Origin of the sequence: Kocuria rhizosphaerae (assembly GCF_044462265.1) — a bacterium.
Classification (GTDB): domain Bacteria; phylum Actinomycetota; class Actinomycetes; order Actinomycetales; family Micrococcaceae; genus Kocuria; species Kocuria rhizosphaerae.
The window spans coordinates 1-44319 of the sequence record NZ_JBISWL010000013.1; the positions used below are offsets into that span (position 1 = coordinate 1).

49 protein-coding genes are annotated in these 44319 nt (G+C 74.5%); 20 read left to right on the forward strand and 29 right to left on the reverse strand.

Annotated elements, in window-relative coordinates; genetic code table 11:
• On the reverse strand, positions 1-545 hold a 545-nt coding region (locus ACH9EU_RS01035; protein ID WP_396412070.1), incomplete at its 3' end, for an iron dependent repressor, metal binding and dimerization domain protein.
• A 203-nt stretch (positions 546-748) separates the two neighbouring features.
• On the opposite strand from ACH9EU_RS01035, the gene ACH9EU_RS01040 reads away from it, so the two are divergent.
• The 5 genes from ACH9EU_RS01040 (at position 749) to ACH9EU_RS01060 (ending at position 5248) form a co-directional block, all read left to right on the forward strand.
• Complete coding sequence (locus ACH9EU_RS01040; RefSeq protein ID WP_396412071.1) at positions 749-1282, forward strand: DUF4242 domain-containing protein; 534 nt, start codon at positions 749-751, stop codon at positions 1280-1282.
• Positions 1283-1411: 129 nt separating this feature from the next.
• Positions 1412-2497 carry an acyl-CoA dehydrogenase gene (locus tag ACH9EU_RS01045; protein WP_396412072.1) on the forward strand — a complete coding sequence of 362 codons (1086 nt, stop codon included), beginning with the start codon at positions 1412-1414 and terminating at the stop codon, positions 2495-2497.
• The gene (locus ACH9EU_RS01050; protein WP_396412073.1) at positions 2473-3231 is read left to right on the forward strand and encodes an ATP-binding cassette domain-containing protein; all 759 of its coding nucleotides are present in this window, start codon (positions 2473-2475) and stop codon (positions 3229-3231) included. Before ACH9EU_RS01045 ends, ACH9EU_RS01050 begins: the two co-directional genes overlap by 25 nt.
• The gene (locus ACH9EU_RS01055) at positions 3228-4409 is read left to right on the forward strand and encodes an ABC transporter substrate-binding protein (RefSeq protein WP_396412074.1); all 1182 of its coding nucleotides are present in this window, start codon (positions 3228-3230) and stop codon (positions 4407-4409) included. Before ACH9EU_RS01050 ends, ACH9EU_RS01055 begins: the two co-directional genes overlap by 4 nt.
• The gene (locus ACH9EU_RS01060) at positions 4406-5248 is read left to right on the forward strand and encodes an ABC transporter permease subunit (RefSeq protein ID WP_396412075.1); all 843 of its coding nucleotides are present in this window, start codon (positions 4406-4408) and stop codon (positions 5246-5248) included. The genes ACH9EU_RS01055 and ACH9EU_RS01060 overlap by 4 nt, the downstream gene beginning before the upstream one ends.
• Before the next feature lie 3 nt (positions 5249-5251).
• Here ACH9EU_RS01060 and ACH9EU_RS01065 read toward each other — a convergent pair whose 3' ends face one another.
• The gene (locus ACH9EU_RS01065) at positions 5252-5434 is read right to left on the reverse strand and encodes a CDGSH iron-sulfur domain-containing protein (protein WP_396412076.1); all 183 of its coding nucleotides are present in this window, start codon (positions 5432-5434) and stop codon (positions 5252-5254) included.
• 50 nt (positions 5435-5484) lie between these two features.
• Positions 5485-6603 (reverse strand): iron-containing redox enzyme family protein, encoded by a 1119-nt coding sequence (locus ACH9EU_RS01070; RefSeq protein ID WP_396412077.1) that lies wholly within the window; start codon positions 6601-6603, stop codon positions 5485-5487.
• 124 nt (positions 6604-6727) lie between these two features.
• Here ACH9EU_RS01070 and ACH9EU_RS01075 point away from each other — a divergent pair, with 124 nt between their 5' ends.
• The 4 genes from ACH9EU_RS01075 to ppsA all read left to right on the forward strand — a co-directional run bounded on the left by ACH9EU_RS01075 (position 6728) and on the right by ppsA (position 11509).
• Positions 6728-8086, forward strand: coding sequence for a solute carrier family 23 protein (locus ACH9EU_RS01075; RefSeq protein ID WP_396412078.1), 1359 nt, complete (start codon positions 6728-6730; stop codon positions 8084-8086).
• Positions 8087-8161: 75 nt separating this feature from the next.
• A complete protein-coding gene (locus ACH9EU_RS01080) occupies positions 8162-8641 on the forward strand; it encodes a hypothetical protein (RefSeq protein ID WP_396412079.1) in 480 nt (159 codons plus the stop codon).
• A gap of 32 nt (positions 8642-8673) precedes the next feature.
• A complete protein-coding gene (locus tag ACH9EU_RS01085) occupies positions 8674-9099 on the forward strand; it encodes a four-helix bundle copper-binding protein (RefSeq protein ID WP_396412080.1) in 426 nt (141 codons plus the stop codon).
• Between the two features lies 1 nt (position 9100).
• The gene (ppsA, locus tag ACH9EU_RS01090; protein ID WP_396412081.1) at positions 9101-11509 is read left to right on the forward strand and encodes a phosphoenolpyruvate synthase; all 2409 of its coding nucleotides are present in this window, start codon (positions 9101-9103) and stop codon (positions 11507-11509) included.
• A 28-nt stretch (positions 11510-11537) separates the two neighbouring features.
• Here ppsA and ACH9EU_RS01095 read toward each other — a convergent pair whose 3' ends face one another.
• The 3 genes from ACH9EU_RS01095 to ACH9EU_RS01105 form a co-directional block, all read right to left on the reverse strand.
• Positions 11538-11966: a universal stress protein gene (locus ACH9EU_RS01095; RefSeq protein WP_396412082.1), complete on the reverse strand. Its 429-nt coding sequence runs from the start codon at positions 11964-11966 to the stop codon at positions 11538-11540.
• A 36-nt stretch (positions 11967-12002) separates the two neighbouring features.
• On the reverse strand, positions 12003-12428 hold the full coding sequence (locus ACH9EU_RS01100) for a universal stress protein (protein ID WP_396412083.1): 426 nt from the start codon (positions 12426-12428) through the stop codon (positions 12003-12005).
• Positions 12429-12565: 137 nt separating this feature from the next.
• Positions 12566-12982, reverse strand: a complete 417-nt coding sequence (locus ACH9EU_RS01105) for an Hsp20 family protein (protein ID WP_396412084.1) — start codon at positions 12980-12982, stop codon at positions 12566-12568.
• A gap of 287 nt (positions 12983-13269) precedes the next feature.
• Between ACH9EU_RS01105 and ACH9EU_RS01110 the strand changes: the two genes are divergently transcribed.
• On the forward strand, positions 13270-13788 hold the full coding sequence (locus ACH9EU_RS01110; RefSeq protein ID WP_396412085.1) for a hypothetical protein: 519 nt from the start codon (positions 13270-13272) through the stop codon (positions 13786-13788).
• 51 nt (positions 13789-13839) lie between these two features.
• On the opposite strand, the gene ACH9EU_RS01115 is transcribed toward ACH9EU_RS01110, so the two are convergent.
• Both ACH9EU_RS01115 and ACH9EU_RS01120 read right to left on the reverse strand, forming a co-directional pair.
• Positions 13840-15159 (reverse strand): erythromycin esterase family protein, encoded by a 1320-nt coding sequence (locus tag ACH9EU_RS01115; protein WP_396412086.1) that lies wholly within the window; start codon positions 15157-15159, stop codon positions 13840-13842.
• On the reverse strand, positions 15156-16511 hold the full coding sequence (locus ACH9EU_RS01120) for a phosphoribosyltransferase family protein (RefSeq protein WP_396412087.1): 1356 nt from the start codon (positions 16509-16511) through the stop codon (positions 15156-15158). The genes ACH9EU_RS01115 and ACH9EU_RS01120 overlap by 4 nt, the downstream gene beginning before the upstream one ends.
• 274 nt (positions 16512-16785) lie before the next feature.
• On the opposite strand from ACH9EU_RS01120, the gene ACH9EU_RS01125 reads away from it, so the two are divergent.
• A complete protein-coding gene (locus ACH9EU_RS01125; protein WP_396412088.1) occupies positions 16786-17334 on the forward strand; it encodes a hypothetical protein in 549 nt (182 codons plus the stop codon).
• A 7-nt stretch (positions 17335-17341) separates the two neighbouring features.
• On the opposite strand, the gene ACH9EU_RS01130 is transcribed toward ACH9EU_RS01125, so the two are convergent.
• The 5 genes from ACH9EU_RS01130 to ACH9EU_RS01150 are packed head-to-tail and all read right to left on the reverse strand — an operon-like array spanning position 17342 to position 21628.
• Positions 17342-18394: a 3-hydroxyisobutyryl-CoA hydrolase gene (locus ACH9EU_RS01130; RefSeq protein WP_396412089.1), complete on the reverse strand. Its 1053-nt coding sequence runs from the start codon at positions 18392-18394 to the stop codon at positions 17342-17344.
• Positions 18395-18434: 40 nt separating this feature from the next.
• Positions 18435-19250 (reverse strand): glycerophosphodiester phosphodiesterase family protein, encoded by an 816-nt coding sequence (locus ACH9EU_RS01135; RefSeq protein WP_396412090.1) that lies wholly within the window; start codon positions 19248-19250, stop codon positions 18435-18437.
• 10 nt (positions 19251-19260) lie between these two features.
• Entirely contained in the window at positions 19261-20133 is an 873-nt protein-coding gene (locus ACH9EU_RS01140; RefSeq protein ID WP_396412091.1) for an HAD-IIB family hydrolase, read from the reverse strand.
• A gap of 14 nt (positions 20134-20147) precedes the next feature.
• The gene (locus tag ACH9EU_RS01145; RefSeq protein ID WP_396412092.1) at positions 20148-20666 is read right to left on the reverse strand and encodes a YbhB/YbcL family Raf kinase inhibitor-like protein; all 519 of its coding nucleotides are present in this window, start codon (positions 20664-20666) and stop codon (positions 20148-20150) included.
• A 32-nt stretch (positions 20667-20698) separates the two neighbouring features.
• Positions 20699-21628 carry a PfkB family carbohydrate kinase gene (locus ACH9EU_RS01150; RefSeq protein ID WP_396412093.1) on the reverse strand — a complete coding sequence of 310 codons (930 nt, stop codon included), beginning with the start codon at positions 21626-21628 and terminating at the stop codon, positions 20699-20701.
• Between the two features lie 202 nt (positions 21629-21830).
• On the opposite strand from ACH9EU_RS01150, the gene ACH9EU_RS01155 reads away from it, so the two are divergent.
• A complete protein-coding gene (locus ACH9EU_RS01155) occupies positions 21831-23285 on the forward strand; it encodes a glyceraldehyde-3-phosphate dehydrogenase (protein ID WP_396412094.1) in 1455 nt (484 codons plus the stop codon).
• Between the two features lie 131 nt (positions 23286-23416).
• Here ACH9EU_RS01155 and ACH9EU_RS01160 read toward each other — a convergent pair whose 3' ends face one another.
• From ACH9EU_RS01160 to fdhD, 4 genes are read right to left on the reverse strand one after another with little or no spacing between them, the layout of a single operon-like run.
• Positions 23417-24733, reverse strand: coding sequence for a M18 family aminopeptidase (locus tag ACH9EU_RS01160; protein WP_396412095.1), 1317 nt, complete (start codon positions 24731-24733; stop codon positions 23417-23419).
• Positions 24734-24742: 9 nt separating this feature from the next.
• Positions 24743-25879, reverse strand: coding sequence for a CPBP family glutamic-type intramembrane protease (locus tag ACH9EU_RS01165; protein ID WP_396412096.1), 1137 nt, complete (start codon positions 25877-25879; stop codon positions 24743-24745).
• Positions 25880-25936: 57 nt separating this feature from the next.
• Positions 25937-26671 carry a glutamine amidotransferase gene (locus tag ACH9EU_RS01170; protein ID WP_396412097.1) on the reverse strand — a complete coding sequence of 245 codons (735 nt, stop codon included), beginning with the start codon at positions 26669-26671 and terminating at the stop codon, positions 25937-25939.
• Positions 26668-27555, reverse strand: coding sequence for a formate dehydrogenase accessory sulfurtransferase FdhD (fdhD, locus tag ACH9EU_RS01175; RefSeq protein WP_396412098.1), 888 nt, complete (start codon positions 27553-27555; stop codon positions 26668-26670). Before fdhD ends, ACH9EU_RS01170 begins: the two co-directional genes overlap by 4 nt.
• Before the next feature lie 239 nt (positions 27556-27794).
• On the opposite strand from fdhD, the gene ACH9EU_RS01180 reads away from it, so the two are divergent.
• The 3 genes from ACH9EU_RS01180 (at position 27795) to ACH9EU_RS01190 (ending at position 29326) form a co-directional block, all read left to right on the forward strand.
• Positions 27795-27974 (forward strand): hypothetical protein, encoded by a 180-nt coding sequence (locus ACH9EU_RS01180; RefSeq protein ID WP_396412099.1) that lies wholly within the window; start codon positions 27795-27797, stop codon positions 27972-27974.
• Entirely contained in the window at positions 27971-28516 is a 546-nt protein-coding gene (locus ACH9EU_RS01185; protein ID WP_396412100.1) for a signal peptidase I, read from the forward strand. Before ACH9EU_RS01180 ends, ACH9EU_RS01185 begins: the two co-directional genes overlap by 4 nt.
• A gap of 63 nt (positions 28517-28579) precedes the next feature.
• Positions 28580-29326 carry a PIG-L family deacetylase gene (locus ACH9EU_RS01190; RefSeq protein ID WP_396412101.1) on the forward strand — a complete coding sequence of 249 codons (747 nt, stop codon included), beginning with the start codon at positions 28580-28582 and terminating at the stop codon, positions 29324-29326.
• A 6-nt stretch (positions 29327-29332) separates the two neighbouring features.
• On the opposite strand, the gene ACH9EU_RS01195 is transcribed toward ACH9EU_RS01190, so the two are convergent.
• The 4 genes from ACH9EU_RS01195 to ACH9EU_RS01210 all read right to left on the reverse strand — a co-directional run bounded on the left by ACH9EU_RS01195 (position 29333) and on the right by ACH9EU_RS01210 (position 33702).
• A complete protein-coding gene (locus ACH9EU_RS01195) occupies positions 29333-30556 on the reverse strand; it encodes an MFS transporter (RefSeq protein ID WP_396412102.1) in 1224 nt (407 codons plus the stop codon).
• The gene (locus ACH9EU_RS01200; RefSeq protein WP_396412103.1) at positions 30549-31835 is read right to left on the reverse strand and encodes a glycosyltransferase 87 family protein; all 1287 of its coding nucleotides are present in this window, start codon (positions 31833-31835) and stop codon (positions 30549-30551) included. Before ACH9EU_RS01200 ends, ACH9EU_RS01195 begins: the two co-directional genes overlap by 8 nt.
• A 190-nt stretch (positions 31836-32025) precedes the next feature.
• A complete protein-coding gene (locus tag ACH9EU_RS01205) occupies positions 32026-32760 on the reverse strand; it encodes an ANTAR domain-containing protein (RefSeq protein WP_396412104.1) in 735 nt (244 codons plus the stop codon).
• Positions 32761-32904: 144 nt separating this feature from the next.
• Positions 32905-33702 (reverse strand): SDR family oxidoreductase, encoded by a 798-nt coding sequence (locus ACH9EU_RS01210; protein WP_396412105.1) that lies wholly within the window; start codon positions 33700-33702, stop codon positions 32905-32907.
• Between the two features lie 136 nt (positions 33703-33838).
• Between ACH9EU_RS01210 and ACH9EU_RS01215 the strand changes: the two genes are divergently transcribed.
• Positions 33839-34609: a hypothetical protein gene (locus tag ACH9EU_RS01215; protein WP_396412106.1), complete on the forward strand. Its 771-nt coding sequence runs from the start codon at positions 33839-33841 to the stop codon at positions 34607-34609.
• An 11-nt stretch (positions 34610-34620) separates the two neighbouring features.
• Here the strand turns inward: ACH9EU_RS01215 and ACH9EU_RS01220 are convergent, their stop codons facing one another.
• Positions 34621-35550 (reverse strand): alcohol dehydrogenase catalytic domain-containing protein, encoded by a 930-nt coding sequence (locus tag ACH9EU_RS01220; RefSeq protein ID WP_396412107.1) that lies wholly within the window; start codon positions 35548-35550, stop codon positions 34621-34623.
• A gap of 153 nt (positions 35551-35703) precedes the next feature.
• On the opposite strand from ACH9EU_RS01220, the gene ACH9EU_RS01225 reads away from it, so the two are divergent.
• Entirely contained in the window at positions 35704-36135 is a 432-nt protein-coding gene (locus tag ACH9EU_RS01225) for a VOC family protein (protein WP_396412108.1), read from the forward strand.
• 106 nt (positions 36136-36241) lie between these two features.
• On the opposite strand, the gene moeB is transcribed toward ACH9EU_RS01225, so the two are convergent.
• The 4 genes from moeB to moaC are packed head-to-tail and all read right to left on the reverse strand — an operon-like array spanning position 36242 to position 38962.
• On the reverse strand, positions 36242-37432 hold the full coding sequence (moeB, locus tag ACH9EU_RS01230; protein WP_396412109.1) for a molybdopterin-synthase adenylyltransferase MoeB: 1191 nt from the start codon (positions 37430-37432) through the stop codon (positions 36242-36244).
• A gap of 5 nt (positions 37433-37437) precedes the next feature.
• On the reverse strand, positions 37438-37890 hold the full coding sequence (locus tag ACH9EU_RS01235; protein WP_396412110.1) for a molybdenum cofactor biosynthesis protein MoaE: 453 nt from the start codon (positions 37888-37890) through the stop codon (positions 37438-37440).
• A complete protein-coding gene (locus ACH9EU_RS01240; protein ID WP_396412111.1) occupies positions 37887-38423 on the reverse strand; it encodes a molybdopterin-binding protein in 537 nt (178 codons plus the stop codon). The genes ACH9EU_RS01235 and ACH9EU_RS01240 overlap by 4 nt, the downstream gene beginning before the upstream one ends.
• Positions 38420-38962, reverse strand: a complete 543-nt coding sequence (gene moaC, locus ACH9EU_RS01245) for a cyclic pyranopterin monophosphate synthase MoaC (protein ID WP_396412112.1) — start codon at positions 38960-38962, stop codon at positions 38420-38422. Before moaC ends, ACH9EU_RS01240 begins: the two co-directional genes overlap by 4 nt.
• Positions 38963-39140: 178 nt before the next feature.
• Here moaC and ACH9EU_RS01250 point away from each other — a divergent pair, with 178 nt between their 5' ends.
• The gene (locus ACH9EU_RS01250) at positions 39141-39974 is read left to right on the forward strand and encodes a globin domain-containing protein (protein WP_396412113.1); all 834 of its coding nucleotides are present in this window, start codon (positions 39141-39143) and stop codon (positions 39972-39974) included.
• On the forward strand, positions 39971-40438 hold the full coding sequence (locus tag ACH9EU_RS01255) for a pyridoxamine 5'-phosphate oxidase family protein (RefSeq protein ID WP_396412114.1): 468 nt from the start codon (positions 39971-39973) through the stop codon (positions 40436-40438). The genes ACH9EU_RS01250 and ACH9EU_RS01255 overlap by 4 nt, the downstream gene beginning before the upstream one ends.
• Before the next feature lie 63 nt (positions 40439-40501).
• Here the strand turns inward: ACH9EU_RS01255 and ACH9EU_RS01260 are convergent, their stop codons facing one another.
• From ACH9EU_RS01260 to ACH9EU_RS01270, 3 genes are all read right to left on the reverse strand, one after another.
• Positions 40502-41122, reverse strand: a complete 621-nt coding sequence (locus tag ACH9EU_RS01260) for an MFS transporter (RefSeq protein ID WP_396412115.1) — start codon at positions 41120-41122, stop codon at positions 40502-40504.
• 315 nt (positions 41123-41437) lie between these two features.
• Positions 41438-41827, reverse strand: a complete 390-nt coding sequence (locus ACH9EU_RS01265) for a hypothetical protein (RefSeq protein ID WP_396412116.1) — start codon at positions 41825-41827, stop codon at positions 41438-41440.
• A gap of 43 nt (positions 41828-41870) precedes the next feature.
• Positions 41871-43160, reverse strand: coding sequence for a molybdopterin molybdotransferase MoeA (locus ACH9EU_RS01270; RefSeq protein ID WP_396412117.1), 1290 nt, complete (start codon positions 43158-43160; stop codon positions 41871-41873).
• Between the two features lie 191 nt (positions 43161-43351).
• Here ACH9EU_RS01270 and moaA point away from each other — a divergent pair.
• Positions 43352-44319: GTP 3',8-cyclase MoaA (gene moaA / locus ACH9EU_RS01275; RefSeq protein ID WP_396412118.1), on the forward strand; the 968-nt coding region annotated here is incomplete at its 3' end.

The following is a 44319-nucleotide window of genomic DNA, read 5'->3' on the forward strand; positions in this document are numbered from 1 at the left end:
GGGCGGATGCCGTGGTCGCCGAGCCAGCGCAGCAGGCGGGGATCGGCGTCGGAGACGCGGGTCACGACGACCGTGGCTCCCGGCGGTGCGTCGGCCAGGGGGACCGCCGCGGCAGGGGGCACGGTGCCGTCCCCGCGCGGGATCGGGTCCCCGTGCGGATCCCGCTCGGGGTGGCCGAGGAGGGCGTCGATCCTCGAGACGAACCGCTCGCTCACGGCGTGCTCCAGCACCTCCGCCTCGTCGTGCACCTCGTCCCACCCGTAGCCGAGCCTGCTGGTCAGGAACGCCTCGAGGATCCGGTGGCGGCGGACCATCTGCAGCGCCGCCTCCCGGCCCCGCTCCGTCAGGGTGATCCCGCCGCGGCCGTGCCGTGCGACGAGCCCCTGGGCCGCCAGCTTCTGGACGGCCTCCGACACCGTGGACGGCGAGAGCCCGAGCCGCTGGGCCAGTCCCGTGGTGGTCACGGCGTCGGAGGACCACTCCTGGGCCAGCCAGATGGTCTTCAGGTAGTCCTGGACGGACCGGTTCAGCTCCTCCGCGCGCACGGCTCCAGGGTATCGGCCACCCCACCGGGGAGTGGCGCAGTATCTCCCGGCGGAGCACCCGGGTCAAGTGCGGAGGGGGCAGCACCCTTTGTGTTGCGCCGTGTGACGACATCCGGGACCCTCCGCGGACCGCGTGCCTAGCCTGGGACCAGCACCCCATCGGGCTCCGGCCGAGGAGCCCCTCCCGTCCGGAAGGAACCAGCATGTCCCTGCACCTGCTCGAGATCGTTCCCGCGGCACCGTCCAAGGACGCCGTCTCCCAGCTCATCGCCTCCGTCTCCGAGGCCGTCTCCGCCGCCGGCGCGGAGTTCATCGAGTCCCAGGTCACCGCCGACCACGGACGCGTCTTCGTGATCGTCGAGTCCGACACCGCCGAGGGCCTCGCCCAGACGGTGCGCTCCGCCGCCGGGGACGCCGCCGTGGAGGTGACCGGCCCCGACGCCGTGCGCCTCGTGGGCGCCGAGCTCGAGGACATCAAGAAGCTCAAGGGCGACGCCCAGTACCTGGTCGAGTGGGACATCCCCGCCGAGATCACCATGGAGCAGTACCTGGCACGCAAGAAGGCCAACTCCCCGAAGTACGCCGAGGTCCCCGAGGTCTCCTTCCTGCGGACCTACGTGCGCGAGGACACCGCCAAGTGCCTGTGCTTCTACAACGCCCCCGACGAGGCGTCCGTGGAGCGCGCCCGCCAGGCCGTGGGCACGCCGTTCGACCGGATGTTCAAGCTCAACGTCTGATTGGTTCCACCCGCTCGGCCACCGGGCGGCGACGCCCCCACGCGGCGGTCCCGGTCCCGGGGCCGCCGCGGGCCGTTTCGCGGGCGGCCCCGGTCCGACCAGCAGACGTCCACGGCAGAACGGAAGCCCATGACCCAGTCCACCCGATCCCCGTCCCTCGGGTCCCGGCCCGCGGACCAGGACCTCCTCGCGCCGCTGGTCTACTACCCCGACCACGGCGTCGTGCGCGCCGCCGCCGCCGCACGCGCCCGGGACGTCGACGCGTCGGCCGTGTCCCCGTTCGAGACCCTCCGCGAACTGGGCGCCCGCGGCCTGCTGGACCTGGGCCTCACGGGCTCGCTCGCCCCGCAGGCCGCGGTGGTCTTCGACCTCGCCGCCGAGTGCACCGCGACGGCGTTCTCGCTGTGGGCCCACCGGGCGGCCGTCGAGTACCTCCACGCCACCGGGACCGCGATCCCGCCGGAGATGCGCTCCGGCGCGGTGCCCGGCTGCTCGGCGATGGCCCCCGCCTTCAAGGAGGCGGCCGGGATCGGGCGGATCCCCGTGACGCTCACCGAGGGCCCGGACGGACCGGTGCTCGACGGCACGGTGCCGTGGGCCTCCAACCTCTACCCCGAGGGCCTCGTGGTGCTGCCGGCCGTGCGCGAGGACGGCACCCGCACGGTGGTGCGGACGCGGGTCTCGGCGCCGGGGGTGACGGTGCGCCTGCTGGAGGACCTCATGGCGCTCAACGCGACGGCCTCCGGTGTCCTGAGGCTCGAGAACGTCCCGGTGGACCCGGTCCAGGACGTGCTCAGCGAGGACCTCCCCGGGTTCCTGGCCGCCGTCCGCGGCCCCTTCCTGCTGCTCCAGACGGCCTTCTGCCTGGGCCTGTCGGCGGCCTCCCTCACGGCCGCGCGCGACGGCATGGAGGGTGTCGCCGAGGTCTTCCGGGAGGAGCTGGAGGAGTCGATCGCCGAGCAGCGGCGGCTGCGCGCCGCGCTCCTGCGCCTGGCCGGGACACCCCGGGACAACGGTCCGCGCGAGGTGTTCGCGCTGCGCCTGGACGCCGCGCTGCTGACCGGCGCGGCCACCAGGATCGAGGCGAAGGTCGTGGGCGGGCGGGGCTACGCCATGTCCTCGCCCACGGCGCGCCGGGTCCGCGAGGCCGCGTTCCTGCCGGTCCAGTCCCCCACGGAAGGACACCTGCGGTGGGTGCTGCGGAACCAGGGCTGAGCACCGGCGCGGCCCGGCCCGCGCTCACCGTCCGCGGGCTGCGCAAGAGCTACCCCGGGGCCTCCGCGCCCGCCCTCGACGGCGTGGACCTGACCCTGCACAACGGCGAGACCCTGGCCGTGCTGGGGCCCAGCGGCTCCGGGAAGTCGACCCTCCTGCGCGCCATCGCGGGGCTCGAGCCGCTGGACGGCGGGAGCATCGAGTTCGGGAACGCCGACGAGCGCCTCGCCGTCGTCTTCCAGGACCCCGGGCTGTTCCCGTGGCTGTCGGTGCGGGAGAACATCGCGCTGGGCGGCCGGTACCGGCGCAACCGGGACCGCTTCGACGACTCCCGGGTCGAGGAGCTCCTCGGGATCCTCGGCCTCACCGCCCTCGCGCACACCCCGGTCCAGGAGCTCTCCGGCGGGCAGGCGCAGCGGGTGTCCGTGGGCCGTGCCCTGGCCGTGCGCCCCGACGTCCTGCTGCTCGACGAGCCGTTCAGCGCCCTGGACCCCGCGACCCGCAAGGACCTCCAGCTGTGGCTGCGCGGGCTCGCGACGGAGCTGGAGCTCACCGTCTTCCTCGTGACCCACGACGTCGACGAGGCGATCACGCTCGGCGACCGGATCGGGTTCTTCGCCGGTCCCCGGGGATTCAGCCGTCAGTGGGTGCCGGCCCGTGACGGCACGACGGCCCAGCAGATCCTCGCCCACTACCGCGGGACCGACACCGGTTCCGGGAACTGGGTGATATGAGCGCCGCCGGGCCGAGCCGGCGCGTCCTGCTGCGGGCGGGGGCGGGTGCCGCGGCGCTCACCGGCCTCGGGTGGGGCGCGGGGTCCCTCTACGCCGGGGCGCAGCGGGAGACCCGCGGCGCGGGAGGCCCGTCGCGCCCGGTGCGGATCGGCTACCTGCCCATCACGGACGCCACTCCCCTGCTGGTCGCGCACGCCCACGGGTACTACGACGACGCCGCCGTCCCGGTCGCCGACCCGGTCCTGTTCCGCAGCTGGGCGTCCCTGTCCGAGGCGTTCGTCGCGGGCAAGGTGGACGCGATCCACATGCTCATGCCCATGGGCCTGTACATGCGCTACGGGCTCGGGGCCGACGTCCGGATCACGGCGTGGAACCACATCAACGGCTCCTCGCTCACGGTCCGCCCGGACGTCGAGCGGCTCGAGGACCTCGCCGGGGAGTCCGTGGCGATCCCGGCGTGGTGGTCCGTGCACAACGTGATCGTGCAGAAGATGCTGCGGGAGAAGGGGCTGACCCCCGTCATGCGCGAGGCCCCGTCCGCCGGACGCCGGACGGTCGCCCTCTTCCCGATGGCGCCCTCGGACATGCTCCCGGCGCTCAACAACGGGGTGATCGGCGGCTACGTGGTGGCCGACCCGTTCAACGCGGCGGCCGAGGCGCGCGACGTCGGCACCATCCACCGCTTCCTCGGGGACGTGTGGCGGGACCACGCGTGCTGCGTGACCATGCTGCGCGGCGAGCTGATCCGCAACCGGCCCGAGCAGGCGGCCGGGTTCATGGACGCCCTCGTGCGGGCACAGGCGTGGGCCCGGACCAACCGTCCCGAGACCGCGGCCCTGCTCGCCGCGGACTACCTGCCCCAGCCCAGACCCGTGATCCAGACGGCCCTGACCTACCACGCCGCGCAGCACCGGGACGCGCTGGAGAACCCGGCCTGGCACGGCGAGCGGCTGGACTTCCGCCCCTACCCGTACGCGAGCTTCACGGAGGAACTCGTCCGGTCCATGCAGGAGACCGTCGTCGACGCGCCGGCCGGCTTCCTGGCCGGGCTGGACCCGGCCACCGCCCACCGCGAGCTCGTCGACGACACGCTCGTGACCCGCAGCATCGAGAGGGCCGGCGGACCGGGCGTGTTCGGCCTGACCGGCACGACCCGCACCGAGGAGATCCGCCCATGAGCGCCCCGCACCGGCCGGACACCCCGGCCCGCCCCACCGACCTCGACGACGGCGCCCGCCCCGCCGCCGGGCGCCCGTCGCGCCGGCCGCAGCCGATCGGGCCGGCGTGGGCGGTCTTCGGCGTGCTGACCGCGGTCGCCGTGTGGTGGGCCTTCACGCACGCGGCCGCGGAGGCCAGCACCATGATCGCCGCGTTCCAGCCGGAGCGTCTGCCGGGCGCCCTGGCCTCCCTGCTCGAGCGCGGCGTCGTGGTCCAGGACGGGCTGACGAGCCTGTGGCGCCTGCTCGCCGGGCTCGCGGCCGCCACGGTCGTCGGCGTTCCCCTGGGCCTGCTCATCGGCTCCTACCGCCGGTTCCGCTGGGCCAGCGCCCCGGTGGTGCAGTTCCTGCGGATGGTCTCCCCGCTCTCGTGGGCGCCGGTGGCCGTGGCGCTGCTGGGCGTGGGCAACGCGCCCGTGGTCTTCCTGGTGGCGGCCGCCGCGGTCTGGCCGATCACCATGAACACCGCCGCCGGTGTGGCGGCGCTGGACCCGCTGCACCTGCGGGTCGCCAGGACGCTCGGCGCCACGCCGGTGGAGCGACTGCGGACCGTGGTCATGCCCAGCATCCGCCCGTTCGTGATGACCGGTGTCCGGCTGGCCCTGGGCATCTCGTGGGTCGTGATCGTCCCGGCCGAGATGCTGGGCGTCAGCAGCGGGCTGGGCTACGAGATCCTCAACGCCCGCGACCGGCTGGCCTACGACGAGATGCTCGTGGTCATCCTCGTGATCGGGCTGATCGGCATGGTGCTCGACGGCCTCGCCCAGTGGCTGCTGCGCGAGCCGGGTCCGCGCCGCTGACGCTCAGCGGGCCCGGAACCCCGCCCGCTTGTGCGTGCCGTCGCAGAACGGCTTGATCGACGACGCCCCGCACCGGCACAGGGCGACCGTCGCCCGGCCCGGGTCGAGGGGACGGTCGTCGCCGTCGCGCAGCTCGTAGCCGCCGCGCACGAGCAGCGGTCCGTCCGGACACACGGTGATGGTCACGGGCTCCTGGGGGCGGGCGCCGCCCTCCCCTTCCCCGGGGGTCCGCGCGCTCACGGGGCGAGCCCCGCCGCACCGGCCCGCGCCCCGGCCGGGGACCCCGCCCGCAGCGCGGACTCCCCGGCCGCCCAGCGGTCCAGGGTCGCTCCGGCCGCGAGCGCGTCGACGTGCAGGACGCAGCGCGCCCCGAAGAAGACGTCGGCGGCGACCGCGGGGTCCTCGACCACGAGCCCGCCGGCCATGTCGCGGGCGGCGATCTGCTCGTGCGCGGCGTCGGCCTCCACGTGCTCGTCGTAGAACGCGGCCGCGGCCGGAAGCCCGAGGCGCCGGAAGCCCCGGGCCAGGAAGCGGGAGGGCCCCGACGAGGTGATCTCGTACATGGCCAGGTGCCCCACGGAGGCGCCGCGCAGCCGGCGCTGCAGCCCGAACATCATGACGGTGTTGACCCCCGACAGCCATGCCGCGGGCACGCGGTCCGCGGCCGCGCCCCAGGTGTCGTCCAGCCCGGCCTCGCGCATCGCGGCCGCGAACAGCGCCGCGTGCATGCGGTGGGCGTGGCCCCCGCCGTACTCGTCGACCTGGATCTCGATCAGCCCGGCCTTGGCCCGGCCGCTCAGCCGCGGGATCGCCCACGTGTGCGGATCCCCCTCGATCAGCTGGTACACGGACTTCAGCTGGAGGTACTCCCGCGCCTGCCCGGCGGTGGCCCGGCCGGAGAGGTGGCGCGCGAGGCTGGGCCCGTCGTCGTCGGCGGCGATCCCGAAGAGGGCGTCCGCGACCGCCTGCGGGCTGCCGGGCACGGGGTCGGCGGGCACGGCGGCGCGCAGCCGCGCCTCGAGCGCGTCGGAGAGGATCCCCCGGACCCGGACCAGCTCGGGGTGGGTCTCCCACCGGTCGTCGACGCCCTGGATCCCCTGGTGGGCGAGGGCGTGCAGGGCGAACAGGCCCAGCTGGACGTCCTCGTCGGCGAGGAGGTCGCCGGACCGCGACACCGCGGCCCGGGCCGCGGCCGGCAGCCGGCACGCCCGGGACTCGGCCCCCGGGGAGCAGGGGGCGTCGCCGAGCACCGCGAGCAGGTCCTCACCGAACGGTCCTCGTGGTCGTGGTCCGGGCATGCCGCGAGCGGTGTGGGCGTCGCCCACACCGGGGGCCGCCGTGGAAGTTTTCATCATCCCCCTGATCATATGGGCGCGCTCCGACACGTGCGAACCCCGGACGCCCGTGCCGGGGGCGGGGACACCGAGTACAGTGGTGGCGGCCCGGCTCCGGGCCCACCCCGCCGTCGAGGAGACCCGCATGAGTTCCCCCGTGCCCGGACGCACCACCGCCAACCGCCTCGGACTGGGCTGGCGCCTCCACGGCGACGGCCGCACCGTCACCTCCGGAGAGGTGGTCAGGCCCAGGGAACGGCTCACCTGGCCGCGGACCGGAGCGATCGGCGCCCAGCACGTGGTGGCGATGTTCGGCGCCACGTTCCTCGTGCCGCTGATCACCGGTTTCCCGCCCTCGACCACCCTGCTGTTCTCCGGGGTGGGCACGATGCTGTTCCTGCTGGTGACCGCCGGGCGGGTGCCCTCCTACCTCGGCTCCTCCTTCGCGTTCATCGCCCCGATCACCGCCTCCGTGTCCCAGTACGGTCCGGGCGGCGCGCTGGGCGGGGTCGTCATGGCCGGTGCGGCACTGTTCCTCATCGGCCTGGTCGTCCAGGTGGCGGGCACGGACTGGCTGCAGCGGCTCATGCCCCCGCTCGTCACGGGCACGATCGTGGCCCTGATCGGCTTCAACCTCGCCCCGTCCGCCAAGGAGAACTTCATGGCCGCGCCCGTCACGGCCCTCGTGACGCTCGCGTCGATCATCCTCGTCTCGGTGCTCTTCCGGGGGCTGCCCGGGCGGCTGTCCATCCTGCTGGGGGTGCTGATCGGCTACCTGACGGCCGTCGCGCGCGGCGAGGTGGACTTCGCCCGGATCGGCAGCGCCTGGCAGGAGCAGGGGCTCTTCGGCCTGCCCCCCTTCCAGGTCCCGGAGTTCCACCTGCCGCTGATGGGGCTGTTCGTCCCCGTGATCCTCGTCCTGGTGGCCGAGAACATCGGTCACGTGAAGTCCGTGGCCCTGATGACCGGCGACGACCTCGACCCCTGGATCGGGCGGGCCATCATGTCCGACGGGCTGGCGACCGTGCTCGCGGGCTCCGGGGGCGGCTCCGGGACCACGACCTACGCCGAGAACATCGGCGTGATGGCCGCCACGCGCGTCTACTCCACCGCCGCGTACTGGGTGGCCGCGGTCGTGGCCGTCCTCCTGAGCGTCTTCCCCGTCGTCGGCGCGGCGGTGGCCACGGTGCCGGCCGGTGTGCTGGGCGGGGCCGCCACGGTGCTCTACGGGATGATCGGCATGCTGGGCGTGCGGATCTGGGTCCAGAACCGCGTGGACTTCGCCAACCCGGTCAACCTCACGACCGCGGCAGTGGCCATGATCGTCGGCGTCGCCGACTACACGTGGGCCGCCTCCGGCCTGCAGTTCGCGGGCATCGCCCTCGGCACCGCCGCGACCCTGGTCGTCTACCACGTGATGGCCGCGCTCGCCCGGCTCCGCGGCACGGTGGGCCGCGACCCCCTGGAGCCGGACAGCACCCGCATGCCCTCTCCCCTGGGCTGACACGCCGCGGCGGCCGCCCCCCCTCCGGTTACCCGTCGGTAGAAGAAATGTGCCCATCGACGGCCGGATTTCTTGGTGACCCAGGTCACGGACCCCTACCGTGGAATCCCGGAGGCCGCGGAGCAGGCCACGAACGACGACCTGCAAGGGGAGACCATGCACCACAAGCTGTCCGTTCTCGTCCAGGTGGACCTCGACGGCCGGCACGTCCGGCTGGTGGTCTCCGGGTGCCTCACGGAGGTCAACCACCGCGCCCTGTGCCCGGTGGTCCGCCGGGCCCGGACCCTGGTCCCGGGCATCGCGGTGATCGTCGACGCCACGTCCGCCCACCACGTCGAACCGGCGGCGGTGGGCCTCCTGCGCTGGGCCGCCGAGCACGACGACGCCGTCCAGGGCACGCCGCCGGTCGGGTTCGTCCTGCCGGCCGAGCTGCCCGGCCACGGCACGGTCACCCGCCTGTCCTCCTGGACCGGGGCCCGCCGGGGCGCGCGGCACCGGGAGCCGGGGGACGTCGCACCGGCCCGGGTCGCCGTGGACTCCCGGCTCGCCGGCTGAGCAACCCGCCCGCACTCGTCCCAGGAGGTCCCGTGAACGCCGTGCACCGAGCACTGATGGCCCATCCTCTGGCCCCGGAGGTCTCGCGCGAGGAGCGCTCGGCCGAGGCGGAGTGCATCAGGGCCTGCATCGAGACGGCCGAGAGCTGCCTGATCGGCGCCGACGCCTGCGTGGAGGAGGACGCCGTCGCGGAGCTGCGCGAGTGCCTGCGGGCCCAGCAGGACTGCGCCGCCCTCTGCACGGCCACCGCGGAGGTGCTCGCGCGCCGCGGCTTCCCCGAGTCGGGAGGCGGCAGTGCGGTCCTCCGATCGCTGCTGGAGACGTGCCGGGAGGCGGCCCGCGTCTGCGGGCACGCGTGCGACGAACACGCCGAGGCCTACGAGCACTGCGCCGTCTCGGCCGAGGCGGCCCGCCGGTGCGAGCAGGCGTGCGCGGAGCTGCTGGCCGAGGAGAGCTGACGTGAGCGCTCCCCACGTGCTCTGGTTCGAGGACCTGGGGATCGGCGACGTCCCCCGCGTGGGCGGGAAGAACGCCTCGCTCGGCGAGATGGTCCGGGCCCTGGCCGGGCGCGGGGTGCGCGTGCCGGAGGGGTTCGCGACCTCCGCCGACGCCTACCGCGACTATCTGGCGGCCAACGGGATCGGCCCGGCCCTCCGGGATCGGCTCGAGGCACACCGCACGGGACGTGCGACGCTGCGGGAGACCGGGGCCGCCGTCCGGGAGCTGTTCCTGCACGGCGAGTTCCCCGAGGACACCGCGGAGCAGATCCGCCGGGCCTACCGGGAGCTCTGCCGGCGCACCGGCCGCGCGGACGTCCCGGTGGCCGTGCGCAGCAGCGCGACCGCCGAGGACCTGCCGGACGCGAGCTTCGCCGGCCAGCAGGAGACGTTCCTGAACGTGGTCGGCGAGGAGCAGCTGCTGGAGGCCTGCCGGAAGTGCTACGCGTCCCTGTTCACGGACCGGGCCATCACCTACCGGGAGCTCAAGCGCTTCGACCACACCGCCGTCGCCCTGTCCGTGGGCGTGCAGGAGATGGTCCGGGCGGACGTGGGCGCCTCGGGGGTGATGTTCTCCATCGACACCGAGACCGGCTTCCCCCGGGTCGCCGTGATCAGCGCCGCGTGGGGTCTGGGCGAGACGGTGGTGCAGGGGGCCGTGGACCCCGACACCTACATGGTGTACAAGCCGCTGCTGGACGTGGCGGAGGCCCCGATCGTGGAGCGCAGCCGGGGCGCCAAGCTGCAGAAGATGGTCCACGCCGAGCACGCCCCGCCCGGGGCCGCACCCACGCGGGTCGTGGACACCACCGAGGCGGAGCGGCGGGCCCTCGTACTCGACGACGCCGACGTCCTCCGCCTGGCCCGCTGGGCGGTGCTCGTCGAGGACCACTACGGCCGGCCCATGGACCTCGAGTGGGCCAAGGACGGGCTGACGGGCGAGCTGCACCTCCTCCAGGCCCGGCCGGAGACGGTCCAGGCCGGGCGCAGCGGGTCGCGCTTCACGGTCCACCACCTCCGGGAGAGGAGCCGGGTGCTCGCCGTCGGCGCGGCCGTGGGCGACAGCGTGGCCACCGGTCCGGCCTGTGTCGTGCGGAGCACCGCGGACATCGACGACTTCCGGGACGGGTCCGTGCTGGTGGCCGAGATGACGGACCCGGACTGGGTGCCCGTCATGAAGCGCGCCTCCGCCGTGGTCACGGACCACGGCGGGCCGACCAGCCACGCCGCCATCGTGAGCCGGGAGCTGGGGCTTCCCGCCGTCGTCGGGACCGGCAACGCCTCGGCGGTCCTCGCCGACGGGCAGGAGCTGACGGTCTCCTGCGCCGAGGGGGACCGGGGCACGGTGTACGAGGGCACCCTCGCGTACGACGTGGAGGAGGTCGACCTGGGGCTGCTCCCGGCCCGGCGCACGGCCCTCATGGTCAATGTCGCCAGTCCCGCGGCCGCCTTCCGGTGGTGGCGGCTGCCCGCCGACGGCGTGGGCCTGGCCCGGATGGAGTTCGTCGTCAACAACATCGTCCAGGTCCACCCCATGGCCCTCGTCCACCCCGAGCGGGTCGGCGCGCAGGAGCGGCGGCGGATCGCGGAGCTCACGGAGGGCTTCGAGGACGGCCCCGAGTACTTCGTCGAGACCCTGGCCACCGGCATCGCCAAGCTCGCCGCGCCCTACCACCCGCGGCCGGTGATCGTGCGGCTCAGCGACTTCAAGACGAACGAGTACGCGCACCTCGTCGGCGGCGCGGCGTTCGAGGAGGCCGAGGAGAACCCGATGCTCGGGTTCCGCGGCGCCTCACGCTACTACGACCCCCGGTACCGGGAGGGCTTCGCCCTGGAGTGCCGGGCCCTGCGCCGGGTGCGCGAGCACATCGGCTTCGACAACGTGGTGGTCATGGTCCCCTTCTGCCGCACGCCCGCCGAGGCCGACCGCGTGCTGGCCGAGATGTCGGCCCACGGCCTCGAGCGCGGCCGCCACGGGCTGAAGGTCTACATGATGTGCGAGATCCCCTCCAACGTGGTGCTCGCCGAGCAGTTCGCCACGCGTTTCGACGGCTTCTCGATCGGCTCGAACGACCTCACGCAGCTCGTGCTCGGGGTCGACCGCGACGCGGAGGCCCTCCGTGCCCTGTTCGACGAACGGGACGAGGCGGTGACCCGGATGATCGGGGAGGCCATCCGCAAGGCCCACGCCGCGGGGATCCCCATCGGCATCTGCGGGCAGGGCCCGAGCGACCACCCCGACTTCGCCGAGTTCCTGGTCGGGGAGGGCATCGACTCCATCTCGCTGAACCCGGACAGCTTCCTGCGCACCGCGCGGCGGATCGCAGAGACCGAGCAGCGCCTCGCGCCCGGGGGCGCCGCGGACCGGTGAACCGCTCCGCTCGGTGTCGGACGACGGGTCAGTGGCGGACGACGAGGACGGGGCACCGGGCGTGGGCCACGCACGCCCCGGAGACCGAGCCGAGGGACCCGCCCCGGACGCCGCCGCGCCCACCTCGGCCCAGGACCAGCATGAGGGCACGCTCGCTCTCCTCCACGAGACGGGCCGCCGCCCGGCCGTGCACGAGCTCCGCGCTGAGACCCTCGGGGACCTCGTTCCCGAACGCGCCGGCGATCGCGGAGCGCAGCCGCTCCTCCGTCCCGGCGGGCGGCACGGCGGGGTCGACCGTTCCCCACCCCTCGTAGACGGGCGGCCCCTCCCAGAACATCACCGCGGCCAGGGGCGCCCCCAGGGTCCCGGCCACCCGGGCGCCCTCCCGCAGGGCCTCGAGGGAGGAGTCGGACCCGTCGACGCCGACGACGATCCGTTGTGACGCTGCTGCGACCATGGTCGTGCTCCCTTCGTTCGTGCGCGTCCGGCGCGCTCAGTGGCGCACCACGAGGACCGGGCACCGGGCGTGGGCGACGAGCGCGGAGCTCACGGACCCCAGCGCCTTGCCGACCACCCCGCTGCCGCGGCGCCGGCCCACGACGAGCAGCAGGGCGTCCTCGCTCACCTCGATCAGACCGTTCGCCGGCCGGCCGCGCACGAGCCGGGAGCCCAGGCCCTCGGGAGTTCCGTCGTCGAACGCCTCCGAGACCGTGCGCTCCAGGAGCGCCTCGCTGCCGCGGCGCAGCTCCTCGGGATCCGCCACCCCGTAGCCGTCGTACAGGATGGTGTCCTCCCAGCACATCACCGCCTCGAGGGGGGCACCCAGGGCCCCGGACAGCCGCGCCCCGTGCCGGAGCGCCTCCTTCGACTCGTCCGAACCGTCGACGCCGACCACGATCCGACCTTCCGTACCACTCATGACGGTTGCCCCCTCGAGCTCGCGGACCGATCCTTGTGGCTCCACGATAGGTCCCGGTGACCTCCGTCACAACGCACCGCGCGGGCGGGGCCGTCCGTGNGGTCCGTCGCCGCCGCCGTCACGGCCCCGGCGTCGCCTCAGCTCCGCCTGACCTCGATCTTGCGGGTCTCGGGGGCCTCCCCCTGATCGGCGACGGGGACGCGGACCTCGAGCACGCCGTCGCGGTAGGCGGCGCTGATGTCCTCGTCCTTGCATCCCGAGGGCAGCGGGAGGGTCCGGGTGAAGGAGCCGTAGCGGAACTCGGAGCGGTAGCTGCTCTTGTCCTTGTGCTCGTGCTTCTCCCGGCGCTCCGCCCGCAGGTGCAGCGTGTCGTCGACCACGGTGAGCTCGACGTCGCGGTCCGGGTCGATGTCGGGCAGCTCCGCCCGGATGACCAGGGTGCTCCCGTCCCGGTACTCCTCGACCCGCGGCCACGAGGTCTCCACGTCTCCCTCCAGGAGACGGCGGAAGGGCTCGAGCATCTCGAACCCCTCCCTGCGCATCAATCCGGCCATGACCTGACTCCTCTCAGTGGCACCGGCTCCGGAACGGAACGAGCCGTGGCCGGCCCGGGCGTCCGGAGGAGCCGGTGCGGTCCGGTGGGACGATTCCAGCGTAGGCACCCCCGGGCGGCGGCGTAAGACCCGGAACCCACCGCGCGCGTTGATGACGTGCCGGACGCCGCGGGGCCCGGCAGCTCCTGGCCCGCCGAGCTCCACGGGGCGATAATCGGAAGCACCCCGGTCCCCGGCCGCCGTCCGGCGCCCGGCCCCGGGGACCGGGAGAGATCGGGGTGTCCGCCGTGGACAACAACGTCATGAAGATCGTCTACACCTTCTTCCTGGGAGCCCTGCTGGCCCTGTTCGTGGGACTCGGCATCCAGACCTTCTACCCCGGCCCGGAGATGCCGGAGTCGATCTCCCGGATGGAGTTCGCGCCCGGGGAGAGCACGCCCGGCGACGAGGAGGCCGCGGAGCTGGAGGAGAACGAACGGCAGTGGCAGCAGTGGGAGGAGGAGCGGCAGACCTACAGCCGCAACGTGGCCGTCGTGGCCCTGGGCGCCTCCGTGGCGCTGCTCGGTCTCAGCCTCGTGCTCGAGCGGCGCAACCGGGTCCTGACCAATGGCGTGATGCTCGGCGGTCTGTTCACCCTGATCTACGCCATCGGGCGCAGCTTCGCCTCCGACGAGACCAGGATGACCTTCGCCGCCGTGGGCGTGGGTCTGGCCGTGGTGCTGTTCCTCGGCTACCGGCGCTTCTTCCAGGAGGGGACGCCGGGCGGGGCCCCGGCCGGGGACCGGCGGCAGCCCACCGGGAGCTGACCCCCGCCCGGCTCCCCGGCTCCCGGATCGGGGCCGGCGAGCCGGACCGGCCTAGAATCCGGTGGGCTCGGTCTCCAGCTCCGGCTCCTCCGGTGGCCGTTCGTGGTGCAGCGGCCGCAGCGCGGTGGTCCGCTCGAACCACAGCAGCGCGTCGTAGCGCTGCCCCATGCGCGTGGGGACGTAGTTCCCGGCCTCGCGCCACGGGTGGTAGACGACGCCGATCGCCCGGTGCCCGAAGCGGCCGGAGAGCCACGGTCCCGAGCGGTCGGGCCCCAGGACGAACACCGCCGGCCCCCCGAGGACACGGTGCAGGAGGTCCTCGTGCGAACCGGAACGGGCCTCGGGCACGGGCATCACCTCCTCGGCCGCTCCCCAGGACTCCGCGGCGATCACGGTCCCCGCCCACGAGGCGAAGCCGACGAGCACGACGTCGTCGGGGGCGTGGCGCTCACGCAGCAGCTGGCCCACGTTCACCAGCCCCGCGCCGGCCATGTCCGTGGCCCGGGCGTCGCCCACGTGGGAGTTGTGCTCCCACACCAGGCCCCTGCTCCCGGGGCCGTGGTGACGGGAGAGCAGCGCCGCGGTGTCCGCCATGTGCTCGTCGCGCACGTTCCAGGACTGCCGGTCGCCACGGACCATCGTGCGGTAGTAGCGCTCCGCGTCGACGGCCACCATCGCGTTGAGTGCCGCGTCGAACGCCTCGGGGTCGCCGCCGTCGAGGGTCCGGCGGCGCACCTCCGAGAGCAGGGCGACCACGTCCGCCTCGCAGCTCTCGGGCACGAGCCGGGTGCTCCACGCGTACTCGTGCGGGTCCTCGCGGTACGGGACGAAGCACTGCCAGGCCTGCCGCGCCGCGGGCAGGGCCTCGGGGGCGTTGCGCTCGAGCCACGCGATGATCTCCCGCAGCGAGTCCCACAGGGAGTACACGTCCAGACCGTAGAACCCCACCCGGTCGCGCTCGGACCGGCGGGCGTTCTCCGCGCGCAGCCAGTCGAGGAATCCGGCCACCTCCTCGTTCGCCCACATCCACGTGGGCCAGCGCTCGAAGCTCTCGAGCGCGCCGCGGGCGTCCAGGTGCTGGCCCGCCTGTCCGCGCACCCACTGGTTGAGGCGCCAGCAGTCCGGCCAGTCGCCCTCCACCCCGATCCACGTGAAACCGTGGTCGGCGATCAGCCGCCGGCTGAGCCGCGCCCGCCACTCGTAGTACTCGTGCGTGCCGTGGGACGCCTCCCCGAGGCACACGAACCGGGCCCCGGCGCAGCGGCGGACGAGCTCGTCGAGGTCGGCGTCCTGCGCGAGGGGGCGTGCCAGCGCACGGACCTGCTCCGGCACGCCCTCGGCCCGGGCGGCTCCCCGGCCCGGCGGGCTCACCGGGTGACCCCCTCGGTCCGCTCCTGGACCGGCGCGAGGTGGCGGGTGAACCACTCCCGGGCGAGTCCGGCCGCCTCGTCGAGGGTGCCGGGCTCCTCGAAGAGGTGCGAGGCACCCTCGACCACCGCCAGCCGGGTCGGGCAGCGCATCGCCTCCTGCGCCCACCGGTTCAGGCCGAGGACCTCCGTGTCCTCGCTGCCCACGATCAGCAGGGTCGGCGCCTGCACCTGCGGCAGCCGCTGGTCCGCGAGGTCGGGCCGGCCCCCGCGGGAGACGACCGCCGCGACCCCGGCGCCCGGCTCGGCGGCGGCCCACAGCGCGGCCCCCGCCCCGGTGCTCGCCCCGAAGTACCCGACCGGTGCGTTCCCCGCGCCGGGCCGGCCCCGCAGCCACTGCGTGGCCGCCAGCAGCCGCCCGGCGAGCAGCTGGATGTCGAAGACGTTGGCGCGCTCCGCCTCCTCGGCCGGGGACAGCAGGTCCAGCAGGAGGGTGCCGAGCCCGGCCTGCCGGAGCACGGAGGCCACGTGCTGGTTGCGGGGGCTGTGCCGCCCGCTGCCGCTGCCGTGGGCGAAGACCACCACCCCGGACCCCGGCGAGGGCAGGGACAGGTGGCCCTCCAGCCGCACCTGCCCGGCCGGGATCGTGACGTCCTCGTCGACGGCCCCACCGGCGACGGCCCCACCGGGGCGGGGCGGTCCGGGCAGCTGCACCTGGTGCCGGCGCCGCGCGGCGTCGAGCAGCCTGATCACCTCGTCGTCCTCCGTGGCCGTGAAGTCCCGGTAGTGGTAGCCCACCGCTGTGAAGTGTGAGGGCGTGGCCAGGCAGATCACCTCGTCCGCCTCCTGCATCCGGCCCAGCGCCTCCTCCGGGGCGACGGGCACGGCGAGCACCACGCGGGCGGCGCCCAGCTGCCGTGCGATGCGGCACGCCACGCGCGCCGTGGAGCCCGTCGCGATGCCGTCGTCGACGATCAGTGCGGTCCGGCCGGTGAGGTCGACGCGCTGCCTGCCCTCGCGGAACCGCGCGGTCCGGGCCTCGAGCACCGAGCGCTCGCGCTCCTCGATCCGCTCCACCTGCTCGTCGGTGATGCCGAAGTGCCGCAGCGTGCGCTCCTCGAGCACCCGGGCGCCCTCCTCGCCGATGGCGCCCATGGCCAGCTCCGGCTGGGACGGCACCCCCAGCTTGCGCACCACGATCACGTCCAGGGGGGCGTCGAGGAACTCGGCCACCTCGTGGGCCACGGGCACCCCGCCGCGCGGGAGGCCGAGCACCACCACGTCCCGGCCCCGGAAGGAGGCCAGCCGCCTCGCGAGCTGCCGGCCCGCGTCCACCCTGTTCTCGAAGACCACCACGTCCCCCACCACCTCTCGGGCGGACGTGTGCCACGCCGCCGCTCCGGTGCTCCTCTGGGCACGTCCCCCGCTCCGCCCGGGGCACCGCGGCCGGGCACTGCAACGGGTGCTTCCAGCGTAGGCAGACGGGGTGGACGGCGGAAGACCCGCCCGGCAGGTGACGGTCGTGGACCGTCGCGAGGACCCCGGTGCGATAATGGCCAGCACGCCCGGCCGGAGCGGTCGCGGCAACCAGGACAGCCGCCCCGCGGGGTGCGGGAACGGAGCGCCAGGCATGCACGACGGCACCGACAGCAGGGTCATGCGGACGGTCTACACGATCTTCCTCGGCGTCCTGCTCGCCCTGTTCGTGGGGCTGGGGATCACCACGTTCCACCCGGGCCCGGAGGAGCCCACGCCTCCCCCGGCCGTCGCGGTGGCCCAGGAGCAGCGGGAGCCGACCCCCGAGGAGCGGCAGGAGTGGCTGGCCTACGAGCGCGAGCGGGAGGCGTGGGAGGACGAGAACATGCGCTACAGCCGGGACGTGGGCATCGCGGCACTCGTCGCCTCCGTGGTGCTCCTCGCGGTGGGCATGCTCGTCGAACGGCGCCGGCCCGTGCTCGCCGACGGCGCCCTGCTGGCAGGTCTGTTCACCCTGCTCCACAGCGTGACCCGGAGCCTGATCTCCCGCGACACCATCGCGTCCTTCACCGTGGTCACCGTGGCCCTGGTGCTGGTGCTCCTCCTGGGCTACCGCCGATTCGTGGACCGGCCCAGCGACTCCGTCCTCCGGTCGGGCGCCCCGGCGGGCGCGGACGACGAGGCGCGCCCACCGCGCCGCTGAGCGCTCCTCACAGCGGCAGGGGCAGCTTCTCGCCGAGAACGGCCCGGACCGCGTCCACGTCGACCTCCGCCACGGAGCGGTGCTCCCAGGCCGGCGCGTTGTCCTTGTCCACGAGCACCGCGCGCACGCCCTCGGCGAAGTCCGGGCGGGCGATCGTGTCCGCGGCCAGCCGCAGCTCTCGCTCCAGGCAGGAGCGCACGTCGTCGTCGGCGGCGCCGCGCTCGAGCAGCTCGAAGGTGCGCACCAGGGAGGACGGGCTCATCCCGGCGAGGTCGTCGGGGGCCGCGGCGGCGATCTCCTCCAGGGTCTCGGCCCCGTAGCGGTCCTCGATCTGCGCCCAGCGCTCCACGACCGGCGAGGACTCCGGCTCCCGGGCGAACCGGGCCAGGGCGGCCTCGGGGCCCTCCTCGACCACGGCCTGCGCCAGGGCCTCGAAGTCCTCGTCGGCCACGAGGGCGTCGGCCAGACCCAGGGCCACGGCGTCCGCGCCGCCGATCCGCTGCCCGCCCAGGCCCAGCCAGCGGCCCACGGCAGGGCTCGGCTCGCCCCGGCGCCGCGGCCGGGAGACCCGGGGCAGGAACCAGGAGGCGCCGATGTCGGGGAAGAAGCCGATCTTCGTCTCGGGCATGGCCATGAGGGTCGAGGACCCGACGACGCGGTGGGAGCCGTGCACCGAGATGCCCATCCCGCCGCCCATGCAGATGCCGTTCATGAGCGCCACGTAGGGCTTCGGGTAGGTCGCGATCAGGCAGTCGAGGGCGTACTCCGTGGCGAAGACCTGCGTGGCGTCCTCGATCCGCCCGGCGAGCACCGCGTCCCGCACCTCGCGGATGTCGCCGCCGGCGCAGAACGCCTTGGGCGAGGCGGACGTGACGAGGACGTGCCGCACGGCGTCGTCGTCCCGCCACCCGTCGAGGGCGGCGCGGAGGTCGCGGTACATCTGCGCGGTCAGCGCGTTGAGCTGGCGGGGACGGTTCAGCACGATGTGGCCCGTGCCGTTGCGCACCTCGGTCAGGACGTGCTGCGCGGTGGTGCTGGTCGTGGTGGTGGTCTCGGTCATGGCCACCACCCTGCCACGAGGACCGGCGCCGTGTCATGGATCACGGGCGCGGCGGCCACTGCCCCCGCTGCGTCAGGAGCTCGGCGAGCAGGTCCGCGCGGTCCGTGATGAGCCCGTCGACCCCGAGGTCGAGCAGCTCGGCCATCTCCGCGGGCTCGTCGACGGTCCACACGTGCACGGCGATCCCGTGGCGGTGGGCGAAGTCGAGGAACCGCGGGGTCACCAGCTCGACCTCGGCCCCGCCGCGCCCCCGGTACCGGCGCGGCACCTGCACGGTGTCGAACGGCTCGATCCACGGGGCGGCCGCCCGCCGGGCCGCCGGCCAGCTGGGCCCGCCCACCATCGCACACCCCAGCAACAGGCGCACCCCTCCCTCGCCCGAGGAGGTGGGCACGGAACGGCCGGTGAGCGCGCGCAGGGCGCGCACCGTGCGCCGGCGGCGGCTCTCGGAGAAGGACGTCACCCGCACGCGGTCCTCGGCCCCGAGCTCGTGGAGCAGCCTCGGGAGCGCCGTGACCGACGCCTCGTCCTTGACGTCGATGTTGAACCGGAGCTCGGGCAGCCCGGTCAGCAGGTCGCCGAGCCGCGGGATGGCCGCGGCGCCCGCGACGCGCGCCGCCCGGACCTGCTCCCAGGTCAGGGCCGAGACCTGCCCGGTGCCGTCGGTCACGCGGTCCAGGGTCTCGTCGTGGAAGGAGAGCACCACCCCGTCCCGGGTGGTGTTGACGTCGGTCTCGATCCAGTGGTAGCCCAGGTCCCGGGCGGCACGGAAGGCCTCCACGGTGTTCTCCGCGCCCTCGCGGGAGAAGCCCCGGTGGGCCAGGGCGGCCGGCGCGTCGTGCGCAGAAGGAGTCACCACACCATTGTTACCCAGCGGTAGCCGCTGTGCCAGTGCCCCGCCCGGACCGCGAGCGGCGCAGCAGGGCCTCGATCACGCGGGCCACGCCGTCCTCCTCGAACGGCGGAGCCGTCCGGCCCACGGCCCGCGCCACGGCGGGGTGCCCGCTCGCCATCGCGTAGCCGTGGGCCGCCCAGGTCAGCATCTCGAGATCGTTCGGCATGTCCCCGAAGGCCATCACCTCGTGCGGCCGGATCCCGCGCTCGGCCGCGTACTGCTCCAGGGTGCGGGCCTTCGTGAGGCCCTTCTGCCCCATCTCCACGAGCGGGGCGGTCGCCACGGAGTGCGTGACGGACAGCCGCCCCGCCACGAGCCCGCTGAGCGCCCGGTAGTACTCCTGCGGGTCGGCGGAGTCCAGCTTGGCCAGGAACTTCACGAGCCCGGAGCCGGCCGGCACCCGCTCCCGCAGCGGACCGGCGAGCGGGACTCCGATCTCCATCCGGTCGGTGCGGGCCCACCCGTAGTCGGTGTAGACGCCCTCGAGGGTCTCGGCCGCGAACAGCGAGCCGGGGTGGCGCGCGGCCACCTCCGCCATGATCGCGAACGCCTCCTCCGCCGGGAAGAGGCTGGACTCCACGACCACGTCCGCCGCGAGGTCGTAGACCACCGCCCCGTTGGAGCAGATGACCACGCCCTGGTGGTCCAGCTGCTCGCGCAGCGGATCGAGCCAGCGCATGGGGCGTCCCGTCACGAAGACCACGTGTATGCCGCTGGCCTGGGCGGCCGTGATGGCGTCCACGGTGCGCGGCCGGAAACGGAAGTCGTCCCCCAGGACGGTGCCGTCCAGGTCGCTGGCGATCATCCGGATCGGGGCCCCGGGGACCTCCAGGGCTGGGCTCACAGAGGTGGACTCACCTACGCCTCGTAGATCGCCGTGAGGCAGGCGCGGGCGATGCCGTGGCTGAACAGCTGGAAGTTCACGGCGGCGGGGCTCGCGCTCTCGTCGACGTCCACTTGCTCCTCCCCCACGGCGGTCACGCACACGATGTAGCGGTGCGGGCCGTGGCCGGGGGGAGGGGCGGCCCCGAGGTACTCGTCGGTGCCGCCGTCGTTGCGGTGCTTGACCGCACCCGCCGGCGGGTCGGACGCGGCACCGCGCGCGAGCGATGTGACGTCGGCCGGGATGTTGGACAGGCACCAGTGCCAGAACCCGCTGGGAGTGGGGGCGTCCGGGTCGAACATCGTGACCACGTAGCTCTTCGTGCCCTCCGGGGCGCCGGACCAGCTCAGCTGCGGGGAGACGTCCTTCCCCCCGGCTCCCATGATGCCGGAGCACTGGTCCTTGCGCAGCGGTTCGCCGTCGGTGATGTCCTCGGAGGTGAGGGTGAAGCTCGGCAGGTCGGGCAGGTCGGCGTACGGTTCGCGGTCGAGCACAGGGGTTCTCCTTCCGTTGCGGTACGGGCTGGTCAGGACGCGGGGATCTCGTCCGCGCGCGGCAGGTCGGCCCCGGTGCGGGAGACCGTGACGCCGGCGGCGGCGGCGGCGAAGACCAGCAGGTCGTGGACCCGGGCGGCGTCCAGGTCGCCGAGCCGCCGGCGGGCCTGCGCACCGCTGCAGCCGTGGTCGGTGAGCCATGCGAGGAGCGCGGCCATGAACGAGTCGCCGGCGCCCACGGTGTCCACCACGGTGGTGCGGGCCGCCGGCACCTCCACCCCGCGCGGGGCGGTCTCCCGGGTCAGGGCCCACGGACCCAGCGGACCCCGGGTGACCACGACCAGCTCCGCGCCGATCGCCAGCCACGCGGCGGCGCTGTCCTCGATGCTGCGGTTGGGGTAGAGCCACAGGAGGTCCTCGTCGGAGGCCTTGACGACGTCGGCGAGGCCCACGAGCTGCTCCGCCCGCGCGCGGGCGGCCGAGGAGTCCGGGATGATGGACGGCCGGCAGTTCGGGTCGTAGGAGATCAGCGAGGTGCCGTGCGCGAGCTCCACGGCGTGCAGCACCTTGGAGGCGCCCGGTTCGAGCATGGCCCCGATCGACCCGACGTGGAGCAGGTCCGTGTCGCGGAGCAGCTCGCGCAGCTGCTCGTCCGAGAGGTCCAGGGACCAGTCGAGCCGGAAGTCGTAGGTGGCGGCGCCGTCCTCGCCGATGACGGCCTCGGCCACGGAGGTGGGACGGGTGTCCGCGTCGAAGGGCAGGAGGACTCCGTTGTCCCGCAGGTGGGCCTCGACCTGGGCGCCGTACGGGTCCTCGCCCCAGCGGCCGAGGAACTGGACCTGCCGGCCCAGCCGCGCCAGGCCCACCGCCACGTTCATGGGGCTTCCGCCCGCGTGCGCACGCGGCTCCTGGCCCCGCTTGGAGACCACGTCCACGAGTGCCTCACCGATCACCGTCAGCATGTGCTCACGGTAGCACCACCCCCTCGGGCCGGCCCGGGCCCCCGGGTGCGTAACGCGGGCCGCCCGGGCGGTCCCGGTGGCCCTAGAATGGACGACGGCGCCCTGCGCGAACCGCAGGCGTCAGCGCACCCGACCGCGCAACGACGCGCGGCACGTCACGGCCGGACACGATGACGTCCCCGGCCGAGGAAGAGAGTCATAGTTGAGCACTCCCGAAAACTGGGCCGACCGTGAGGCCCTCGCCGAGGCCATGGTTCCCCTCGTCGGCCGGCTGCACCGCGAGAACAAGGTCGTGCCCACGGTCTACGGCCGATCGCTGGTGCACAAGTCCGTCACCCAGATCATCAAGGCGCACCGCTTCGCCCGCCGCATCGACGGCGCGGAGATGCCCCTCGAGGACACGACCCGCCTGCTGGAGACCATGCAGCGGCTGAACCTCGGCACGTGTGCCGTGGACCTGGGGAAGCTGAACCGGCTCGCCAAGGAGTCCGACCGCGACCTGGAGGGGTTCCTGCGCGAGGAGCTCGCCCCGGTCGTGGACCGCCGGGCCCAGAACTCCCCGGAGTCCCAGGACGTGGTCCTGTACGGCTTCGGCCGCATCGGACGACTCCTGGCCCGCATCCTCATCAACCGCAACGACGGCACCGGACTGAACCTGCGCGCCGTGGTGGTCCGCAAGAAGCCGGGCAACGACCTGGTCAAGCGCGCCTCCCTGCTGCGCCGGGACTCCGTGCACGGGAAGTTCGACGGGACGATCCACGTGGACGAGGAGAACAACGTCATCACGGCCAACGGGGTGGCCATCCAGTTCATCTACGCGTCCGACCCCACCGAGATCGACTACACCGACTACGGCATCGACAACGCGATCGTCGTCGACAACACGGGCGTGTGGCGCGACGAGGCGGGGCTGTCCCAGCACCTGCAGTCCAAGGGCGTGGCGAAGGTCCTGCTCACGGCCCCGGGCAAGGGCGACCTGAAGAACATCGTGTGCGGCGTCAACGACGACGTCATCACCCCGGAGGACAAGGTCCTCTCCGCCGCGTCGTGCACCACCAACGCGATCACCCCGGTCGTGAAGGTGCTCAACGACAAGTACGGCATCAAGCAGGGCCACGTCGAGACGGTGCACTCCTACACCAACGACCAGAACCTGATCGACAACTGGCACAAGGGCGACCGCCGGGGACGCTCCGCCGCCCTGAACATGGTGATCACCGAGACCGGCGCCGCCAAGGCCGTGGCCAAGGCCCTGCCCGAGATGGCGGGCAAGCTCACCGGCAACGCCATCCGCGTCCCCACCCCGGACGTGTCCATGGCCATCCTCAACCTGCAGCTCGACCAGGCCCCGCAGTCCAAGGACGCCGTCAACGAGTACCTTCGGGACATCTCGCTGAACTCGACCCTGCGCAAGCAGATCGACTACACCGACTCCCCCGAGACCGTGTCGACGGACCTGGTGGGCTCCCGCCGCGCGGGCGTGGTCGACGGGCTCGCGACGATCGTCAACGGCAGCTCGCTGGTGCTCTACGTGTGGTACGACAACGAGTTCGGCTACTCCTGCCAGGTCGTGCGCGTGCTGGCGCGGATGGCAGACATCGCGATGCCGCAGTTCCCCGCCGAGCGGGTGGCGGCCACGGCGTCGATCTCCGGCTGAGCCGCCCCTCCCGCTGCGGGGAGTCGCGTCCGGCCACTCCCCGCAACGAGGGGGCGCCTTCGAACGCCAGACGTGCTGTGATCCGTTCGCAGGCGCCCCCTCGGCAGGCGCCGCGCGCCGGGAAGCCCGGCTCAGGCCGTGAAGAAGGCTCCCACCACGTCCGTGAGCGCGGCGACGTCGTCGACGTGGCACAGCTCGCGCGCGGAGTGCATCGAGAGCAGCCCGAGGCCGACGTCGATCGTGCGGATGCCCAGCCGGGCGGCGGTGATCGGCCCGATCGTCGATCCGCACGGCACCCGGTTGTGGGAGACGAACTCCTGGTAGCCGGCCCCGGCCCGGGCGCAGGCCTCCGCCCAGATCGCGGCGCCCACGGCGTCCGTGGCGTAGTGCTGGTCGGCGTTGAGCTTCAGCAGCGGGCCGCCCCCCGGCACGGGGCGGTTCACGGGGTCGTGCTGCCCCTGGTAGTTGGGGTGCACGAGGTGCCCCGCGTCGGAGGACAGGCACACCGACCCGGCGAGGGACCGGCGGTGCTCCGCGGGGGTCCGGCCGAGGCCCTCGCCGATCCGCACGAGCACGTCCTCGAGGAACGGCCCGGCGGCACCGGAGCGGGTGCGGGAGCCGATCTCCTCGTGGTCGAAGGCGGCCAGCACCGCGACGTGCGGGCCGCCCTCGACCGCTTCGACCTCCCGGACCAGGGCGCCCAGCCCGGCGTGCACGGAGGACAGGTTGTCCAGCCGGCCGGAGGCGAACAGCTCCCCGCACCCCCCGAAGACCTCGGGCCGCTGGGCGTCGGCCAGCACGACGTCGTGGCCGAGGATGCGGGCCGGGTCCACGGGACCGTCCTCGGCGTGGCGGGCCAGCAGCGCCAGGACGTCGGCGTCCTCGGCCGGGCCCACGCCCCAGACGGGCTGCACGTGGTCCTGCCGGTCGAGCTTCAGCCCCTGGTTGGCCTCGCGGTCGAGGTGGATGGCCAGCTGCGGGATGCGGGCCACCGCGCCCGTCGCGGTGAGCCGCTCCTCCGGGACGCCGTCGTCCCCGCGCAGCACGATCCGGCCCGCCAGGCGCAGCTCGCGGTCCAGCCAGGAGTTCAGCAGCGGCCCGCCGTAGGTCTCGACCCCGGCCTGGTACCAGGAGTGGGCGGTGGTCGTGGGACGCGGTTTGAGCTTGAAGCCGGGCGAGTCCGTGTGCGCGCCCAGGATCCGGAAGCCCGCCCCCGGCCGCACGTCCGCCGGGGTCGCCCATGCGATGACCGCCCCGTCGCGCAGCACGTACCGACGGCCCCGCACGTCGGCGGCGGCCCAGTCCTGCGTCTCGTCGAGCCGCCGGAACCCGGCCCCCTCGAGTCGCCTCCCCGCGGCCCGGGCCGCGTGGTAGGAGCTCGGCGACTCCGTCACGAAACGGCCGAGGTCCTCGACGACGGGCAGGGGGCCGGCGCTGGGGGAATCCATGCCGCCAGTCTACGGAAGGCGCAGCGGGGCCGGGGACTGCCCGGCCCAGTGCCCCGGACACGCCGGCGGTCCCGGGCACACCCAGCCCGCCGGCGCCCCGGGGGCCGGTGCCCCCAGGGCCGGCGCCCCCAGGGCACGCGCCCGGGGGCCCGGTCCCGGCCACACCGTGCCGGACCCGCCCGGCGGCGGCAGCCGGACGGTGCGGGTCACCTCCACGTGGTGCTTGCGGGCGCTGCGGACCACGAGCCACGCGAAGACGAGCTGGAGCACGGTCGAGGCCACCGGGGCGTACCACGGGGTCTCCGTGGCCCCGGGCTCGGCCCAGCCGAGGGCCCCGAAGGAGAAGGCCAGCAGGTTGTTGACGACGTGCAGCGCGATGGCCGCCTCGAGGCCCCCGGTGCGCCACGTGACCCACCCGGCCACGACGGCCATGGCCGCGACCCCGAGCAGGCCGAAGACGTCGTAGAAGTGCCCGAAGGTGAACAGCGGCACCGGCAGCAGGATCGCGACCACCGGCCGCCGCACCCAGCTCCCGACCGCCTGGAGGAGGACGCCGCGGAAGAGGAGCTCCTCGGCCGCGCTCTGCAGCGGCACGAGCAGGACCACCATGAGCACGACCAGCGGGAAGGCGTCCACCGGCTCCGGGGCCGGGTACGCGCCGAGCGCGGCGAACTCGACAAGCAGGAGCGCGCCGTGTCCGAGCACGTAGACGGCCAGGGCGATCGCCGTGGCACGGCCGAGGACCCTCCAGCGCAGCCGCCCCGTGACCGACAGCAGCAGCCCCAGTGGGCGGGCGCCGATGACGAGCCGGCCGACCAGGACCGCGGGGATCATGAGGATCACCGACACGAGGACCATGACGAGGACCGCGGGGTCCAGCAGGTCCACGCGCCCGACGTCGGCGAACGCCTCGTCGAGGGCGTCCGGTCCCCGCAGCCCCATGAGGGCCAACGCCCACACCACGCCGAGCACGACCGCCAGGACCAGGTACACGGCGCCGAAGACCACGAGCTCCACGATCGGCTTCCACCACCGGTGCCCGGGGTCGGCGTGGCCGAGGCGGTGGTACGGCAGGACGCGGACGCCGGGTCCGGGGCGGGGGCCGTCCAGGGGCCGGGCCGCCCAGGGGGTGGTGCGCATGGTCATGCCCCTCACGCTAGCCGCCCGGGACGACACCGCACACACGGCAGGTCGAGAGGCTGCTCAGCGGGCGAAACGGTCCACGAACGCCGCGAGGATCCTGGCCGGCTCGGTGACGGGCGGGGCCGAGCGGACCCGGTCCTTGACGTCCTCCGCCGTCCCGGCCGGGAAGTAGCCGTGGTCCTTGTAGGCCTCGATCCGGTTCAGCAGGGCAGTGCTGTCGAGCTCCGGGTGGAACTGCGTGGCGTAGAGATTCTGCTTGATCCGGAACATCTGCACCGGGCACCGGGCACCGGTGGCCAGCAGCACGGCCGCCGGGGCAAGCGTGCGCGTACCCTCCTTGTGGCCCACGAAACCGTGGAACGCCGGCGGGAGCTGCCGCAGCAGCGGGTCCCGCCTGCCCTCCTCCGTGAGGGTCACCTCGATCGCGTCGATCTCCTCGCCGCGGCTGCGGTCCACGACGGCGCCCTGGTGGGTCCCGAGGGTCCCGACGCCGTAGCAGGCGCCGAGGAAGGGGAAGTCGCGGACAACGACCTCGTCGAGCAGCTCCCGCATCTCCGACTCGGCGCGCCGCTGGACCTGGGACTTCAGCTCCGGCGGGTCCGAGGAGTTGAACGGGGAGCCGCAGACGACCACCCCCGAGTACCGGTCGAGGTCGACCGCGGGCATGGGCCCGGCCTCCAGCCGGACGCGGTGCAGCCTGCTCTCCGCCAGGCCGCTGAAGCGGCAGATCGTCTCGTACTCCTCGTCCGCGACGTCGTCCTCGGCGCGGGTGGCGAGGAGCAGGAAGGGCTTCATGGCTCCATCGTAGACAGCGCCGGGTCCCTCTCCCCGCCCGGTACGGGCACGATGCGCTCGTGGTGGGCGTAGGCGTTGAACGAGGCGCCCCGGCTGAACCCGACCAGCGTGATGCCCGTGCTGTCGGCGAGCTCCACGGCGAGCGCGGAGGGCGCCGAGACGGCCGCGAGCGCCGGGATCCCTGCCATGGAGGCCTTCTGGACCAGTTCGAAGGAAGCGCGGCCCGAGACCTGCAGGACGGTGGAGCGCAGGGGCAGCAGGCCCTCGCGCAGCGCCCACCCCACGACCTTGTCCACGGCGTTGTGCCGGCCGACGTCCTCGCGCACGCACAGCAGCTCGGGGTCGGCGCCGTCCTCGGGGAAGCGGAAGAGGCCTGCGGCGTGCACCCCACCGGTCGTGGCGAACAGCTTCTGCCCCGCGCGCAGCCGGTCCGGCAGCGCCAGCAGGGCGGGCACGGGCAGCCGCACCCCGTCCCGGGCGGGCTCGAAGGCCGAGACCTTCGTGACGGCCTCGATCGACGCCGTCCCGCACACCCCGCAGGACGACGACGTGTAGACGTGGCGCTCCATGGAGGTGTCCGGGAGGGCGACCCCGGGTGCCAGCCGGACTCCGACCACGTTGTAGCTGCGCCGCCCGTCGGGGCCGACGCCGTCGCGGTAGTCCAGCTGCACGATCTCCTCGGCGGCGCGCACCACGCCCTCCGAGACGAGGAACCCGGCCACGAGGTCGAAGTCGTGGCCGGGGGTGCGCATCGTGACGGTGAACGGGCTCCCGTCGAGCCGGATCTCCAGCGGCTCCTCGCCCGCGAGGGTGTCCGCGCGGCCCGTCCCGGCGCCGTCGGCCGTGTACCGGTGCACACGGCGCCGCTGGGATGCTCGGGTCATGGTGGTCCTCCGCTCCGGGACCGTCCTGCGGATCCCTCCCGGCATCCTAGGCCCGGCACGCACGCACGCCGAAGTGGGGACAGCACCGGGCCGTCGCGTCGGGCCATGTGGGGACGCGCCATTCATGTGCGAATTCATAGACTTTTTGCGGGTCCCGCGCGCCGGGGAGCCGTCGGGGGCTGCCGGCGGCCCCCGGCCGCGGCCGCCCCGCACCGCACGCCGCACTCCGGAGGCCCCCCATGGCCCGCACCGCCCGCACGACGACCGCCGGCCGCGCCTTCGCGGCCTCGGGGGCCGCGCTGCTCGCCCTGGCCCTGCTCAGCGGCGGTGCCGGGAAGGGCTGGTCCGACGCTCCGCCGCTGCACACCGGAGCGGTCGGGACGGGCTGCGAGGACCCCTGCCCGGCGTCCCGGCCGTGAGCACCGTGCTGCGCGCGGGCGCCCGGAGCGTGCTCGGCTTCCTGCTCGCCGGTGTCTGCGCGGGGCTGCTGGCCGTCGCCGTCGTCCCGCTCGTGCTCGGCTGGGTGCCGCTGTCCGTGCTCTCCGGCTCGATGGCACCGGGCGTCCCCACCGGCAGCCAGGTCGTCGTCGAGCCCCTGGAGAGCCGGGCCGAGGTCGCCCGGCTGCGCCCCGGCGACGTCGTGAGCTTCGTACCGGCCGGCGCCGGCTCGGCCCTGGTCACGCACCGCATCGTGGCGATCCACCGCGACGCGGACGGCGCACCGCTCTTCACCACGCGCGGCGACGCCAACGCCGCCCCGGACCCGGAGCCCGTGCCCGCCGACCGTCTGCGCGGGGTCGTGCGCTACCACGTGCCGTGGGCGGGCCGCGTCGCGACGCTGCTCGACCCGCAGCAGAAGCGCGTGGGGACGGTGCTGGTCGCCGCCGCGCTGCTGGGCTACGCCGTCCGGCAGGCCGCCGGCCCGGCCCGGGACCGGCCGCGCGCCACGGCCCGGTCGTGACGCGCACACCCCAGTCTCCGGCCCGCCGTTGCGCAACGGGCACCCGACGGCCACCATGGGGGCATGGCAGAGACCCCCCTGACGCACGTCGACGAGTCCTGGCAGCGCGCCCTGGTCGTCGTCGCCCATCCGGACGACATGGAGTTCGGCGCCGCCGCGGCCGTGGCGCGCTGGACGGGCCAGGGCAAGGACGTCGTCTACTGCCTGGTCACGAGCGGGGAGGCGGGCATCGACGGCATGGAGCCCCAGCGTGCCGGGCCGCTGCGCGAGGACGAGCAGCGCGAGTCCTGCCGGGTCGTGGGCGTGGACCGGGTCGAGTTCCTCCACCTGCCCGACGGCGTGCTCGAGTACGGCGTGGCGCTGCGGCGCCGGCTCGCCGAGGTGGTCCGCCGGCACCGCCCCGACGTGGTGATCACCAACAACTTCCGCGACACCTGGGACAACGCCACGAACCTGAACCAGGCCGACCACATCGCCGTGGGGCGCGCCACCCTGGACGCGGCCCGGGACGCCGGCAACCGGTGGGTCTTCCCCGAGCAGGTCGAGGCGGGACTCGCCCCGTGGCCCGACGTGGTCGCCGTGTGGGCGGCCGCCTCACCGGACTCCCGGCACGCCGTGGACGTCACGGCGACGTTCGGCGCCGGAGTGGAGTCCCTCCGCGCGCACCGCGCGTACCTCGACGGACTGGGCTGGGCCGACTTCGACCCGGACGCCTTCCTGCGGGCCAACGCCGCCGCCGTGGGCGGGCGCGCCGGTGTCGAGCTCGCGAGCGCGTTCGAGGTCTTCCCGCTGAAGTGGGGTGGGGAGTGATCGCCGTCAGGCCCGGTCGGGCTCTCTGAGCACCACGACGACGAGCAGGACGGCGAGGACCACGAGCCCCGCCACGAACCCGACCGCCCCCGTCCAGCCGGTGGCCGTGTAGAAGAACCCGCCCGCCGTGCCCAGCACGGACGATCCGCCGTAGTAGAAGAGCGTGTACAGGGACGAGGCCTGCGCCCGGCCCGTGCGGGAGCGCACCGGCACCCAGCCGGAGGCCACGGCGTGCGCGGCGAAGAACCCGGCCGTGAACAGCAGAAGCCCCCCGACGATCGCGGGCAGCCAGGGCACGAGCGTGGCGAGCAGCCCCGCGAGCATGACCAGCCCGCTCGCCACCAGCACCGTGCGGCGGCCGCGGGCGGCGGCGACCCGCCCCGCGGTTCCCGAGGACCAGGTGCCCGACAGGTACGCCAGGAACAGCAGGCTGACCACGGTCTGGGACACCCCGAAGGGCTCCCCGCCCAGGTGGAAGCCCAGGTAGTTGTAGACGGCCACGAACCCGCCCATGAGCAGGAAGCCCTGGAGGTACAGCACGACCAGGCCCGGGTCGGCGAGGTTGGCCCCCAGCCGGCCGATGAGCCCGGACCGGCCGGTGAGCCGCACGGTCTGCCGCACGAACCCGCGCTGTCGCGGGGCGATGAGGACGAAGACCACGGCGGCGACCGCGGCGAGCACGCTCACGGTGATCGTCCCCGTCCGCCAGCCGAGGACGTCCCCCACGGGCGCGGCGACGATGCGCCCGGAGAGCCCGCCCAGGCTCGTGCCGGCCACGTAGGTGCCCGCGGCGACGGCGGCGTGCCGGGGGTTCAGCTCCTCCGCGAGGTAGGCCATCGCCACGGCGGGGATCCCGCCCAGGGCGACGCCCTCCACGAAGCGCAACGCCACGAAGGACTCGAAGGTGGGCGTGAACGGCATCACGAGACCCAGCGCCGTGGCGGCCACGACCGCCACGACCATCGTCCGCAACCGGCCCCAGCGGTCGGAGACCACCGACCACGGCAGGACGCCCACGGCGAGGCCGAGCGTGGCCGCCGACACCCCCAGGGACGCCCGCGCGGCGTCGATCCTCAGCTCCGCGGCCAGCAGCGGGAGGACGCCCTGCACGGAGTAGAGCTGCGCGAACGTGGCCACCCCGGCGCACAGCAGGGCGAGCAGGACGCGGCGGTAGCCGCGGCTGCCGAGGTCGTGGCCGGGCCAGGCGCCGGGCGGGCTCCTGTCAGCCACGGCGGGGCCCGCCCGCGTCGCGACGGCCGGCGCGCAGGCCGGCGGCCACCCACACGGCCAGGAGCAGGAACAGCGCCAGGTAGGGCAGGGCCGCGACGACGTCGACGGCGCCGGCCGGCACCCCCGCGGGCCGCAGCCACGCGTCCCAGCGGATGGGGCCGATGTACAGGCCCACGACGGCCGTCCACGCCAGCACCAGGACCGGTCGGCGGAGCCGCCCCCTGAAGAAGGCGGGCCAGGCCTCGGCCCACACGGCGGTGAGCACGACCCCCCACCACAGGTGGTGGTGGGACCAGGTCACCGGGGACAGGTAGAGCATGACCAGCGCGTTGACCGCCACGATCGACAGGGTCATCCCGCGTGCCACGAGCACCCGCAGCAGCAGCGCCGCACCGGCCACCATGACCAGGAGGAGGGCCCAGCGCAGCACCGGCTCCGGGCCGCCGGGCACCCCGAGGTGCAGCAGGACGCCCTGGAGCGAGGTGTTGTCGACGTAGCCGGTGTCGCCCACCCTGTCGTCGCTCACCACGGCCCGGGTCCAGAAGACGACCGCGTCCCGCGGCAGGACGAGGAAGCCGATCAGCACGGTGGCCGCGAAGCTCAGGCCCATCGCCACGAGCGGCCCGAGCCGTCCGCGCACCAGGTACAGCAGGCCGAAGGCCAGCGGCGTCAGCTTGATGCCGGCGGCCAGCCCGATCCACACCCCGCGCGGCACGCGCCCCAGCGGACCGTCGCCGCGGCGGCGCAGCAGGTCGTAGAGGACCAGGGCCAGGAGCAGGGCGTTGATCTGGCCCAGGCCGACGTTGCGCATCCAGGGGCCCGACCACAGCAGCACGGCCGTGCCCGCGGCCACGGCCGTCGCCGGGCCGAGCAGGTGCTGCAGGGGCAGTGGCCGGCCGCAGTCCTCGGCCCGGCGCAGGAGCGCGGCGGAGAGCGCCACGGCCACGGCGATCGTGACGGTCGCGAGCAGCAGCTCGGTGAGCGGCTCCGGGAGGTAGGCCAGCGGCACGAACAGCAGGGCCGCGAAGGGCGGGTAGGTGAACGGCAGTCCGCCGTCCCCGTCCGGGTCCAGGCCCGGGCCGTAGAGCTCGTCGCCGAACCCCCAGCGGTCCACCACTGCCATCCCGCCCAGCCGGTAGACGTCGAGGTCGACGCTGCCGTCGAGGGCCAGCCACAGGGAGCGGTACAGCGCCCCCGCGAGCAGGAGCCACACCAGCACGGTCAGCGCCCTGGCGTACCGCCGACGCAGCGCCGGAACGGTGGTGGAGGCAACGGTCACCGGGTACTCAGCTCTCGGACAGGGGGCGGGGCGGGTCCTACTCTAAGCCCGCCGGGTCACCGGCCCCGCTCCCCGCGATCCCCCGGGCCCGCGGCGGGCGCCCGGCCACGGCGGGCCCGTGCAGGACCCCGCGCGCGGCGCTCCCGGGTGGCCGGCGCCCGGGTCGGCCCGCTCCCGGCGGGACGCGGGATCAGCGGTCGAAGTGGGTCTCGACCGGTCCCTGGCCGACCTTCTCCACGAGCTCGGCGGCGAGGTCGCGCAGCTTGACGTTGCGGTTGCTCGAGGCGGCGGCCAGGATGCCGAAGGCCTCCTCCTGGCTGCAGCGGTTCTGCCCCATGACGATCCCCACGGCCAGGTCGATGGTGGTCCGCGAGCGCATGGCCGCGTCCAGGTCCGCCTCGGCGTCCCGGTGCCGGGCCAGCCGCAGGGCCAGGCGCAGCGCCTTGGAAGCCGAGCGGACCTCGTGCCGGACCGACTCGATCGTGGCGGGGTCGAACCGTCCGGGACGGTCGGAGTAGACGTTGAAGCCGGCCGTGGCCTCCCCGGACAGGTCGAAGGGCACGCCGATGACCGAGCGGATGCCGACCCGGGCCGCGGCGTCGGTGTACTCCGGCCACTGATCGCTGCCGCGCACGTCCGGGATGTGCACGAGCCGGTGCTCCCGGGCCGCCGTGAGGCACGGACCGTCCCCGAACTCGTACTGGATCTCGTCGAGCGCCGCCGCCCGCTCGCCGCTGGCCGCCACCGTCCCGGCCCTGCGGTCCCGCAGCAGGGTCACGGCGCACCAGACCTGCTCCTCGTCCGAGGAGAGGCTCTCGGCGGTCATGCGGGCGAACTCGTTCAGGAAGTCGCCGATGTCGCCGCTGTCGAGCAGCAGGTCCTGCAACCGCTCCGCGGACGAACCGCCCGTCCTGTGCTCTGTCATGACTCTCCGTCCGCCGGTCGACCGCCCCGGGTCTGCGTCCGCCGGCACGGCTCCGGCAATTCTACGCGGGCGCGCTCCTCACGGCACCCGGGCCGTCCGGTGCGGGGCCGGCTCGCGCCCGCACCTCCCGCCCGCCGGGGCCTGCTACCCCTTCCGCCACTCGTCGCTCGTGAGGTGGGAGCCTGCCTGCGGGCCCATCTGCACCATGCCGCCGTCGACGACCCAGGAGGCACCGGTGACGTAGGCGGCCGCCGGCGAGGCGAGGAACGCGATGACCGCCGCGACCTCCCGTGCGTCGCCGGGGCGGCCCAGGGGTACGCCGGGGCGGCGGGTGCCGCGCGGGTCCTCGTCCTCCTGCCCGGTCATGGCGGTCGCGATCTCCCCCGGGGCCACGGAGTTCGCCGTGATCCCGTGCTGTCCCAGCTCGAGGGCGACCGTCTTCACCAGGCCTCCGAGGCCGTGCTTCGCGGCGTCGTAGGCGCTCGAGCCGACACGGGGCAGGTGCTCGTGGACGCTCGTGACCGCGATCAGCCGGCCGCCGCGGCCGGCTGCGACCATGTGCCGGGCAGCGGCCTGCAGGCACACGAACGCGCCGTCGAGGTCGGTGGACACGACCGTGCGCCAGGTGTCCAGGGACGTCTCGAGGAACGGGACGTTCGCCCCGGTACCCGAGTTGTTGACGAACACGTCGAGACCACCGAGCCGTTCGACGAGACCGTCCACGACGGCGCCGCAGCCCTCCAGGTCGGTGGTGTCCAGCCGGGCCACGTACGCCTGCCGCCCGTGGGAGCGGACCTCCTCGGCGGTCCGCCGGGCGCCCGCCTCGTCCTCGTGCCACGTGACCCCGACGTCCATGCCGGCCGCGGCGAGCGCCACCGCGCTCGCCCGTCCGATGCCCGAGTCGGAGCCGGTGACGATGGCTGTGCGCGGCGTGCGGTCCATGGTCGTGCCCTTCCGTCGACGGGGGTCGCGGACCGCCGTCCGGTCCGGTCCGGGGTCCTCAGGCTACGTCCTGTCGTGCGGTGGCGGACAGGCCGGCCCGGGTGCATTGCGCCACGCGTCCGATCGGAGGAACATCATGAGCAGGCTGAGGACCGTTGAACGGGAGACCCACGCGGAGGAGATGGTCATGGCACGGCACGATCCACGAGGACCGGACCCCCGGGAGGAGCCCTGGGCGGACAGGGACGCGACGGCACGCGCGGAGACGACGACGTCGCGGGACGCGACGTCACCGCGGGAGACGGCGGCGGAGACTCCCCGCGGCCGGCGCCACGAGGTGGTGGCCGCGGAGAAGAAGGAGTACGGCGGCGTCAAGATCGGCTCCGCGTTCTTCGGCTGGCTGACCGCCACCGGCGTGGCCGTGCTGCTCACCGCCCTGCTCACCGCCGTGGGGGCGGGGGTCGGCGTCGCCGACGGCACCGACCCGGAGCAGATCGCGGACGAGGTCGCCCGCAGCGGCGGCACCGTGGGCCTCGTCAGCGGCATCGCCCTCGCCGTCGTCCTGTTCCTGGCGTACTTCGCCGGGGGCTACGTGGCGGGTCGCATGGCGCGTTTCGACGGCGCCAAGCAGGGCGTGGCCGTGTGGCTGTGGGCCATCGTGGTCGCCGGCCTCCTGGCCGTGGCCGGGGCCGTGGCGGGCGAGCAGTTCAACGTCCTGCGGGACCTCAACAGCTTCCCGCGGGTCCCCCTGGACGAGGGCACGCTCACCACCGCCGGCATCATCGCCCTGGTCGCGGCGGTGCTCATCCCCCTGCTGGCCGCCGTGCTGGGCGGACTCGCGGGGATGCGCTTCCACCGCAGGGTGGACCAGGTGGGCGTGGACCACCAGTACCGGTCCGGCCGCTGAGGCCCCGGCCGTCAGAGCTCCAGGACCAGGCGACCCCGCACCCCGCCGGCCTCGAGCCGGCGGTGCGCCTCCGCGGCCTGCGCGGCCGGGTACCGGCCCGCCACGCGCAGGGTCAGCACGCCGTCGTCGACCAGGCGGCGCAACCGGTCGAGCTTCTCGCCGGAGTGGTACTCGTCGTAGACGTTGATCCGGTGCACGGTGATGTCGCGACCGGGGTCGCCCGCCCAGCGGCGGACGGTCGCGAAGCCGCCGCCGTCGCGGACGGCCGGGGCGGCCTTCTCGTCGAGCACGGCGGCGTCCACGAGGCCGTCGACCCCGTCGGGGAAGAACTCGCGGATCCGCCGGGCCACGTCGTCGCCGCGGGCCACCACGTGGTCCGCGCCGAAGCTCTCCACGAGCTCCAGGTCGTGGTCGTCCGCGTCCGCGACGACCGTGAGTCCCTCGTGCTTGGCCAGCTCGATCACGTAGCCGCCCAGGGTGCCCGCCGCACCGGTGACCGCGAGCGTCTGCTCCGGCTTCAGGTCCAGCGCCTCGAGGGCCTGCAGGGCCGTGAGCCCGTTCATGGGCAGCGTGGCGGCCGTCGCGAAGTCCGTGTTCTCGGGGATCCGGGCGATCGAGTCGTCCGGGGCGACGAGCAGCTGCGCGTAGGCTCCTCCGTGCTCGCCGCGCGGCAGGGCGATGCCCATCACGGCGTCCCCCGCCCGCCAGGCGCTCCCCGCGCCGACCTCGTCCACGGTCCCCGCGGCGTCCATGCCGGGCACGTGCGGCGGACGCCGGTCTCCCAGCTGCTGTCCACCGGCCCGCAGGACGGCGTCCGTGGGACTCACGGCGGCCGCGTGCACCCTGATCCGCACCTGCCCCGGGCCGGGGTGCGGATCCGGCACCTCGTGGACGGCGAGGACCTCGGGCCCTCCGAACGATTCGACTCCGATGACCAGCATGTCCGGTGCAACCCACGGCGGCCCGGCGACATTCCGGGCCGCCCCGGAGGACGATCGCCGCGACCGGGGCCGACATGGCGCACAGCCGTTGCGCCGGCACCCGCCGGGGGCCATCCTGGGGACCACTCCTGCCGCACGGACGAAGGACACCACATGGCAACGACCGGCTTCATCGCTCTGCCCGTCTCGGACCTGGAACGGGCCCGGCAGTTCTACACGCGCCTCGGCTGGAGCCTCCACCCCTCCTACCAGGACGCGGGACCGGGTGTCGTCCTGGTCCGGGACGCGGAACAGGTCATGGTCCTCAGCGAGGACCGGCACCGGCAGCCGGTGACTCCGCCGGGTCCCCCTCAGCCGGACGACACGCACGTCGTCAACGCCCTGAGCGTCGACGCCCCCGAGGACGTGGACGCCATCGTCGACCAGGCCGTGCGCGCCGGCGCGGTCGAGGGCGACGCCCAGGACTTCGGGTTCCTGCACTCGCGCAGCTTCCGGGATCCGGACGGGAACCTCTGGGAGGTCCTGTGGGTCGACCCGGAGTCGGAGCACGAGGACCACCCGCAGGAGCGGACCGGCCGGTCCTGAGCGGGAGGCCCGGTCCCGGCCGTCCCGGGGCTCGGCTGTCCAGGACCCGGGTGTCGCGGACCGTGCGCGCCGGCCCGGCCGCGCCGTCGTCGGGCCGGCGGCCGCGTCAGTAGGGCCGCTGTCCCTGGTCGACCTGCTCGATCCACGCGAGGACGCCGCCCTCCAGGTGGGCGACGTCGGCGTGGCCGGCCGCGCGCAGCAGCCGCAGCGCCCGCTCGGAGCGGGAACCGGCCTTGCAGTGCAGCAGCACCCGCCGGGACGGGTCGAACCGTGCCAGCGCCTCCCCGGACTCGAAACCCGCGAGCGGCACCAGCCGGGCGCCGGGGATCGCCGCGAGCCGGGCCTCGTACGGCTCCCGGACGTCGACGAGGTCGAAGTCGGCCTCCCCGCGCTCGCGCTCGGCCAGCAGTGCCGCGAGCTCCGCGGCCGTCACCGAGGGCACGTCGCCGGGAGCGGCCTGCTCCCCCGGGGCGGCGCAGGCCGCGGCGACCTCACCGATGTCCCCGTCCACGTCGCGCAGCAGCGTGACCGGGGGGCGGCCGGGTGCCGGGGCCAGCGGGATCTCCCACCAGCGGGCCGACAGCGCGTCGTAGGTCGACACCCTGCCCAGCATCGTGGTGCCGGCCCCGGTGACCAGCTTGACCGCCTCGACGGCCATGGCCGTGCCCAGCAGCCCGGGCAGGACCCCGAGCACGCCGGCCTCGGCGCAGTTCGGGACGCTGCCGGGCGCGGGCGGGACGGGGTAGAGATCGCGGTAGGTGGGTCCGTGCGCGGCCCAGAACACCGAGTACTGCCCGTCGAAGCGCAGGATCGAGCCCCACACGTGCGGCACCCCCGCCAGTTCGCACGCGTCGGAGATGAGGTAGCGGGTCCCGAAGTTGTCCGTGCCGTCCAGCACGAGGTCCCAGCCTGCGAGGATCCGCTCGGCGTTCCCGGACGTGAGCCGCTCGCGCACCTCCACCACGCGCACGAGCGGGTTGAGGTCCGCGATCCGGCGGGCCGCCGAGGCCGTCTTGGGCGACCCGAGCGTGGCCTGCCCGTGGATCACCTGGCGCTGCAGGTTGGACTCGTCCACGGTGTCGTCGTCGACGATCCCGAGGGTCCCGACGCCCGCGGCGGCGAGGTAGAGCAGGGCCGGGGAGCCGAGGCCGCCCGCGCCCACGCACAGCACGCGGGCGTTCTTGAGCCGGCGCTGCCCCTCCTCCCCGATCTCGGGCACGCACAGGTGGCGGGCGTAGCGGCGCAGCTCGGCGTCGGTGAGTTCCGGGGCGGGGGCGACGAGAGGAGGCAGGTCCACGGCGCTCAGGCGTCCAGCCCGACCCACTCGGTGGAGCCGTCCGTGAACAGCTGCTCCTTCCAGATGGGCACCTCCGTCTTGATCCGGTCCACGAGCGCGTCGCACGCGGCGAACGCGAGCTTGCGGTGGGCCGAGGCCACGGCCGCCTCCAGGGCGGACTCCCCGATCGCGAGGTGGCCCACGCGGTGGGCGGCCCAGATCCGCACGCCCGGGAACTGCTCGGCCACCGAGCGGGCGACCTCCTGGATCGCGGCCCCGGCGCGGGGGTGGCAGGTGTAGTCGAGGCTCGTGACGGACCGGCCGCCGTCGTGGTCGCGGATGACGCCGCTGAACGAGACCACGGCGCCGGTCCGCTCGTCCTGGACGGCGGCGACGGCCCGCGCGTGGTCCAGCGGCGCGTCCGTGACGAACGCGGCGATCACGGCGGTCTCGGCCTGGAGGGGTCCGGGGGTGCTCATGGCTCGGTCCTTCCGGTGCGGGGATCGGGGTGCGGGCCGTCGTGCCCGCGGTCGCGGTGGCCCTCCAGCTGGTCGCAGACGTGGTCGAGCAGGGGCTCCAGCACCTTCAGGCCGTCCCACACCCCGCCCGTGGAGCCGGGGAGGTTGACCACGAAGGTGCGCCCGCTGACCCCGGCGTGCCCGCGGCTGAGGACGGCCAGCGGCGTGGACCGTCGTCCCTCGGCCCACAACGCCTCCATGATGCCGGGCAGCTCGCGGTCGAGGAAGGGGCGGGTGACCTCCGGCGTGCGGTCGTCGGCGGCCAGCCCGGTGCCGCCGCTGGTCACCACGACTCCGGGCCGCTCGGCCGGCGGGCGGGTCACGAGCAGCCGCTCGAGCTCCGCGCGCACGTCCTCGCCGTCGGCGACCACGAACGGTCCTTCGACCGCGAAACCGTGGGAGCCGAACCAGTCGGCCGCGATCCGACCGCTGCGGTCCTCGTAGACCCCTGCCGCGGCCCGGGTGGAGGCCACGATCACGGCGGCCGTCCTCACGCGCCGGTCCCGTCGTCGAATGCCTCGTCCGTCCGGGGCCCGTCCGTCCGGGGCCCGTCCGTCCGGGACCAGTCCCCCGACTTCCCGCCGGACTTGGCGAGCACCCTGACGCCGCCGATCTCGGCGAACCGGTCCACGGCCTTGATCATGTCGTAGAGCGTCAGCGCCGCCACCGACGCCGCCGTGAGCGCCTCCATCTCGACGCCGGTGACCCCGCGGGTGCGCACGGTCGCGGTGATCCGGACGCCGTCGGGAAGCCGCTCGAAGTCCACCGTGACCTTGCTGATGGGCAGGGGGTGGCACAGCGGGACGAGCTCCGGGGTCCGCTTCGCGGCCATGATCCCGGCCACCCGGGCGACCGGGAGGGCGTCGCCCTTGGGCAGGTCGGCCGCGAACACCTGCTCGACGACGTCGGCTCGGGTTCCGAGGGTCGCCGTGGCCGTGGCCTCGCGGGTGGTGACCGGCTTCTGCGAGACGTCCACCATGTGCGCGGACCCGTCCGCCCGCACGTGTGTCAGGCCCTGCTGCTGGTCGGTCATCTCGGTGCGGTCTCCTCCGGGTCCGGTGGCCGGGTGCTCCGGCCGGTGCTCTCCCCCCATTCTGGACCACGCCCCGGAGCACCGCGTCGCGTCCTGGTTCCGCGTCCTGTGCGGTGCTAGCTTGGCGGCACGTGACCGAAGTGCCGCCGACGCCGCCGGCGCTCGTGAAGGAGCCTCCGTGCTGTCAGACACCTCGTACCCCGTCGCCAAGGCCACGCTGCCCGTGGAGGGCGAGAACATCCAGGAGATCGCCCGCCGGTTCTACACGCACATGTTCGGCGAGCACCCCGAGATGCGGGACGGTCTCTTCAACCGCGGGAACCAGGCCGACGGCCGGCAGCAGCAGGCGCTGGCCGGGTCGGCCGCCGGCTTCCTGGTGAACAAGCGGACCGAGCTGCCCGACCACGTGCTGTCCCGCATTGCGCACAATCACGTGTCCCCGGGCCTGCACCCGGACCAGTACCGGATCGTCCACGACGACCTGCTGTGGGCCATCGTGGACGTCCCGGGCGACGCCGTGACCCCTGAGGTCGCCTCCGCGTGGGACGAGGTCTACAGGCCGATGGCCGACGCGATAATCACCCAGGAACGCGGTCCGCACGAGGCGCTCCGGCTCTCCCCGGAGACCGTCTGGCGGAGCCGGCGGGTCGTCGAGAAGGTCTGGGACGAGCTCACGCTCTCGGTCGCCCTCCGGCGACGTCGTCCTGGAGTGCTCGGACCGGCCGCTGGTCCTGGCCGGCGCGGGCATCGGTGTCACCCCCATGGCGGGAATGCTCTCCCACCTGGTGAAGGACGGCTCCCAGAGCACGGTCCGGTACCTGCACGCGGACGCCTCCCCCGGGACCTTCGACCTGCGGAGGCAGATCGAGGAGGAGCTCGCCGCACTGGAGGACGGTGCCCCGGCGGCCTGGGTCGAGCAGCCCTCGACCATGGCGCAGCGTGCCGGGACACGAGCGACGACACGAGCCGCACCAGGACACGAACCAGGACACGAACGAGGAGGACACGATGACGCAGGGGCACGGCAACCACGTGGAGGAACTGCCCGCGAACGAGTGCTGGGAGCTGCTGGGGAACTCCCCCGTCGGCCGGCTCGCCGTGTGGGTGGAAGACCATCCGGAGATCTTCCCCGTCAACTACGTCGTGGACCACGGGACCCTGGTGCTGCGCTCCGGCGAGGGCACCAAGCTGGGCGCGGCGCTCGCCGACGTCGCGGTGGCCCTGGAGACCGACGGCTACGACGACTCCTCCGGGCGCGCGTGGAGCGTGGTGGTCAAGGGCCGGGCCGCACGGATCCAGCAGGTACAGGAGCTGATGGACACCGTGGCCCTCCCGCTCTTCCCGTGGCAGGAGGGCCGGAAGGGGATCTTCGTGCGGATCACCCCGCAGTTCGTCACCGGCCGCCGGTTCCCCGTGGCCGACCCCAGGGTCTGGCGGACGCCGCTGTCGGACGTGCCCCGCGCCTCCGACGAGTGACGGGCCCGGCGTCCTCCGCTCAGGTGGGGGCCAGCTGGTCCGTCCGGCCGCCGTTGCGGACGCTCAGGGCCAGCAGGAAGGACACCACGGCGAACCCGGCGAGCAGGCTGAGCCCCACGACGTAGGAGCTGCTCTCCGGGTTGTAGGTCGCGCCCATGACCAGGGCCGGGAAGCATCCCCCGAGCCCGCCGGCCGCGGCGATGATCCCCCGACCGTGCCGACGTCCCGGGCCGGCGCCGCCCGACCCACCCAGCCGAAGCCGCCCCCCGTGCCGAGTCCGAGGAAGAGCGCCAACACCAGGAACGCCGCGCCGTCGACGCGTTCCTGGCCCGGCTGGAAGGCGACGACCACGGCGGGCACCGCGGTGCCCGCGAGGCAGGTGATCGTGATCGGGCGGGGTCCGAAGCGGTCAGCGAGGATCCCGCCGACGGGCCGGACGACCACCGCGCCGAGTGCAGAACCGGCGGTGCGGGTGCCGGCTGCGGTGGCGTACCGCCCGTAGACGTTGCCGAGGTACGTCGGCAGGCAGTTGGAGAACGCCCCGGAGACCACGCCGTAGAGGAAGCACAGTTGCCAGCTGACCGGCAGCGTGACGACCTGCCCGATCGGGGGCAGGACCGCGACCACGACCGCGACCACGACCGCGGTCGCCACCTGCGTGCCCCGGTAGCCGATCCCGGCCACCAGCCGGGGGTGATGAACGCGGAAACGGCCGTGCCGACCGTGCCGACGCCGGAGACGCCCGTCGCGAAGCCCATGCGGCGGCACTCGTACCAGGCCGAGCAGAACGGGATGCCGATCGCGAAGACCGTGCCGGCGATGCCCAGGAAGAAGGCCACGGCCACGAGCAGGCCGAAGCTGCCCGGCCGGACCGCGAACCCGGTGAGCAGCACGAACGGCGAGACGGCGCCGAGGGCGACCGGGAAGGACGCCCTCGGGCCCGGATCGTCACCGCATCGTGAGGTGACGGCCGCCGCGGGCCGGATGACGTTCCCGGCCTCAGAGACGCCGGCCGTCCCCGGCCTCCGCCGGGGACCCTCCGCGCCGGCCCTTCGGGGTTCCGGCGATGCGCAGGGCGGCCTCGACCACCAGCAGCACGAAGGCCGTGTAGTAGATCCACACGGCGGGGTAGAGCTGGGGGATCACCGCGTTCCAGCCGGCCAGGGTCAGCACGAGCAGGACGGCGCCGGCCGCGGCCAGCGCCAGATGGACGGTCCCGAAGGCGCCCTTCTCGCCACGGCGCGCCAGGAGGACCGCCAGCCCCGCGAAGAAGATGGGGAAGAGCATCTGGCCCACCACGGTGATGCCGTTCTGGTGGTACTCGTAGCGGCCCAGCGCCTGGATCACGGCGGCGGTGGCGAGGAGCAGGGGCGCGAGCAGCGACGTCATGGGAGCCTGTTCTGTGCGGTCGTCCGGGCGGGCGCAGGCCAGTCTAGTCAGCCCCGCCGCTCCCCCGGCCGCGCCCGGGCCCCGCGGAGGCGGCACCGGGTCGGCCTCCGTCGAGCAGGACCAGCTCGACCGGGGTCCCGGCGGGCAGCTCCTCCCCGCCCGGGGGCAGCAGCGCCAGGGCATCGGCCCGCGCGGCGGCCGTGAGCAGGTGGGACCCGGGACCGCCCACCAGGCGCACGGTCGTCCCGTCCCACACGGCCCGGCGCACCTGCGTCCTGGTGGGCAGCGGCCGCACGGCCTCGGCCAGCGGCGCGGTGGCGCGGGGCCGCGGGGCGGGGTGCCCGAGGACCTCGGTCAGCGCCGGACGCAGGAACATCTCGAAGGACACGAGGGTGCTGACCGGGTTGCCGGGAAGGCACACGAACGGCACGCCCCCCGCACGGGCCAGGCCCTGCGGCCCGCCCGGCTGCATCGCGACGTGGACGAACTCCCCGTGCGGTTCCAGGACCTGGCGGACCACCTCGTAGGCGCCCTCGCTGACCCCGCCCGAGGAGACGAAGAGGTCCGGGCGCAGCTCCGCGTCCTCGGCCAGCCGCACGGCGAAGGCCGGCGCGTCGTCGGGGACCAGCCGGGCGGCGACGACCTCCACGCCGGCCTCGGCGAGCTCGGCGGCCAGGATCGCCGCGTTGGCGTCGTAGACCTGGGCGGGACCGCGCGCCGTTCCCGGCGGCACGACCTCGTCCCCGGTCGTGTAGACCACGGCCCGGGGCCGGGCGCGAACGGACAGCCGGTCGAGACCGAGGGCCGCGGCGAGTCCGATCCGCGCGGGTGTCAGGCGCTGCCCGGCCTCCAGGACCGTCTCCCCCGCGAGGACGTCCTCCCCCGCCCGGCGCACGAACCGCCCGGCCGGCTGGCCCGCCGGGATCCGGACCGTGCTGCCCGCCGGCGGGAAGCCGCTCGGCCTGGCCTCCTCCACGGGCACCACCGCGTCCGCGCCCGCCGGCAGGGGCGCGCCCGTCATCACGGGGGCGGCCCGCCCACCGGCGAGCGGGCCGGGCACGACACCGGCGGGGACCGGGTCGTCGACGACGAGCTCGACGTCCACGTCCGCCGCCGGGCCGGTGTCGGCGGCGCGGACCGCGAACCCGTCCATCTGGGAGTTGTCGAAGGGCGGCAGGCTCATCGGTGCCACCAGCTCCCCGGCCAGGACCCGACCGGGCGCCGCCCGCAGCGGGACGGTCTCGGCCGGCGGGCGGATGTCCCACAGGGCCTCCGTCACCGCCCGGCGGTGCTCGTCGACGCCGCGGACCGGGTGCTGCGCGTGCCTGCTCATGGCCCCAGCGTAGGCGCCGGGTGGTTCGCGGCGGGACGGGCGCCGCGCCCGTCATCTGCCGGGCGCGGGCCCGCCACATGACGGGCGCGGGACGCGGGTCGTTCGCCCGGGCACGGCAGCCGCCTAGACTGGACGGACCACCCCGGCACGCCGGTCTCCCGCGTGCCGGCCGAGACCATCGAGGCGGTGACATGAGCGTTTCCCTGGGGCTGCCGCGGGTCCGCAGCGCCGGTCCGGCCCCCTCCGGTGCGCCGGCCTCGGCGGGGCTGGCCGACCGGCACGGGCGGCGGGCGACCGATCTGCGGCTGTCGGTGATCGACAAGTGCAATCTGCGCTGCACCTACTGCATGCCCGCGGCCGGGCTGCCCTGGCTGCCGGCGGCCCAGCTGATGAGCCCCGCCGAGATCGTGCGGATCGTCGGGGTCGGGGTGGGCGAGCTGGGGGTCACCGAGCTGCGCCTGACCGGCGGGGAACCGCTGGTGCGGGGCGACCTGGAGGAGATCCTGGCCGCGGTCCGGGCCGCCCACCCGCGGCTGCCCGTGTCGATGACGACCAACGCGATCGGGCTGGCCTCGCGCGCCCAGGCCCTGGCGGCGGCGGGGCTGGACCGGATCAACGTCTCCCTGGACAGCCTGGACGCTGAGACCTTCAAGGCCCTGGCCCGCCGGGACCGGCTGGGAGACGTGCTGGCCGGGGCCGAGGCGGCCGCGGCGGCGGGGCTGTCCCCGGTGAAGATCAACGCGGTGCTCATGGCCGGGGTCAACGACCACGAGGCCGCCGACCTGCTGGCCTGGGCGCTTCGGCGCGGCTTCGCCCTGCGGTTCATCGAGCAGATGCCCCTGGACGCCGACCACGGCTGGAGGCGGGAGGAGATGGTCACGGCCGCCCAGGTCCGGGACCGGCTCTCGCAGCGGTTCCGGCTGGACCCGCACCCGGGGCAGCGGGCGGGGGCCCCGGCCGAGCTGTGGGAGGTGCGCCCCCCGGCCGGCGGGCCGGTGCTGGGCACGGTGGGGGTCATCGCCTCGGTGACCGAGCCCTTCTGCGCCGCGTGCACGCGGACCCGGATCACCGCCGAGGGGCGGATCCGGTCCTGCCTGTTCTCCCACGAGGAGACCGACCTGCTGTCCCTGCTGCGCGCCGGGGCCTCCGACGCGCAGCT

What these genes read in the sequence shown, in the direction of transcription:
- ACH9EU_RS01265 (WP_396412116.1), bottom strand. Translation starts at nt 41,827, where the DNA reads ATGACGTCGCTGCTCGCGCCCCTGCTCCTCGCCACCGCCGCCGTGATC.
- ACH9EU_RS01130 (WP_396412089.1), bottom strand. Translation starts at nt 18,394, where the DNA reads ATGACCGAGACCACCACCACGACCAGCACCACCGCGCAGCACGTCCTG.
- moaC (WP_396412112.1), bottom strand. Translation starts at nt 38,962, where the DNA reads ATGACCGACCAGCAGCAGGGCCTGACACACGTGCGGGCGGACGGGTCC.
- ACH9EU_RS01270 (WP_396412117.1), bottom strand. Translation starts at nt 43,160, where the DNA reads ATGAGCAGGCACGCGCAGCACCCGGTCCGCGGCGTCGACGAGCACCGC.
- ACH9EU_RS01205 (WP_396412104.1), bottom strand. Translation starts at nt 32,760, where the DNA reads ATGACAGAGCACAGGACGGGCGGTTCGTCCGCGGAGCGGTTGCAGGAC.
- ACH9EU_RS01190 (WP_396412101.1), top strand. Translation starts at nt 28,580, where the DNA reads ATGGCAGAGACCCCCCTGACGCACGTCGACGAGTCCTGGCAGCGCGCC.
- ACH9EU_RS01235 (WP_396412110.1), bottom strand. Translation starts at nt 37,890, where the DNA reads ATGAGCACCCCCGGACCCCTCCAGGCCGAGACCGCCGTGATCGCCGCG.
- ACH9EU_RS01225 (WP_396412108.1), top strand. Translation starts at nt 35,704, where the DNA reads ATGGCAACGACCGGCTTCATCGCTCTGCCCGTCTCGGACCTGGAACGG.
- ACH9EU_RS01160 (WP_396412095.1), bottom strand. Translation starts at nt 24,733, where the DNA reads ATGGATTCCCCCAGCGCCGGCCCCCTGCCCGTCGTCGAGGACCTCGGC.
- ACH9EU_RS01100 (WP_396412083.1), bottom strand. Translation starts at nt 12,428, where the DNA reads ATGAGTGGTACGGAAGGTCGGATCGTGGTCGGCGTCGACGGTTCGGAC.
- ACH9EU_RS01125 (WP_396412088.1), top strand. Translation starts at nt 16,786, where the DNA reads ATGCACGACGGCACCGACAGCAGGGTCATGCGGACGGTCTACACGATC.
- ACH9EU_RS01210 (WP_396412105.1), bottom strand. Translation starts at nt 33,702, where the DNA reads ATGGACCGCACGCCGCGCACAGCCATCGTCACCGGCTCCGACTCGGGC.
- ACH9EU_RS01075 (WP_396412078.1), top strand. Translation starts at nt 6,728, where the DNA reads ATGAGTTCCCCCGTGCCCGGACGCACCACCGCCAACCGCCTCGGACTG.
- ACH9EU_RS01070 (WP_396412077.1), bottom strand. Translation starts at nt 6,603, where the DNA reads ATGATGAAAACTTCCACGGCGGCCCCCGGTGTGGGCGACGCCCACACC.
- ACH9EU_RS01060 (WP_396412075.1), top strand. Translation starts at nt 4,406, where the DNA reads ATGAGCGCCCCGCACCGGCCGGACACCCCGGCCCGCCCCACCGACCTC.
- ACH9EU_RS01045 (WP_396412072.1), top strand. Translation starts at nt 1,412, where the DNA reads ATGACCCAGTCCACCCGATCCCCGTCCCTCGGGTCCCGGCCCGCGGAC.
- ACH9EU_RS01165 (WP_396412096.1), bottom strand. Translation starts at nt 25,879, where the DNA reads ATGACCATGCGCACCACCCCCTGGGCGGCCCGGCCCCTGGACGGCCCC.
- ACH9EU_RS01220 (WP_396412107.1), bottom strand. Translation starts at nt 35,550, where the DNA reads ATGCTGGTCATCGGAGTCGAATCGTTCGGAGGGCCCGAGGTCCTCGCC.
- ACH9EU_RS01170 (WP_396412097.1), bottom strand. Translation starts at nt 26,671, where the DNA reads ATGAAGCCCTTCCTGCTCCTCGCCACCCGCGCCGAGGACGACGTCGCG.
- ACH9EU_RS01150 (WP_396412093.1), bottom strand. Translation starts at nt 21,628, where the DNA reads ATGCTGACGGTGATCGGTGAGGCACTCGTGGACGTGGTCTCCAAGCGG.
- ACH9EU_RS01255 (WP_396412114.1), top strand. Translation starts at nt 39,971, where the DNA reads ATGACGCAGGGGCACGGCAACCACGTGGAGGAACTGCCCGCGAACGAG.
- ACH9EU_RS01180 (WP_396412099.1), top strand. Translation starts at nt 27,795, where the DNA reads ATGGCCCGCACCGCCCGCACGACGACCGCCGGCCGCGCCTTCGCGGCC.
- ACH9EU_RS01055 (WP_396412074.1), top strand. Translation starts at nt 3,228, where the DNA reads ATGAGCGCCGCCGGGCCGAGCCGGCGCGTCCTGCTGCGGGCGGGGGCG.
- ACH9EU_RS01095 (WP_396412082.1), bottom strand. Translation starts at nt 11,966, where the DNA reads ATGGTCGCAGCAGCGTCACAACGGATCGTCGTCGGCGTCGACGGGTCC.
- fdhD (WP_396412098.1), bottom strand. Translation starts at nt 27,555, where the DNA reads ATGACCCGAGCATCCCAGCGGCGCCGTGTGCACCGGTACACGGCCGAC.
- ACH9EU_RS01105 (WP_396412084.1), bottom strand. Translation starts at nt 12,982, where the DNA reads ATGGCCGGATTGATGCGCAGGGAGGGGTTCGAGATGCTCGAGCCCTTC.
- ACH9EU_RS01040 (WP_396412071.1), top strand. Translation starts at nt 749, where the DNA reads ATGTCCCTGCACCTGCTCGAGATCGTTCCCGCGGCACCGTCCAAGGAC.
- ACH9EU_RS01215 (WP_396412106.1), top strand. Translation starts at nt 33,839, where the DNA reads ATGAGCAGGCTGAGGACCGTTGAACGGGAGACCCACGCGGAGGAGATG.